Annotated in this window: 49 protein-coding genes and 1 riboswitch (1 of these 50 running past the window's edge); of the genes, 34 read left to right on the top strand and 15 right to left on the bottom strand. The window is 42.8% G+C overall.

The features are described 5' to 3' along the window. Both AAEZ02_RS11745 and tesB read right to left on the bottom strand, forming a co-directional pair. Window positions 1–18, bottom strand: partial view of a YbaY family lipoprotein gene (locus AAEZ02_RS11745; protein WP_101030200.1) — the beginning only. 384 nt of this gene lie to the left of the window's left edge; only the first 18 of its 402 coding nucleotides appear in the window; it begins with the start codon at window positions 16–18; its stop codon lies off the left edge, out of view. A 9-nt stretch (window positions 19–27) separates the two neighbouring features. Beyond that, complete coding sequence (tesB, locus tag AAEZ02_RS11740; protein WP_124013928.1) at window positions 28–888, bottom strand: acyl-CoA thioesterase II; 861 nt, start codon at window positions 886–888, stop codon at window positions 28–30. A gap of 206 nt (window positions 889–1094) precedes the next feature. On the opposite strand from tesB, the gene AAEZ02_RS11735 reads away from it, so the two are divergent. Continuing rightward, window positions 1095–1988 (top strand): 1,4-dihydroxy-2-naphthoate polyprenyltransferase, encoded by an 894-nt coding sequence (locus AAEZ02_RS11735; RefSeq protein ID WP_267898620.1) that lies wholly within the window; start codon window positions 1095–1097, stop codon window positions 1986–1988. Between the two features lie 99 nt (window positions 1989–2087). On the opposite strand, the gene gnd is transcribed toward AAEZ02_RS11735, so the two are convergent. After that, the gene (gene gnd / locus AAEZ02_RS11730) at window positions 2088–3617 is read right to left on the bottom strand and encodes an NADP-dependent phosphogluconate dehydrogenase (protein WP_124693481.1); all 1530 of its coding nucleotides are present in this window, start codon (window positions 3615–3617) and stop codon (window positions 2088–2090) included. A gap of 331 nt (window positions 3618–3948) precedes the next feature. After that, window positions 3949–5871: a propionyl-CoA synthetase gene (locus tag AAEZ02_RS11725; protein ID WP_351078569.1), complete on the bottom strand. Its 1923-nt coding sequence runs from the start codon at window positions 5869–5871 to the stop codon at window positions 3949–3951. Between the two features lie 318 nt (window positions 5872–6189). On the opposite strand from AAEZ02_RS11725, the gene AAEZ02_RS11720 reads away from it, so the two are divergent. From AAEZ02_RS11720 to AAEZ02_RS11685, 8 genes are all read left to right on the top strand, one after another. Further along, window positions 6190–6600, top strand: coding sequence for a MerR family transcriptional regulator (locus AAEZ02_RS11720; protein WP_101034624.1), 411 nt, complete (start codon window positions 6190–6192; stop codon window positions 6598–6600). A gap of 141 nt (window positions 6601–6741) precedes the next feature. Further along, window positions 6742–7911 carry an isovaleryl-CoA dehydrogenase gene (locus tag AAEZ02_RS11715; protein ID WP_124013932.1) on the top strand — a complete coding sequence of 390 codons (1170 nt, stop codon included), beginning with the start codon at window positions 6742–6744 and terminating at the stop codon, window positions 7909–7911. A gap of 91 nt (window positions 7912–8002) precedes the next feature. Beyond that, a complete protein-coding gene (locus AAEZ02_RS11710; protein ID WP_124013933.1) occupies window positions 8003–9610 on the top strand; it encodes a carboxyl transferase domain-containing protein in 1608 nt (535 codons plus the stop codon). 37 nt (window positions 9611–9647) lie between these two features. Further along, window positions 9648–10463, top strand: coding sequence for an enoyl-CoA hydratase-related protein (locus tag AAEZ02_RS11705; protein ID WP_101030193.1), 816 nt, complete (start codon window positions 9648–9650; stop codon window positions 10461–10463). Then, window positions 10463–12493, top strand: coding sequence for an acetyl/propionyl/methylcrotonyl-CoA carboxylase subunit alpha (locus AAEZ02_RS11700; RefSeq protein WP_351123195.1), 2031 nt, complete (start codon window positions 10463–10465; stop codon window positions 12491–12493). The genes AAEZ02_RS11705 and AAEZ02_RS11700 overlap by 1 nt, the downstream gene beginning before the upstream one ends. Continuing rightward, entirely contained in the window at window positions 12494–13396 is a 903-nt protein-coding gene (locus AAEZ02_RS11695; protein ID WP_351123192.1) for a hydroxymethylglutaryl-CoA lyase, read from the top strand. A 73-nt stretch (window positions 13397–13469) separates the two neighbouring features. Next, entirely contained in the window at window positions 13470–14186 is a 717-nt protein-coding gene (locus AAEZ02_RS11690) for a CoA transferase subunit A (protein ID WP_351088692.1), read from the top strand. A gap of 13 nt (window positions 14187–14199) precedes the next feature. Then, window positions 14200–14856 (top strand): 3-oxoacid CoA-transferase subunit B, encoded by a 657-nt coding sequence (locus AAEZ02_RS11685; protein WP_351123189.1) that lies wholly within the window; start codon window positions 14200–14202, stop codon window positions 14854–14856. 146 nt (window positions 14857–15002) lie between these two features. Here AAEZ02_RS11685 and AAEZ02_RS11680 read toward each other — a convergent pair whose 3' ends face one another. Continuing rightward, complete coding sequence (locus AAEZ02_RS11680) at window positions 15003–15881, bottom strand: universal stress protein (RefSeq protein ID WP_101030188.1); 879 nt, start codon at window positions 15879–15881, stop codon at window positions 15003–15005. A 1327-nt stretch (window positions 15882–17208) separates the two neighbouring features. On the opposite strand from AAEZ02_RS11680, the gene AAEZ02_RS11675 reads away from it, so the two are divergent. The 11 genes from AAEZ02_RS11675 to AAEZ02_RS11625 all read left to right on the top strand — a co-directional run bounded on the left by AAEZ02_RS11675 (window position 17209) and on the right by AAEZ02_RS11625 (window position 27521). Beyond that, window positions 17209–17757, top strand: a complete 549-nt coding sequence (locus tag AAEZ02_RS11675) for a Na+/H+ antiporter subunit E (protein ID WP_351123186.1) — start codon at window positions 17209–17211, stop codon at window positions 17755–17757. Window positions 17758–18441: 684 nt separating this feature from the next. Next, entirely contained in the window at window positions 18442–18651 is a 210-nt protein-coding gene (locus tag AAEZ02_RS11670; RefSeq protein ID WP_351123183.1) for an adenine nucleotide alpha hydrolase family protein, read from the top strand. A gap of 6 nt (window positions 18652–18657) precedes the next feature. After that, a complete protein-coding gene (locus tag AAEZ02_RS11665; RefSeq protein WP_335689029.1) occupies window positions 18658–18936 on the top strand; it encodes an MrpF/PhaF family protein in 279 nt (92 codons plus the stop codon). After that, the gene (gene mnhG, locus AAEZ02_RS11660) at window positions 18923–19222 is read left to right on the top strand and encodes a monovalent cation/H(+) antiporter subunit G (RefSeq protein ID WP_101030183.1); all 300 of its coding nucleotides are present in this window, start codon (window positions 18923–18925) and stop codon (window positions 19220–19222) included. The genes AAEZ02_RS11665 and mnhG overlap by 14 nt, the downstream gene beginning before the upstream one ends. Then, window positions 19210–19542, top strand: coding sequence for a Na(+)/H(+) antiporter subunit B (locus tag AAEZ02_RS11655; RefSeq protein ID WP_232772013.1), 333 nt, complete (start codon window positions 19210–19212; stop codon window positions 19540–19542). Before mnhG ends, AAEZ02_RS11655 begins: the two co-directional genes overlap by 13 nt. Window positions 19543–19715: 173 nt before the next feature. Continuing rightward, entirely contained in the window at window positions 19716–20375 is a 660-nt protein-coding gene (locus AAEZ02_RS11650; RefSeq protein ID WP_351123178.1) for a Na(+)/H(+) antiporter subunit B, read from the top strand. Then, entirely contained in the window at window positions 20372–20680 is a 309-nt protein-coding gene (locus AAEZ02_RS11645) for an NADH-quinone oxidoreductase subunit K (RefSeq protein ID WP_351123175.1), read from the top strand. Before AAEZ02_RS11650 ends, AAEZ02_RS11645 begins: the two co-directional genes overlap by 4 nt. Window positions 20681–20958: 278 nt before the next feature. Then, a complete protein-coding gene (locus tag AAEZ02_RS11640) occupies window positions 20959–22407 on the top strand; it encodes a complex I subunit 5 family protein (RefSeq protein ID WP_351123172.1) in 1449 nt (482 codons plus the stop codon). Beyond that, complete coding sequence (locus tag AAEZ02_RS11635) at window positions 22404–23897, top strand: complex I subunit 5 family protein (RefSeq protein WP_101030180.1); 1494 nt, start codon at window positions 22404–22406, stop codon at window positions 23895–23897. Before AAEZ02_RS11640 ends, AAEZ02_RS11635 begins: the two co-directional genes overlap by 4 nt. Beyond that, entirely contained in the window at window positions 23897–25198 is a 1302-nt protein-coding gene (locus AAEZ02_RS11630; protein WP_351123168.1) for a proton-conducting transporter transmembrane domain-containing protein, read from the top strand. The genes AAEZ02_RS11635 and AAEZ02_RS11630 overlap by 1 nt, the downstream gene beginning before the upstream one ends. 532 nt (window positions 25199–25730) lie before the next feature. Continuing rightward, complete coding sequence (locus AAEZ02_RS11625) at window positions 25731–27521, top strand: acyl-CoA dehydrogenase C-terminal domain-containing protein (RefSeq protein WP_124013942.1); 1791 nt, start codon at window positions 25731–25733, stop codon at window positions 27519–27521. Window positions 27522–27624: 103 nt separating this feature from the next. Here the strand turns inward: AAEZ02_RS11625 and AAEZ02_RS11620 are convergent, their stop codons facing one another. From AAEZ02_RS11620 to AAEZ02_RS11605, 4 genes are all read right to left on the bottom strand, one after another. Further along, window positions 27625–28203, bottom strand: a complete 579-nt coding sequence (locus AAEZ02_RS11620; RefSeq protein ID WP_101030177.1) for a thymidine kinase — start codon at window positions 28201–28203, stop codon at window positions 27625–27627. Window positions 28204–28373: 170 nt separating this feature from the next. Continuing rightward, window positions 28374–29939, bottom strand: a complete 1566-nt coding sequence (locus tag AAEZ02_RS11615; RefSeq protein WP_351123163.1) for a Na+/H+ antiporter NhaC family protein — start codon at window positions 29937–29939, stop codon at window positions 28374–28376. 83 nt (window positions 29940–30022) lie between these two features. Further along, window positions 30023–30240: riboswitch (Lysine riboswitch) on the bottom strand. Window positions 30241–30632: 392 nt separating this feature from the next. Continuing rightward, window positions 30633–31556 carry an electron transfer flavoprotein subunit alpha/FixB family protein gene (locus AAEZ02_RS11610; RefSeq protein WP_124013944.1) on the bottom strand — a complete coding sequence of 308 codons (924 nt, stop codon included), beginning with the start codon at window positions 31554–31556 and terminating at the stop codon, window positions 30633–30635. 1 nt (window position 31557) lies between these two features. After that, the gene (locus tag AAEZ02_RS11605) at window positions 31558–32307 is read right to left on the bottom strand and encodes an electron transfer flavoprotein subunit beta/FixA family protein (RefSeq protein WP_101030174.1); all 750 of its coding nucleotides are present in this window, start codon (window positions 32305–32307) and stop codon (window positions 31558–31560) included. Between the two features lie 434 nt (window positions 32308–32741). Between AAEZ02_RS11605 and AAEZ02_RS11600 the strand changes: the two genes are divergently transcribed. The 11 genes from AAEZ02_RS11600 to AAEZ02_RS11550 all read left to right on the top strand — a co-directional run bounded on the left by AAEZ02_RS11600 (window position 32742) and on the right by AAEZ02_RS11550 (window position 43143). Further along, the gene (locus AAEZ02_RS11600) at window positions 32742–33152 is read left to right on the top strand and encodes an H-NS histone family protein (protein WP_124013945.1); all 411 of its coding nucleotides are present in this window, start codon (window positions 32742–32744) and stop codon (window positions 33150–33152) included. 162 nt (window positions 33153–33314) lie between these two features. Beyond that, on the top strand, window positions 33315–33710 hold the full coding sequence (gene rcsF / locus AAEZ02_RS11595) for an Rcs stress response system protein RcsF (protein WP_124013946.1): 396 nt from the start codon (window positions 33315–33317) through the stop codon (window positions 33708–33710). A 113-nt stretch (window positions 33711–33823) separates the two neighbouring features. Then, complete coding sequence (gene tsaA / locus AAEZ02_RS11590) at window positions 33824–34612, top strand: tRNA (N6-threonylcarbamoyladenosine(37)-N6)-methyltransferase TrmO (RefSeq protein ID WP_101030171.1); 789 nt, start codon at window positions 33824–33826, stop codon at window positions 34610–34612. Between the two features lie 4 nt (window positions 34613–34616). Further along, the gene (locus AAEZ02_RS11585; protein ID WP_124013947.1) at window positions 34617–35228 is read left to right on the top strand and encodes an acyltransferase; all 612 of its coding nucleotides are present in this window, start codon (window positions 34617–34619) and stop codon (window positions 35226–35228) included. A 327-nt stretch (window positions 35229–35555) separates the two neighbouring features. Next, window positions 35556–37271 carry a proline--tRNA ligase gene (locus AAEZ02_RS11580; protein ID WP_351123160.1) on the top strand — a complete coding sequence of 572 codons (1716 nt, stop codon included), beginning with the start codon at window positions 35556–35558 and terminating at the stop codon, window positions 37269–37271. A gap of 264 nt (window positions 37272–37535) precedes the next feature. Then, on the top strand, window positions 37536–38669 hold the full coding sequence (locus tag AAEZ02_RS11575; RefSeq protein WP_124013949.1) for a patatin-like phospholipase family protein: 1134 nt from the start codon (window positions 37536–37538) through the stop codon (window positions 38667–38669). Window positions 38670–39459: 790 nt separating this feature from the next. Next, complete coding sequence (rfbA, locus tag AAEZ02_RS11570; RefSeq protein WP_124013950.1) at window positions 39460–40347, top strand: glucose-1-phosphate thymidylyltransferase RfbA; 888 nt, start codon at window positions 39460–39462, stop codon at window positions 40345–40347. Further along, on the top strand, window positions 40334–40903 hold the full coding sequence (gene rfbC, locus AAEZ02_RS11565) for a dTDP-4-dehydrorhamnose 3,5-epimerase (RefSeq protein WP_124013951.1): 570 nt from the start codon (window positions 40334–40336) through the stop codon (window positions 40901–40903). The genes rfbA and rfbC overlap by 14 nt, the downstream gene beginning before the upstream one ends. After that, window positions 40900–41931 carry a dTDP-glucose 4,6-dehydratase gene (rfbB, locus tag AAEZ02_RS11560; RefSeq protein WP_351123157.1) on the top strand — a complete coding sequence of 344 codons (1032 nt, stop codon included), beginning with the start codon at window positions 40900–40902 and terminating at the stop codon, window positions 41929–41931. Before rfbC ends, rfbB begins: the two co-directional genes overlap by 4 nt. After that, the gene (gene rfbD / locus AAEZ02_RS11555; protein WP_351123154.1) at window positions 41928–42851 is read left to right on the top strand and encodes a dTDP-4-dehydrorhamnose reductase; all 924 of its coding nucleotides are present in this window, start codon (window positions 41928–41930) and stop codon (window positions 42849–42851) included. Before rfbB ends, rfbD begins: the two co-directional genes overlap by 4 nt. A 124-nt stretch (window positions 42852–42975) precedes the next feature. Further along, complete coding sequence (locus AAEZ02_RS11550) at window positions 42976–43143, top strand: small highly charged protein (protein ID WP_101034621.1); 168 nt, start codon at window positions 42976–42978, stop codon at window positions 43141–43143. Window positions 43144–43452: 309 nt separating this feature from the next. Here the strand turns inward: AAEZ02_RS11550 and AAEZ02_RS11545 are convergent, their stop codons facing one another. After that, window positions 43453–44850 carry a magnesium transporter gene (locus tag AAEZ02_RS11545; protein ID WP_101030163.1) on the bottom strand — a complete coding sequence of 466 codons (1398 nt, stop codon included), beginning with the start codon at window positions 44848–44850 and terminating at the stop codon, window positions 43453–43455. A 151-nt stretch (window positions 44851–45001) separates the two neighbouring features. Between AAEZ02_RS11545 and AAEZ02_RS11540 the strand changes: the two genes are divergently transcribed. Beyond that, on the top strand, window positions 45002–45487 hold the full coding sequence (locus AAEZ02_RS11540) for a glutathione peroxidase (RefSeq protein WP_101030162.1): 486 nt from the start codon (window positions 45002–45004) through the stop codon (window positions 45485–45487). A gap of 2827 nt (window positions 45488–48314) precedes the next feature. Here the strand turns inward: AAEZ02_RS11540 and AAEZ02_RS11535 are convergent. From AAEZ02_RS11535 to AAEZ02_RS11515, 5 genes are all read right to left on the bottom strand, one after another. Continuing rightward, window positions 48315–50096 carry a M1 family metallopeptidase gene (locus AAEZ02_RS11535; protein WP_351123149.1) on the bottom strand — a complete coding sequence of 594 codons (1782 nt, stop codon included), beginning with the start codon at window positions 50094–50096 and terminating at the stop codon, window positions 48315–48317. A 404-nt stretch (window positions 50097–50500) separates the two neighbouring features. Further along, a complete protein-coding gene (locus AAEZ02_RS11530) occupies window positions 50501–51472 on the bottom strand; it encodes a PstS family phosphate ABC transporter substrate-binding protein (RefSeq protein ID WP_351076393.1) in 972 nt (323 codons plus the stop codon). Between the two features lie 697 nt (window positions 51473–52169). Continuing rightward, window positions 52170–53465: a phosphate regulon sensor histidine kinase PhoR gene (gene phoR, locus AAEZ02_RS11525; RefSeq protein WP_351123146.1), complete on the bottom strand. Its 1296-nt coding sequence runs from the start codon at window positions 53463–53465 to the stop codon at window positions 52170–52172. A 176-nt stretch (window positions 53466–53641) separates the two neighbouring features. Beyond that, window positions 53642–54331 (bottom strand): phosphate regulon transcriptional regulator PhoB, encoded by a 690-nt coding sequence (gene phoB, locus AAEZ02_RS11520; RefSeq protein WP_335689258.1) that lies wholly within the window; start codon window positions 54329–54331, stop codon window positions 53642–53644. Between the two features lie 441 nt (window positions 54332–54772). Next, entirely contained in the window at window positions 54773–55717 is a 945-nt protein-coding gene (locus AAEZ02_RS11515; RefSeq protein ID WP_351123143.1) for a porin, read from the bottom strand. 316 nt (window positions 55718–56033) lie between these two features. Between AAEZ02_RS11515 and rdgC the strand changes: the two genes are divergently transcribed. Both rdgC and AAEZ02_RS11505 read left to right on the top strand, forming a co-directional pair. Then, window positions 56034–56945: a recombination-associated protein RdgC gene (gene rdgC / locus AAEZ02_RS11510; protein ID WP_351123140.1), complete on the top strand. Its 912-nt coding sequence runs from the start codon at window positions 56034–56036 to the stop codon at window positions 56943–56945. 18 nt (window positions 56946–56963) lie between these two features. Continuing rightward, on the top strand, window positions 56964–57521 hold the full coding sequence (locus tag AAEZ02_RS11505; RefSeq protein ID WP_124014114.1) for a glutathione S-transferase family protein: 558 nt from the start codon (window positions 56964–56966) through the stop codon (window positions 57519–57521). Window positions 57522–57671 lie beyond the last annotated feature (150 nt).

The raw sequence follows: 57671 nt of genomic DNA, 5'->3' as shown, positions 1-57671 counted from the left end.
TTTGTTAATTATTATCATATTAGCGTCCTACTTGGTCATTCTGAGTAAACCTTCCTGTGTGGCAGAAGCCACAAGACGTCCTCGCTGATCAAAAAACTGCCCTTTCACAAATCCACGTCCACCGCCAGCATTAGGGCTATCAATACAGTATAGGAGCCATTCTCCCATATTAAATGGACGATGAAACCACATAGCATGATCAATGGTGGCCATACGCATACCTGGGGTTAAAAATGACACACCGTGCGGTTGAGTTGCCGTCATTAAAAAATTAAAATCCGATGCATAAGCTAATAAATATTCTTGAATGCTGTGGTCTGATGGGATTTTTCCATTGGCACGCAACCATACATACCGTTTAGGCTCTGTGGCACTTGGCGCAATAGGATGAACGGGGTGAACTAAACGCATTTCAATCGGAGAATCTGCCATAAATTTTTCGAGCATTTTCGCAGGTACTTTATCACGCATGGTCATCGCGAGTTCTTGCTGATTCAATAAACCTTCAGGTCCTGGCACATCAGGCATGAGATCTTGATGTTCAAAGCCTTCTTCGACTGTTTGGAACGAACATATCATGTAAAAAATGGGTCGACCTTTCTGAATAGCCTTCACACTACGCGCACTAAAACTGCCTCCATCACGCATATTTTCAACATCATAAATTATCGGTAACTTTTCATCACCGGCACGCAAAAAGTATGAATGCAAAGAATGTGCATGGCGATCTTCGCTAACCGTTTGTTTTGCAGCACTTAACGCTTGTCCCATCACTTGGCCCCCAAACACATGCCCGAAGCCTAAATCTTGACTCTGACCACGAAACAAGCCTAATTCAATTTGCTCAAGTGACAACAATGACAATAAATCGTTTAATACCTGACTCATAACACCTTCTTTACGACATGGATTAACGTTAAGGTTACCTTAGTTAAGCTTATGTTTTCTAGCTTATTCTATGGTAATTGTTGTATTTCAGCTATCTTATGACAAATCGCAAAAGAGTGATGCAACGCAAAGATTCATATCTGCACCGTAATTGAATTTTTGGTATGCTATTAACATGACTAATCAACACTGCGTTTCACAATATTATGCAACCTAGCTCAATGCAATCATGGTTTATTGCTATTCGTCCTCGAACGCTCCCTGCGGCAATTGGTCCATTATTAATCGGAAACATGCTGGCAATTGGACTCGAACACTTTAGCTTACTCATCGCGTTTACCTCAATGCTATGTGCCGTATTATTACAAATTTCAGTTAATCTCGCTAATGACTACTTTGACTTTAAAAATGGCATTGACACCGAAGAGCGTATCGGACCTGTAAGAGTGACTCAAAGTGGTATCCTAGCGCCCTCATCAGTTCGAAATGCCATGATAGGCTGCTTGATCACATCATTATTAGTCGGTTCATTATTAATACTTCACGGAGGATGGCCTATTGCCATTCTTGCTGCAGCCTCTATTTTAGGCGCGTTATGTTATAGCGGCGGTCCCTATCCACTTGCCTCACATGGATTAGGCGAAATAGCAGCATTTGTTTTTTTTGGTTTAGTGGCCGTTGTTGGCAGTTACTATTTACAAGCAGGAACTACCACCATAACAGCATGGTTACTCGGTTGTGCCATTGGCTTTTTTAATGCTGCCATCATGCTGGTCAATAACACTAGAGATATTTCAACCGACACCAAAGCAGGTAAAAACACCCTTGCGGTGAGAATAGGAGAAGCACAGGCTAAAGTGCTATATCAAAGTTTTGTCTACTTACCTTTTGGTATCATTATCGCGGGATTTTTATTAGGTTCATTGGATGGATTACCGGTATTGTTATCGGGAGCCTCGTTAATCATTGCGCGTAATCTCAGCCGCGAATTTCACGAGAATTCTGGTGAAGCATTGAATCCGATATTGGGACAAACCGCTAAATTAACTATGATTTTCAGCGTGCTGTTTAGCGTTGGATTGTACTTTTCACTAACCTGAATGTCCTATTTGTTAAATGTCATCTATCACTTAACGTCCTGAATAATTAAAAAGGCGCCTCATTGTAAAATCAGGCGCCTTTTTAAAGTGTGAAGGTCATTACACTTTAGATAAAGTACGCTGCTTCGCACTCCAATCTAAATGGTATTTCTCACCCGCTGGCTTATCAGTACGTTCAAAAGTGTGCGAGCCGAAAAAATCACGTTGGCCTTGTAGTAAGTTCGCTGGTAACGTTTCACTGCGGTAACTGTCATAATATGCAATCGCCGAACTAATACATGGTGCTGGAATGCCTTGCATAACAGCGGCCGCAACGGTTTTACGCCAGTTAAGCTGCTTCTGTGACAAGGTTTGACTAAAGGTATCGGCCATCAATAAGTTTGTAAGGCTTACATCTTCTTGATAAGCCTTAGTAATTGATTGCAAAAACGTCGCGCGAATAATACAGCCTGCACGCCATATTTTAGCTATTTCAGCAAAATCTAAAGCCCAATTTTGCTCTTTTGCTGTCATCGCCATGAGCTCAAATCCTTGAGCATAACAACAGACTTTAGCGCAATATAAAGCATCTTCAAGATTGGCAATAAATTCCGTTTTCTCTGCACCACTAAAACTAACGGGAGCTGGACCCGCTAGCGTTGTGCTTAGCTGCATACGCAAGTTTTTTTGAGTACTGACAGCACGAGCATATACCGCTTCTGCAATCGTTGGCGCCGGACAACCAATTTGCAAGCTGCTCACTGCCGTCCATAAACCAGTGCCTTTTTGACCTGCTTTATCAAGGATCATTTCAACTAATGGCTTACCCGTTAGCGGATCGGCTTGTTGCAAGACTTCAGCGCTAATGCCCATAAGGTAACTGTTAAGAATACCTTTATTCCAGCCATTGAAAATGTCACCGACATCATGAGCTGACATGCCTAAACCATCACTAAGCAATTGATAAGCTTCGCAAATAAGCTGCATATCCGCATATTCAATGCCGTTATGAACCATTTTAACGTAATGACCAGAACCTGCAGGACCTATATACGCAGTACAAGGCTCACCTTCGGTGACCGGATTACCCGGCTCAAAACGTTCTATAGGTAAACCAGTGGTTGAATCAACTTTAGCGGCAATCGCTTTCCAAATAGGTTCAACATAACGCCATGCTTTTTCATCGCCACTGGGCATTAATGAAGGGCCAAAACGCGCGCCAACCTCACCACCTGAAACAGCCGAACTGAAAAAGATAAACTGTTCTTTATAGCGAGACTCTCGCTCTACTGTGTCAGTCCAAAGACTATTACCCGTATCAATAACGATATCATTGGCTTCAATACCAGCTTCGATTAACGATTTACAGACTCCGTCAACAGGCGCTCCTGCAGGCACAGATAATACAATGACTCGAGGCTCAACTAAATTAGCAAGCATTTCTGTAAGATTATTACAAGCTTGCATGCGCGGTGCCGTACCCGCTTTACGCTCATTTTCTTCTTGAGCCACAGCTGCGTTGACTTTTGGAGTATCTAAATCGAAAACTGCAACATGGTAGCCGTTGTCAGCAATGTTTAATGCGAGGTTCTTGCCCATAACACCAAGGCCGATAACGCCGACGTGTGATTGTTGGATGTGGTTATTCATTAGTGTAGTTCCCACAGGTCACAGAGATTAATCGCGTAGTGCGAATCGATTTGGTTGGCAATTATAGCGATTCTTGTAACTAAATTACCAGTAACAAAATGCGGAAACGCTGTTTTTTACAATGTATGCTCAATTTAATTAACAGATTGCTACAATAGGAAAAATCAGAAACACCATTGGCGTTTCTGATTTTTTATTAGTCGAATACAATGTCGACGCGCTACTGAAGCTAAAATAAAATGACTAAAAAGTATACTAGCAGGTCGACTAACACCGCTGTGCCTGAGTAATGGTCTCATTACAAGGGATGAGTACCACAGAAAGCTCTGAACTAAGATTTAGTCAACTCAGTCGTTAACGCATTGGCATAACCCATTTTAGTGAGCGCATTACGTACTATGTCTAAGGTTTGTGGATCTTCAATGGTGGCCGGCATGGTGTAATCTTGATTGTCAGCAATTTTACGCATTGTGGCTCGCAATATTTTTCCTGAACGGGTTTTAGGTAATTTTTGTACTGCACTCACTAGCCTAAAAGAAGCCACGGGGCCTATTTCATGGCGTACCAGTGCAAGCAACTCTTTATACAATGCTTCATCTGACAAGGTAACGCCGTTTTTAAGCACCACCAACCCAAGAGGCACTTGGCCTTTTAGTTTATCTTGCACACCAATCACCGCCGCCTCAGCAACCGCATCATGTTGACAAAGTACTTCTTCAAATCGGCCTGTTGATAAACGATGTCCTGCGACATTAATAATGTCGTCGATGCGACTCATAATGTACAAATAGCCATCTTCATCTATGTAGCCAGCATCACCGGTTAAGTAATATCCAGGATACATAGATAAGTAACTGTCAATATAACGTTTATCGTTTTGCCACAAGGTCGTTAATGTGCCAGGAGGTAATGGCTGCTTTATCACCACATTGCCGCTTTCATTGGGTGCCACTTGTTGCCCCATCGCATCGAGGATCTCCACTTGATAACCCGGCACGGCACGCGCTGGCGATCCCGGTTTAATTTCTATCGGATCGGTTCCCATCAAGTTTGCCGCTACTGGCCAACCTGTTTCAGTTTGCCACCAATGATCAATCACAGGTTTACCTAAATGATGCTGACTCCAATTTAAGGTGTCTGGATCACAGCGCTCACCCGCTAAATACATTTGCTTGAGGCAGCTTAAATCAAATTTCTTAATGAAGTCGCCTTCAGGGTCTTCGCGTTTAATGGCTCTAATGGCAGTCGGCGCAGTAAAAAAGCTGCGAACTTGCTTTTGTTCGATAATCCGCCAAAAGGCGCCAGCATCAGGAGTACCAATGGGCTTACCTTCATACATAACGGTGGTTGCACCAACCAATAGCGGTCCATAAACAATATATGAATGCCCTACCACCCAGCCAACATCCGATGCAGCCCAAAACACATCACCTACACCGGTGTCGTAAATGTGTTTCATCGACCACGCCAATGCAACTGCATGACCGCCATTATCACGCACCACCCCTTTCGGTTGTCCTGTCGTGCCTGAGGTATACAGCACATACAATGGGTCAGTTGCATCCAGCGATACACAATCAGCATCAGGCGCATCCACCAGCGCATTATACCAATCAAGATCGCGGGGCGAGAGTAATTCAGCCTTGTATTCAGTACGATTTAAAATAACACAGTGATCGACTTGGTGGCTAGCTTGAGCTAAAGCATCATCTAGTAGCGGTTTGTAAGGCACCACACCTGAAGGTTCGATACCGCATGAAGCAGACAAAATCAATTTTGGCTTGGCATCATTAATCCGCGTAGACAACTCATTGGCCGCAAAACCACCAAAGACCACAGAATGAATCGCGCCAATACGCGCGCACGCCAACATGGCATAGGCCGTTTCAGGCACCATGGGCATGTAAATCACCACACGGTCACCTTTCTTTACACCCAGCGAGACCATTAAGCCCGCCAGTCTTTTAACCTGCGCTAGTACCGATTGATAACTAACGGAATATTCATGCTGTGTCACTGGGCTAATATAATGGATCGCTGTTTGTTCGCCTCGGCCAGCTAACACATGACGGTCTACCGCATTAAAACAGGTATTCATCTTGCCATCGGCAAACCAGCGATAAAAAGGTTTTTGACTGGCGTCTAATACTGTTTTAGGAGTAAGGTCCCAACTGATGGCTTCGGCGGCTTGTAGCCAGAATACTTCGGGCTCGGCTATCGATTGTGCGTGCATTGATAGTCCTAAATCAGCCATATCGCTCTCCGTTAATCAACTTGTATTACAATGATTATGAGCAGAATTCATTAAATTGCCCTATTAGACAAAAGGATAATAGCCACGATAATCAATAAGAAAACCGTTAGATCCATCCAAGTGTTTAGCTTAAGGTTGAACGTTCAAGTTATTAAAATAAAACACAATATAACAATTAGTTAGAGTACAACAACCGATAGAGTGGAAAGCAAAAATAACACTTTAACTGTCGGTATTATATCGAAAAAAGCCATGCAAACTTTACCTTTACGTAAACTTCATATATCTTGCATCAAAAGAAACACTTTTGGTGACATGATGAGCACAACCCATAGCCCTCAATCAACGTATTCAATCAGTGACTTATCAAAAGAATTTGATATCACCACCCGCAGTATTCGTTTTTACGAAGACCAAGGTTTGATTAAACCTAAGCGGCGCGGACAAACCCGTATATACAGTCTGAAAGACCGAGTGCGGTTAAAACTCATTTTACGCGGCAAACGCCTCGGTTTTTCGTTAGCAGAAACGCGTCGTCTATTTGAACTTTACGATGCAGATAAAAGTAGTTCAACGCAGCTCAACACCATGCTTGACTTAGTTAATGAAAAAAAATCGGCTCTACAGCAGCAAATGGACGACATTAAAGTGGTGCTAATGGAGCTGAATTCGGCCGAGCAGCAATGCCGAGTCGCGTTAGAAGACAATAGCCTCAAAAAGAGCAAGTAAGCCAACTAGCGACATAATACTGATAATAATAAAAGGCTTACTCAATTAAGTCTAACGTAATACTCCACTGCCAAAAACGCATATAAGCGTTGGTAGATAATGTTTTGCCAGATAATAATAAATTCAACAGGACACATGCATATGAGCGACTTATATACCAGCCTAAACTTTGGTTTAGGTGAAGACGTAGACATGTTACGTGATGCCGTTCGTGGTTTTGCCGCTAACGAGATTGCCCCAATGGCCGCCCAAGTCGATATCGACAACGCCTTCCCTAATCAATTATGGCCAGTGCTTGGCGATATGGGGCTATTAGGCGTAACCGTTGATGAGCAATATGGTGGCGCCAACATGGGCTATCTTGCCCATGTCGTTGCGATGGAAGAAATTTCACGCGCATCGGCATCCATAGGCCTAAGTTATGGTGCTCACTCAAACTTGTGTGTTAACCAAATTAACCGTAATGGAAATGACACTCAAAAAACAAAATATTTGCCTAAACTGATCAGTGGAGAGCATATTGGCGCCTTAGCCATGAGCGAACCTAATGCCGGTTCAGATGTGGTGTCAATGAAGCTACATGCCCGTAAAGAAGGCGATCGTTATATTCTGAATGGCAACAAAATGTGGATAACTAACGGCCCAGACGCTCACACCTATGTTATTTATGCTAAAACAGATGTAGACAAGGGTGCACATGGCATTACCGCGTTTATTGTTGAACGCGATTCTAAAGGTTTCAGTCAGGCACAAAAACTCGACAAGCTGGGTATGCGCGGTTCAAACACCTGTGAATTGGTGTTTGAAGACTGTGAGGTACCAGAAGAAAACATCTTAGGCGGCCTCAATAACGGCATTAAAGTGTTAATGAGTGGCCTTGATTACGAACGAGTTGTGTTATCTGGCGGCCCATTAGGCATTATGTCAGCGTGTATGGACATCGTCATACCTTACATTCATGAGCGTGAACAATTTGGCAAATCGATTGGTCAATTCCAATTAGTGCAAGGTAAGTTAGCCGATATGTACACTGGCATGAATGCCGCAAAGGCTTATGTTTACAGCGTGGCCAAGTCTTGTGACCGTGGTGAAGCGACTCGTAAAGATGCAGCAGGTGCCATTTTATACAGCGCAGAGCTTGCGACTAAAATGGCCTTAGATGCGATTCAACTTCTTGGCGGCAATGGTTATGTTAACGAGTATGCCACTGGTCGTTTACTGCGTGATGCCAAGCTTTACGAAATTGGCGCGGGCACCTCAGAAATCCGCCGCATGTTAATTGGCCGCGAATTATTTAACGAGTCAAAGTAAGCAACATTTGCCCCCTCTGTAGGGCGACATATTCAACGTGTCATGTCGCCCTTATCAAGCCCCTTTTTTTTGCTTCATTAAGGACATAGAAATGACGCAACTGAGCAGCCGCATCAATCCTCGCAGTGACGAATTTAAAACCAAGTCAGACAGCATGGCGTTATTAGTCAACGATCTCCAACAAAAGCTGGCAAAAATCGAACAAGGCGGTGGCCCTGTTGCCCTTGAACGTCACTTGTCGCGAGGTAAATTATTGCCTCGTCAACGCGTTGAAAAGCTACTCGATCCCGGGTCACCCTTCTTAGAGTTATCGCAATTTGCCGCCTACGAAGTCTATGACGAAGAAGTGCCTGCAGCCGGCGTTATCGCTGGTATCGGCCGTGTCAGTGGTGTTGAATGCATGATCATCGCCAACGATGCCACAGTAAAAGGCGGTACTTATTATCCTATCACCGTGAAAAAGCATTTACGGGCCCAAGACATTGCCAGTCGCTGTCACTTACCGTGTATTTACCTAGTTGATTCTGGGGGCGCCAATTTACCCCGCCAAGATGAAGTGTTTCCTGACCGGGATCATTTCGGCCGAATTTTCTATAACCAAGCACAAATGTCAGCTAAAGGTATTCCGCAAATTGCGGTGGTAATGGGTTTATGTACCGCGGGCGGCGCCTATGTGCCAGCGATGGCAGATGAATCTATTATTGTTAAAGATCAGGGCACCATCTTTTTAGCAGGGCCGCCACTAGTGAAAGCGGCAACCGGAGAAGAAGTCAGTGCAGAAGAGCTCGGCGGCGCAGATGTTCACACTAAAATATCTGGCGTTGCGGATCACTTGGCGCAAAATGACGACCACGCACTCGAGCTTGCTCGCCGAGCTATACTGCGTTTGAATCACCAAAAACACATCAAAAGCTTATTAAGTCCAGCTAAGCCGCCACAATTTGATATCCATGAATTGTATGGCATTGTCGGTACCGACCTTAAAAAGCCGTTCGATGTAAAAGAAGTGATTGCCCGTGTGGTTGACGATTCTGACTTTGACGAATTTAAAGCCAACTACGGCGCAACCTTAGTGTGCGGGTTTGCTCGCATCCATGGTTATCCGGTCGGAATTGTGGCTAATAACGGCATTCTTTTTTCCGAGTCGGCGCAAAAAGGCGCTCACTTCATTGAACTGTGTTGCCAACGTAAAATCCCCTTATTGTTCTTACAAAATATCACCGGTTTTATGGTGGGTAAAAAGTACGAACATGAAGGCATTGCCAAGCACGGCGCCAAAATGGTCACTGCGGTATCTTGTGCCAATGTACCTAAATTTACTGTAATTATCGGTGGCAGTTATGGCGCCGGTAACTACGGCATGTGCGGCCGCGCATTTGAACCCACCATGATGTGGATGTGGCCTAACGCCCGTATTTCAGTGATGGGCGGCGAACAAGCTGCGGGTGTATTAGCCACCGTGCGCCGTGACGGTTTAGCCCGTAAAGGGGTTGAATGGTCTGCAGAAGATGAACAAGCTTTCCGTAAACCCATTGTTGAACAATACGAAAAAGAAGGTCATCCGTATCATGCCAGCGCCCGTCTTTGGGATGATGGCATTATTGACCCAGCACAAACTCGTGACGTTGTCGGATTAGCGTTATCGGCAGCGTTAAATGCTCCTATTGAAGACACCCGTTTTGGGGTGTTTCGCATGTAACTCATGCGGTTAATTCAACTAACTAGGAGTAAGTACAATGTTATCAAACCAATATAAACACATTGAATGTGGTGTAGCGCAAGGCGTTGCACAGCTCACCTTAAACCGGGCCGAAGTTCACAATGCTTTTGATGAAGTGATGATCAGCGAAATGATCAACGCCATCGAAACCTTTGCCAGTGACAGTCAATGCAATATGCTCATTTTACGTGCCAATGGCAAAAACTTCAGTGCAGGTGCAGACCTAAACTGGATGCGTAAACAAGCAAAAATGGACGTTGGCCAAAACCTTGCTGACGCCCATGAGCTTGCCAAGCTGATGCATGTACTGGACAAGTTTCCCAAACCAACCATCGCCCTCGTTCAAGGTGCCGCCTTTGGTGGTGCATTAGGGCTGATTTGTTGCTGCGACATTGCCATTGCCACTGCTCGCGCTAGCTTCTGTTTAAGCGAAGTGAAACTCGGTCTTATTCCCGCAGTAATAAGTCCGTATGTGTTGCGCGCCATGGGTAACCGCCAATCTCGTCGCTTTATGCTGACCGCAGAACGTTTTAGTGCCGATGTAGCCTTAACCCATCAAGTGGTCCACGAGATCAATGATGATTTAGACGCCGCTGCTGCGCCATTTATTGCCGCGTTTAATGCCAACAGTCCACAAGGCATGGCATGGGTAAAAACCTTAGTATCACGATTAGAAGATGGCGTGATCGACGACGCTACGCTCAATTTCACCAGCGAGCAGATTGCTCGAATTCGAGTATCAGATGAAGGTCAAGAAGGTCTTAATGCCTTTTTTGAAAAAAGACCCCCAGCATGGCAAACCGCCAAATCTGATCCACAAGGAGCCCAATAATGTTTACCAAATTACTGATCGCAAACCGTGGTGAAATTGCTTGTCGTATTATTAAAACGGCCCAAACCATGGGGGTACGCACCATTGCTTTGTATTCTGACGCCGACAAAGACGCCCGTCATGTGGCCATGGCAGATGAGTCGTTTTACTTAGGTGGTAGTGCCCCTGCTGACTCGTATTTAAAAGCCGATTTAATTATCGAGATTGCAAAAAAGTCAGGCGCAGAAGCCATCCATCCTGGTTATGGTTTTCTGTCTGAAAATGCCGATTTCGCCCGCAAATGTGAACAAAATGGCATCGCCTTTGTTGGTCCAGGTAGTGACGCGATTGATGCTATGGGCAGTAAAAGTGCCGCTAAAGAAATCATGTCTAAGGCCAATGTACCGCTAGTGCCGGGTTATCATGGTGAAGATCAAACTGACGCTACCTTGATTGCCGAAGCTAAAGCCGTTGGCTTTCCGCTATTAATTAAAGCGGCTTATGGTGGCGGCGGAAAAGGTATGCGCATCGTCGAAAACGACGGCGAAATCCTTGAAGCGATTAACTCCGCACGCCGTGAAGCCAGCTCGTCATTTGGTAACGATAAGCTCTTGATGGAACGCTACTTACGTCAACCTCGCCATGTTGAAGTACAAGTGTTTGCCGACAGTCAAGGTAATGCCATTTACTTATCCGATCGAGACTGCTCCATTCAACGTCGCCATCAAAAAGTGGTTGAAGAGGCGCCTGCACCGGGTTTATCAGATGAGTTACGCGCCCAAATGGGTAATGCCGCGGTTGCCGCCGCTAAGGCGATTGATTACGTCGGTGCCGGTACGGTTGAGTTTTTACTTGATACCGACAACAGCTTTTACTTTATGGAAATGAATACCCGTTTACAGGTCGAACACCCCGTCACCGAAATGGTCACCGGCCAAGATCTTGTCAAATGGCAGCTTCTTGTGGCCAGTGGCAATGAATTACCGCTTCGCCAAGATGAAGTCCGTATTCATGGTCATTCATTTGAAGTGCGTATTTACGCTGAAGATCCCCAAAACGAATTTTTACCCGCCAGCGGTAAGCTCAACTTTTTGCGTGAACCTGAGCAAAATCGCCATGTGCGTATCGACTCGGGCATTCGTGAAAACGATGTCATCAGTAACTTTTATGACCCAATGATCGCCAAATTGATTGTGTGGGATGAGTCGCGACCAAGCGCACTGCAACGCTTAGTACATGCGCTTGAGTCATACCAAATAAGTGGCCTTAAACATAACATCGAGTTTTTAGCCAACATAGCTGAACACCCAGCCTTTGCTACTGCAGACTTCTGTACTGACTTTATTGAACGTTATGGCGACACCTTAATTGGTGATGCGGCCATTGAAGCCGATACCGCATTAGCCCTAGCAGGGCTTTTTCAAGTACTGTCACGTAAGCATGCGGCTAAAGCATTGGCAATTAATAGCGCTGACCCATACTCACCGTGGGGCTTAGTGAGCGGCTTTAGATTAAACAGCTCCAGCGTACATCGGGTGTCGTTATTAACCGATGCCGCAGCCGATGTTCAGCAACATGATTTGTTACTCACCGCCGTTGGCGAGCAATATCAACTGTGTTTACACGACCAAGTACTGACGTTAGCGGGTGAGCTGAAAGCCGATTTACTCTTAGCAGAAATTAACGGCCATAAAAGTAAAATCCCAGTAAGCCATCAAGGTGATGACTTCACCCTGTTCTTACCGTCAGGCAGTTACCACTTTAAAGCCATCTTGGCACAAGTGGCCGAGGACGTGGTTAACCATGCAGATAAACTTAAAGCGCCAATGAATGGCACCGTGGTGACCCATTTAGTGGAAGTGGGCGATGAAGTCAAAGCAGGCCAAGGTTTGCTCGTAATGGAAGCGATGAAAATGGAATACACCATTGAAGCGCCGTTTGATGGCATAGTCAGTGAATTTTACTTCCAAAGCGGCGAGCTTGTCAGCGATGGTGCCCAACTGTTAAATGTTGAGCCATTAGTGACTGAAACCAGCGTCGAGGAAGCATAAATGCTGCCCACTAAAGTGAGCGTTTTTGAAGTCGGCGCCCGTGATGGTTTGCAAAATGAAGCGCCGGTAACAACGGCAGACAAGCTGACACTGATTGAGCAACTTGCCGATGCGGGTATTAAGCGTATTGAAGCTGGCAGCTTTGTGTCACCTAAGTGGGTGCCACAAATGGCCGACTCCGATGCGGTATTTCAGCAACTTAAACGTCAAATTAATCGCCGCCTTGGCGTGGTTTACAGTGCATTAACGCCTAACTTAAAAGGCTTTGAACTGGCACTCGCTGCTGGCGCTGATGAAGTGGCCATTTTTGGTGCCGCATCAGAAACCTTTAGCCAAAAAAATATTAATTGCTCCATTGATGAGTCAATAGAGCGCTTTATTCCGCTGATAGAAACTGCCAAAAAGCACAATATTGCCGTGCGCGGTTATGTGTCTTGTGTACTCGGTTGCCCATACGAAGGTCATATTAACGTCAGTGAAGTCGCTAGAGTATCTGAAATCCTTTATAAGATGGGTTGCTACGAAATATCCCTTGGCGACACCATTGGCGTTGGCACACCAAACCAAGCCCGTAAAATGGTCGAAGCCGTTGCTAATGTGGTACCCGTGGATAAATTAGCCCTGCATTTTCATGACACTTACGGTCAGGCACTTGCCAATATACTCGCCTGCCTTGAAACAGGTGTCAGCGTGTTTGACGCTTCGGTAGCCGGCCTTGGAGGCTGCCCTTACGCCAAAGGTGCATCGGGTAATTTAGCCACAGAAGATCTTGTTTACATGCTCCATGGCATGGGCATAGAAACGGGCATAGACTTAACAAAACTTGCACTAGCTGGCGACACTATTAGTCGCGCATTGGGGCGCACTAATGGGTCCAAAGTAGCAAATGCAATCAGAGCATAATCACATATACTCAAAATAGTTGGCACGACATAACGCTGGCAGTTGATATAAATATAACCATAAGGACAACAAGATGACAGGATTCAATAAAGTCGTCCACAGCTATGAAGAAGCACTAGCAGGATTAAAAGATGACATGACCATTATGGTCGGCGGCTTTGGTTTGTGTGGCATCCCAGAAGGGTTAATTAACCACATGGTTAAATTGGGCGTTAAAGGCTTAACGGCAATATCAAACAATGCCGGTGTCGATGACTTTGGTTTAGGGCTATTACTGAAACAACACCAAATTTCGACCATGATCGCTTCTTACGTGGGTGAAAACGCCACTTTCGAACAACAAATGTTATCGGGTGAGCTCAACGTTATATTAACCCCGCAAGGCACTCTAGCTGAAAAAATTCGTGCTGGCGGCGCTGGCATACCTGCATTTTTTACCGCCACAGGTTACGGCACGCCCATTGCTGATGGTAAAGAAACCCGTGAAATCAAAGGTCGTCACTACGTATTAGAAGAATCACTTAGCGCTGATTTTGCCTTAGTGCGAGCGTGGAAAGCCGATACTATGGGTAACTTGGTGTTTCGCAAAACCGCCGCTAACTTCAATCCGATGATGGCCACCGCGGGTAAAATTACCGTGGTTGAAGCAGAAGAAATTGTTCAACCTGGCGAGCTCGATCCAGACCACATTCATACACCGGGTATTTATGTCGATCGCGTGATCAAAGCCAGCTTTGAAAAACGTATCGAGCAACGCACAGTCAAAACAGCAACCGCTGCGGCAAAATAAGGGAGATAACACCATGGCATTGACCAGAGAACAACTCGCCCAGCGCGTAGCAAAAGAATTACAAGATGGCTTTTACGTTAACCTAGGCATTGGCATCCCTACCCTTGTAGCTAACTACATTCCTGATGGCATACAAGTGATGTTGCAGTCAGAAAATGGTTTGTTGGGGATGGGCGAGTTTCCTACTGAAGACAATATAGATGCAGACCTTATCAACGCTGGTAAGCAAACGGTGACAGCGGTAGCAGGGGCTTCATTTTTTTCATCAGCAGAAAGCTTCGCCATGATCCGTGGCGGCCATGTCGACCTCACCGTATTGGGTGCATTTGAAGTGGATATTAACGGCTCAATTGCCTCATGGATGATCCCCGGAAAACTGATTAAAGGTATGGGCGGCGCGATGGATTTAGTCGCCGGTGCTGACAATATTATTGTCACCATGATGCACGCAGACAAATACGGCAACTCTAAACTATTGTCAAAATGCGAGTTACCGCTAACCGGTTACGGCTGTATTAAACGGGTGATGACCGATTTAGCTTTTATGGAAATTAAAGAAGGTGCGTTCCATTTACTTGAGCGCGCGCCCGGCGTTACCGTTGAAGAAATTGTGGCCAAAACCGCTGGTAAGTTAATCGTCCCAGTACACGTACCTGAAATGACGTTTTAATTAAGCGAAAACGGTCAATATCAACAAAGCCCGCGACTCTTGATATACTCAATGATGCGGGCTTTGTTTATTATAGAAAATGAACCGCTCAGTAACAGAGATCAGATCTGACGGCGGGTATGGCGGTAAATGTGTACACTAAGCGACTAGGTTAAAGGTGCAAGCAATTGATCATCCGCAGGAATAATCAATACATTTGTGCGCATGCGGCCCAAAACTGATTCGGCAGTATTGCCTATAATATGTCCTAAAACCCCCTGTCGTTGCCGCGCACCAATCACAAAGTATTGACTCTTCAGTCTACAGGCTAACTCATATAAACACAGCTCTGGTTCACCAGCAATGATATGCACGGATCCAGGATCCATATTAAATTTAGCTATCTGTTTTTGATGGTCTTTATAGGCCTTTTTCACCAGGGCATCACAATCAAGTAAATCCATATCGCGCAATACTTTGGGCACTCTAAGAATATAGGCTAAATGCAATTGAGCCCCCGTAGCCTTGGCAAGTTGCTTACCATAAGCCGCCACAACGCTATTGAGCTGTTGTTTAATGGGATCATGGGTAGCGAGATCGACAGCCATCAGAATAGTATTGCTTTTATGGAGCGGATTATCCGTTAACAATAACAACGGGATCCGAGTATGGCGTATTAATTGCCAATCTGTAGGTAAGTAATGATCGGCATGATGCACCGCCTTTACCATAAGGTCGAATCCATGACGGATCGAATGATGACAAGCATGTTCAAATAAATATTTGCTCCACACCATGTGTACCGGAACATCCTCATCATTGAGCGCCGCTAAGTGCTGCTTTAAGTCGGTTTGGCGTTGATCCATTAACTGCTTTTGAGCAACGCTGACTAAACGAGGATTATAGCTTTCAGCACCGCTGAAATAGGCATAAGTATAAGCAAAGACTTCCGCCGTTTTGTTCAGTTGCTTAGCCAGTTGCAATCCGCTGGCGACCGCGTCGGTATGTGCCTGTTCCATTTGAGCAATAATAAACACTTTGTCCATTTAAATCTCCTTATACAAGCTAATTTTTACTGTGTAAAACGCTTGAAAAAAACTCAATTCACGTCATTAAACAAGCATCTATCGGTAAGCTTAATAAAGCTGACTAGCAGGCTTCCCCAACTAATTATCACGCTAATATTCCACTAGCAAAAATGAGGTTAAAAAACTGAGCAAAACGTGAGCAAGTAACTATCTTTAGAGTAGCCAATAAATTATCACTCTAATATTCCACCAGCAAAAATGAGGTTAAAAAACTGAGCAAAACGTGAACAAGTCACTATTTTCAGATTAGCCAATAGCGTAAGTTTGTGCTTAAGTATCGGTACAAAAGTTGATCGAAATCAACTTTTTTAAAGCAATATGAATCAATTATATATTAACCAACTTAGGGGAGAGATATGGCAATAGACAACTTTGTTATGTCACTCATTCTGGTTGCTGGTAGAGTTTTGGATGAACTTAGTAACCGACAGAGGGGCCAATCGTAGTCGGATAAATCACAGCAAGATTAATACTCCAATGGAACGCTTTTTTTGAAGTCTAAAATAAGAAAGGATACCGACGTGTGGTTGTACCCATTTTTAGGAAGCAGATGAAAGGTCAACATTACAGTGAAACCAAGCTCCTCAATATGATTGCGGGCTGATGCCAAATTAATCTACATGGTTATATTGGAATGCTCCTAAAACCTTGGCCAATAATTGTTGACCACTACCTTTGGAGTTTCCCTTTAATACACTGTGATGACCTCAAATGGTGGAATCGTAAAAAATGTGCTTATTGGATGACTAACACTCTGAATATAATATCTTTTTAGCGTGTATTACATTGAAGTAACGGAGTTTGCGATGATGAAATAAGCCATTAAATACGATAATATTCGTCACTCGGAGTTGTAAGAAAATTGATCCAGCTGAGCAGAAACGCTCTGCAGTGCGCTAGGTTCCTTTACATAAGTGTAGGCAAATAGTGCTTCTATCAATAACGAGAAGTAACTAAATTAAAAAAGCCTTCTTGTCATTTAATGATGTAAATAGAACCGGCAGCGTTCTTTTCTGGTGGAGTCCAACGGTAATCATTCAGAAATACGACTAACTAGACGGGACCACTCCTACACTTTGGTGGAGCACGATAAAACGAATAAACGAGCATTTTCCAAAGCATATTTAGTGAATTAGCAGATTATAGATTGGCTGCTGTCGCTGGTTAGGAGAAATAGGAGTTGCCCCTAGTAATGATGCCGTATATGGGTGTATTACATTATACGACGAAATGGTTCTAGGAGATAAGGGATGAGGGATGAGGGATGAGGGATGAGGGATGAGGGATGAGTAGATTATCAAGTAAAAGCTGGTTTAACGATTTGATGAATATTTATTTTCCAATAGCATGGTTTCGCGTGGTTGCTTTTGCCTTTATGTGGGTGATGCTCACTGAGGGGTCAGTCAACTCATGGTTGGTTGGCGCTCCGGTAGTGCTCGTTGCTACGTTGATAAGTATGGTACTGGTGTCTCCTTTTTCCTGCTCGGTGATTCACTCTGCACGCTTCGTACCTTTTTTTATTTGGAACTCCCTTCGTGGTGGTGCCGATGTCGCGTGGTGCGCATTAAATCCCAAAATACCCATAGCCCCGGGCCTAATTGATTTCCCCTTACGTCTGCCACCGGGAATATCCCGTGTATTCATGGTTAATACGGTCAGTCTGTTACCTGGTACATTAAGTGTCAATTTGGGAAAAAACCATTTAAAAGTTCATGTGCTTGATACACGAAAAAATGTGTTGTCGGAACTAATGACGTTAGAAAAAATAGTAGCCAAAATGTTCAAGATCTCTTTGCAAGATGCTAAAGAAGATAAATGCAATCAAGATATTTAAAGACAGACGTTTCCAGTTGGAACCAATGACATTTGCGCACAAGAGCTGGAGAGTAGCGTCACTTTGGCCGAGAATAATCAGGCCTGCTTAACGGTAGTTAACGAGGCGCCATACATTAATGTGAAGAGTTGGGATGTCTGATGGTGGCAAAGGCTTAGCCGATTTGCAGCCGCAATGGTTAGTATACACAAACAACGACTAGAAGCATTCGTCGATCAATTAGCTAAACGGATTAAGATCGAAACTAAGGTGTTCGTTGGTATTCCTTTCTTGAAAGTCATACGTGATATTGTGCAAAACGGCCACGATATAGTGATAGTAGTACCTGAATATCAAAATTTGTTAGCACGGTTGTTTGACAGTGACTATATGCATATTTTGCCCAAGTGCCTATGTACAGTTTGGTTAATCAAGTCGTATTAAAGACTCACAGAGTCATCCTAGTCGATGACACTTATCTACAACCGGAGAGGGAATTTCGGCATAAACTAAATTGTCAGTATTCTGGCTCTGGCCGATGCTGCCGAGTGGCATATCGTGCATGCATTAACTATATTTTGAAATGTATCCATACGTTATGGCAATTAAAGCGTTGTAGGAAAGAGAAATTAACGCCTGTGTCAAGCAAGTTGGCCACAACACGAGGCTATTCTGGATAATCTAGTGTGCGAGGTAAGCGTCAATATGGTGCAGAATACTTTGAACTATCTTAACCCCAAAACCCATCTTGTAAAGGGAGCGGTTCGTAAACAAATACCTGTGCTGGCTAGGCGTATCGATGCCGATCTTGTTGTTATGGGAAATACTGCAAAATCAATCCTGAATCAAAAAGATTGCTTCCTACTCGCGGTCAAACCTCTGGGCCTTAAAACCTCGGTTATATTGGACGATTAAATCCCTATGCAAACTCTATATATCTCACTGGCTTTGTTCCTCTTGCTGAATCTCATTGTTGGAATGTGGCGAGTGTTGCGCGGCCCCACTGAAGCGGATCGCATGTTGACGGCTCAGTTGTTCGGCACCACATCAGTGGCTGTAATGTTATTACTAGCTCAGGCGACGGATAAACCAGCCCTTAATGATGTGGCGTTGGTATTAGCCTTACTTGCGGCGGTAACCGCGGTAACCTTTGTCCGGCGAGTCTGGGGCGATAGGGAGACAAAGCATGACACCCATTAATGTCCTCTCCAGCATACTGCTCTTCACTGGGGGCGTCTTCTTCCTAGCAGGCACTCTGGGTTTATTGCGGTTTCCAGATGTATACACTCGCTTGCATGCCTTGACCAAAGCCGACAACGTGGGTCTGGGTCTGGTGGTCGCAGGATTGGCTGTTCAGGCACAAAGCTGGTTCATCGTTGGGAAACTGCTGCTTATCTGGGCGTTCGTTATGCTCGCTAGCGCAACCACGTCCCATTTGATTGCAAGACGTGCATTGCAGCGAGGTATCAAGCCTTGGAAACGTTAAACCTGCTTTACTGGGGCTTTGATAGCCTGTTGGGAATGAGCTTGTTTTACCTAGCCTGGCAGGCACTCGCCAGCCCGGATATGTTCAAGTCGATTGTGCTGTTTATCAATTTTGGATTGTTAATGGCTTTAGCTTGGGTAAGGCTTAATGCTCCTGATCTTGCCTTGGCTGAGGCGGCTATTGGTGCTGGCCTGACTGGCGCCCTGTTGCTGGCGGCGTTTGCGCGGCTTAAGGATCCCTGCGTCGATGTGTCTGATGGTGAGGAAGGTCAGAAAATTATTCCACATAATTCGATTGAGGGAGAAACAAATGGGGAGTAAAAAGATACTGGATAACCCGAATCAGTTCGAACCTGATATGAATAACATTTCACTGATAGACACTGGCGGCATTATGACTCCCCTTCCCCTTGTCAGTGACTTCAGTGTTGTTTCCTTTTATAAACTGCAATCCAGTCAAAGTCTGGCGGCAGCGCAAAACTAGGAGAGATAATATGGATACCAAGCCTTGGTTGTTGTTGCCGTTATTGCTGGCGCTCGGTGTTGTTCTCAGTTATGCCGTATTGTCTATACCTGAACCTGCGCAAGATCTGCCAACAATGCTGGCCGACAGCATCACGATCAGTGGCGCGCACAATCCTGTGAGTGCGGTGCTTCTGAATTTTCGTGGTTACGATACTTTGCTGGAAATGGCAGTATTGCTGGCAGCTCTGCTTGGCGTGTGGTCTTTGGGCGATATGCCGGCTTATCGCGGATCAGACCCGGACCTGATTCTGGACATCATGTCACGTCAGCTGGTTCCAGTGTTTATTTTGGTCGCCGGGTACCTGCTGTGGACTGGCGCCGATGCGCCGGGGGGAGCCTTTCAAGCAGGTGCTCTTCTGGGAGCGGCTGGTGTACTGCTACGGCTTTGCGGATGGAGGATAGACAACCGTTACTCAGGGCTTCCGTTGAGAGTACTTTTAGTCTTGGGTCTGGGTATGTTTATCATGGCCGGTACGGGGGCGTTGCTGATCGGAGACGAATTCTTACGATATCCACCAGCTTTGGCCAGTGAACTGATGTTGATGATCGAATCGGCGGCTACCCTTTCCATCGGTGCAACACTGGCGGCACTGTTCCTCGGTGGGCGGCCGAAGGGGGAAGACAAGTGAGCCATATTTACCTCTATTCACTACTTGGATTGGGTTTGCTCGTTTTGGGCCTGCACGCTTTAATCGTTTATGCTAATTTGCTGCGCAAAATACTGGCTATCAATGTGATGTGCACCGGGGTGTTTCTGGTTTTGGTATCATTGGCTTCACGTAATAATGATGTCCAACCAGATCCTGTGCCTCATGCCATGGTGATTACCGGTATCGTGGTTGCCGTGTCAGCGACTGCACTGGCACTCATTTTGATGCTAAGGATAAAAAAGGCAATCGGAAAAATCGAACTCGTGGACAGAGATTGTGAATGATATCTCGGTGTCTGGGACCGAGAAAATATGGGCCATGTCATATTGTCTCAATGATTGAGTGCCATGCAGACTTCACAACCAAAGATTGCAGTACAGCAAGAAAGGACTACCAGACAAATTAGTCGAATTTTTATGCTTCAGGCCTGCGATCCACTCGATGGTATATGGCCATATTTGGAACTGGCAGGCCCCGGCTTGTTGAGCTGTCGGGGTTCGTAAAAGAGTTCTGCAGTAATTTAAGGACAGGCTCTGAACACTAAAAAGGACGAGACCGCTGCATGGCGTTAATATTGGAGCAAGTTCCGTGGATTGTGATGCCGATCATATTCCCCTTAATAGGGAGTATGCTTTGCTTCCTGTTTCCGGCTAAAGCTAAATCACTGAGTCTGCTGACTTCGTTGGTTGTTTTGACATGTGTGACTGGGCTCGGCTGGCAACTCAAAGCGTTAGGATCGCTGCGCTACCCCATAGGTGGCTGGGGGGCGCCATTGGGCATCGATCTTTACGCAGATGGTCTGAGTCTGCTAATGCTACTGATGGCGGCGCTGGTAGGTCTAGGTATCAGCATCTATTCCAGCAGTTATTTCAGTCGCGATAAAGCGAACCATTTTTGGCCGTTGTGGTTACTCCTGTGCGGGGCGCTCAATGCACTATTTCTGTCAGCTGATATCTTCAATCTCTATGTCACACTGGAATTACTGGGATTAACGGCGGTGGCTCTTGTGGCGTTAGCCGGTAGCGCCAACGCCCTGATCTCAGCCATGCGTTATCTATTGGTCAGCCTACTGGGCTCCTTGTTCTATCTGTTGGGCGTTGCCCTCATCTATCACAGTGTTGGTAGTCTGGACATTGCAATATTAGCACAACGAGTAGAACCGTCGCCTGCGGTGTGGACGGCGGTGGGATTGATAAGTACCGGCCTACTGCTCAAAACAGCTCTTTTCCCAATGCATTTTTGGTTGCCGCCAGCCCATGCCTCAGCCCCAGCCCCCGTGAGTGCGCTCATGTCCGCATTGGTAGTGAAAGCTTCCTTCTATATTCTGCTACGCATGTGGCTGGAGTTCTTCCAAACTCAGGGTGGTTCATTCGCTAATTTGCTGGGACTGCTTGGGGCAGCGGCCGTCCTTTGGGGCGGAATCCAAGCGCTACGCCAGACACGGTTAAAATTACTTATTGCCTACTCGACAGTATCGCAGCTGGGCTATCTGTTTCTGGCTTTTCCGCTGGGGACTAGCCTTGCCTGGAAGGGGGCGCTATATATGTTGTTTTCCCATGCCATGGCTAAGGCGGCGATGTTCATGGCTGCGGGTAATATTCAGTTTTTGGGGGGGCATGACCGCATAGCGGAACTCGGACCTATAACCCAACGCTTGCCGTTGACATTGACGGCATTCGCCCTAGCAGGTATCAGTATTATGGGGCTACCGCCCAGCGGGGGATTCATTGGCAAGTGGTTATTACTGCAGGCATCAATAGAATCCGGACAGTGGTGGTGGGGAATTATTCTGCTCCTTGGTGGATTTCTGGCCGCTGGCTATGTGTTCAAAGTCATTGGCCATGTTTTCACCCATGACGAGCCTACAAACCAAGCTGGAAAGCTGCCGGCCACGATGGAGTGGAGCGCTTTGGGGTTGGCTTTAATAGCAGTGCTCTTGGGCATATTCACTTACTGGCCGTTGGCAATGTTAGAAATGGGTTCCCCTATTGGCACAGGATATAGTGGATGAATTGGAATACGGCTCTGCCCTTGTTGATCCTTGCCAGCTCTTTCTTGCCGGGACTGATAATATTCTGTTTACCCGAGGATCGTGTCGTCACCCGCACAATGCTTAATCTGGCAGGTGCGCTATTTAAGATTGTGCTGGTCGGGGGAATGTTTTGGGGCATGTTACATGGCTATCATTTTGAGGCTCGCCTAGCCCTCTTGCCAGGACTCGATTTGGTTCTGCGTTCCGGTCCATTGGCGATGCTTTTCGTGACACTTTCTTCCGGACTGTGGCTGGTCACTACCGTTTATGCAATTGGATATCTGGAGGAGTCACCTCATCGCAGCCGCTTTTTTGGCTTCTTCAGTCTGTGTGTCACTGCCACTACAGGTGTTGCCCTTGCGGGGAATTTGATTACCTTCCTGTTGTTTTATGAACTACTGACCCTGTGTACTTACCCGCTGATTGTCCACCGCGGAACTGACATAGCACGCCAGGCCGGCAGAAATTACCTAATTTATACTATCATTGGGGGGGCATTGCTGCTGCTGTCATCTGTGTGGCTCTATACGCTTGCTGGCACCCTGGAGTTTACCGATCGCGGATTCCTGTCTGGTCTTGATGCCTCTTTGCACCCAACGCTGATGATAATCTTCGGCTTGTTGATTGCCGGCTTGGGTGTAAAAGCGGCTTTGATCCCCTTGCATGGCTGGCTACCTCAGGCCATGGTTGCCCCTGCGCCCGTAAGTGCGCTGCTGCATGCCGTTGCTGTGGTAAAGGCGGGCGCATTTGGCATAATACGGGTGGTTTATGAAGTATATGGCATTGAGTTCGCTAACAGTTTGGGGCTAACCTTGCCCCTAGCGACACTGGCTGCTGCGACCATAATTTATGGCTCGCTGCGTGCCTTATTTCAGGACGAACTTAAACGTCGACTCGCATTTTCTACCGTCAGCCAAGTGTCCTATATTGTGCTAGGCATAGCGCTTGCCAGTCCTATCGCGACGCTGGGAGGTCTGATCCATCTAGTGCATCAGGGGGTGCAAAAAATCACCCTTTTTATGTGCGCAGGTAACCTCGCCGAGACCCTAGGAATTCATAAAATCAGCGAGATGAACGGGGTTGGACGTCGGATGCCTTGGACCATGGCGGCATTCACCATTGGCGCCTTCGGTATGATAGGTGCGCCGCCGCTCGCAGGTTTTTTTAGCAAATGGTATCTAGGGCTGGGGGCATTGGACGCTGGGCAAGGCTGGGTGATATATGTTCTGGCGGTAAGTAGTGTCCTCAACGCAGCCTACTTTTTACCCATATTGTATACCGCTTGGTTCAAGACCCCTCCCGATAACTGGCCGGCCGAACGATCTTTTGGAAATAAAGAGACCGCTTGGACATTACTTCTCCCCCCCGTGGTTACCGCGCTGTTGACATTGGCTTTGGGGCTTCTGGCGTCTGCACCGTTTAACCTATTGGAATGGACTCGATTAATTGTAAGTCGAGGATTTGCCTAATGAACGCCATAGTGAGTGTATTCCTACTTTTATCAGCACTAGGCTTGCCGCTGCTGTTGGCGTTCCCTGCACTGCACACTCACCTACCTAGGCCGATACATATGGCGCTGTTGCCAGCTGTTATGCTCGTGTTTATCCCTGTGGATTTGGCTATTGAACTGCCCTGGTTTTGGCAGGGCGCTGGCTTGGGTGTCGACGCGCTATCCCGCTGGTGGCTGGCTATGTCGGTGGTGGTGTGGGGCGTTGGAGCAGCCTTTTTTCCTACGCCAGCCAAACGTAATATCTATAATCCACAGACTAGTTTATTGCTATTATTTATGGTGGGGCAGATTGGCGCAGTGCTGGCGACGGATATGATGGTCTTCTTCAGCTTTACGACTCTGATGAGCTACTCGTGTATTGGCCTCTTGCTTGCTCATGGTGATGAAGCTACGCGCCGCGCTGGGCGGATATATTTGGTGCTACTGATCCTGGCAGACATCCTGCTATTCGAGGCCATGATGATGGCCACAGCAACAACACAATATCTGGACTTCGCCACCTTAGCCAAAGCAATGACGCTATCAAAGTCATCCTCTTTTTATCTATCGATGGTCATTGTCGGCATCGCCCTCAAGGTAGGAGTGTGGCCATTACATCGATGGCTATCTCTGTCTTATTACTCGGTTCGGCCGGCGATGGCGCTGCTATTGTGGCTCGGCCCCGTCGCCACTGGCTTGCTTTGTGGCCTGCGTTGGTTGCCGTTGGGTGAACTTGCCGCACCCATGGCTGGGGCCGTGCTGATAGCTATCGGCTTTGCGACAATCCTTTATGCCATGCTGTCGGTTTTGTGGGTTCAATGGAAACAGCGACTTATCTGTGTTTTCTTCATTTCGACGGGAGGCGTTGTTATAGGCTTGGGGATGGGGTTGATAGAACCTGCCCTATGGAACCAATATGGAGGCTCGGCCCATGTCATCGTTGCCTCTCTAGGATGGGGGCTGGCATTGATGACAGCTAGGTTAGAATGGTTCAAGGATAGAGGGGAAACATCCGCATCGAGCAATGAGAACCTCACAGAATTGACTATAGAGCGCTGGTTTGATGCCTTCATTCGTTGGGGAAGGTGGATGGGAAACGAGACTTTGCCAGAACTGCGTGCTTCATGGTTTGCCAGATGGAAGGGATTCTGGCAAAAGCGAGGCTGGCAAAACGCGTTCGACACCGGTGAATACTTTTTGCAGCGTTGGTCAATTGCGACCACTCTATTGTTACTCTTAGTTCTTGTGATTCTGGTTCTTTTGCTGCTGGATGCTATGTAGACCCAGTAAGATAAGTTACTTGATAGAACATAATAAAATTGGCTTAGATCCCGAAGTATCCCACGAATTTAATAACATGCTTGTGGATCCTTGATTAAATCTTGCAACGTCTTAACTCCTACTAGCCAGTGAGATTTCAGCCGCTTCAAATACTTATATTTTTAGGCTCTTAAGCTTCAACATTATTTTGATAGCTTATTTTATCTCATCTGTTATGCCAAGTTGAGATTATACCGACCAGACAAAACCCATTTTGTGTTCGCTTGCTGTGTATAAAAACGCTTTCATTAGTACTGATCTTTTCAAGCCCAAGTAAGGTATTAATATAGCGGTAAGCAACAGATAGATTAAAGAGTAAATAAATCGTTACAGTGTCGCCAAAAAGATAAGTTTACCCTGATGTAAAAAACTGAGTTTTTACTCGAATTTGCGTATGTTAGATAAGCATACATAATCTGATTCGACCAGTAGCAATGGTTACGACTTGTTACCGAGACCAAACTTAAATATAACATAACCAAGGAACGACCTTATGCCAATTTACCAAGCTCCTCTTCGTGATTATCAATTCATTCTGTCTGAACTGCTTAATGTTTATCAACAAACTGATTTACGCGGCTTTGATGAATTAGATGCAGATCTCACTGATGCAATTTTACAAGGTGTCGCCGACTTCACTACCGACATCATGTTGCCTCTCAATGCTAGTGGTGACTTGGAAGGTTGTAAACTGGTCGATGGCAAGGTCATTACCCCTTCTGGTTTTAAGCAAGCTTATAAGCAATATGTAGAAGATGGTTGGGCCACATTAACTTGCGATCCTGAGTTTGGCGGCCAAGGTCTGCCAGAAGTTATTGGCACATTTGCTACCGAAATGAAAACGGCTACTAACATGGCTTTTGCTATGTATCCAGGGTTAACCCATGGTGCTTATTCGGCTATTCATGTGCACGGCAGTGATGCATTAAAGCAAAAGTACTTAGCCAAGCTAGTCAGTGGCGAGTGGACCGGCACCATGAACTTAACCGAGTCCCATGCTGGTACCGATTTAGCGTTACTTCGCACCAAGGCTGTCCCAGCCGGTGATGAGCTTTTTGCCATTAGTGGTGAGAAAATTTTTATATCATCTGGTGATCATGATCTAGCCGAAAATATTATTCACTTAGTATTAGCTCGCCTGCCTGATGCGCCAGAAGGCGTTAAAGGGATTTCGTTATTCGCAGTGCCTAAGTTTTTAGTCAATGCCGATGGCAGCCTAGGCGAAGCAAACACTCTGAGTGCGACAGGCCTTGAACATAAAATGGGAATTCACGGCAACTCGACTTGTGTAATGCATTTTGACGGCGCAATAGGCGAATTAGTTGGCGCAGCGCATCAAGGCTTAAAAGCCATGTTCACCATGATGAACCAAGCGCGTTTAGGTGTCGGTATTCAAGGTTTAGGCGTATCCGATATTGCTTACCAAAATGCATTGGTCTATGCCAAAGATCGTATTCAAGGCCGCGCCTTAAGTGGTGTTAAACAACCTGAGAAAGCCGCAGACTCTTTGTTAGTGCATGGTGACATTCGACGTATGTTGTTATCACAAAAGTCTTTCAATGAAGGTACACGTGCGCTAATGGGCCAACAGGCGTTATGGCTTGACCAAGTAGAACGTCATGCAGACCCTGAAAAAGCTAAACAAGCTAATGCACTTGCCGCCTTGTTTACGCCTATTGTTAAAGGCTTTGTCACCGACCAAGGCTTTAAAGCTTGTGTTGATGCCCAGCAGGTTTATGGCGGGCATGGGTATATTAATGAATGGGGTATGGAGCAGTATGTGCGTGATATTCGTATCGCGATGATTTACGAAGGCACAAATGGCGTACAGGCTCTCGATTTAGTTGGCCGAAAATTACTGAGCGACAAAGGCGCAGCATTAACGGTATGGTCGGGCATGGTGAAACAGTTAATTCAAGAAAACGCTAGCAACGAAGCCATGAAGCCTTATATTGCAGGGTTAATGGATGCGGCGGGCGATCTTGAAAAAGCCACTGGCTTTATAGTGCAATCAGCCAGCAAAAACCCAGACCTTATTGGCGCAGCATCAATGCCGTATATGCAACTCTTTGGAATTACCGCACTCGCTTGGATGTGGACCCGTGTGGCGGCAACATCATTGGCCGCATTAGAGGCTGGCACTGAAGAAGCCGAGTTTTATCAAGCTAAGCTTAATACGGCAAAATTCTTCATGAGCTACTGGGGCAGCCAAACTCGCAGCCTACGCAAACAAATTGAGTCTAGTAGCGCCGATATTGTCGATTTCGCAGAAGCCGACTTTTAATCACGGTATGATGCTGTCAAAACAACCGTAAAAAATCCTAAAAAAAACCGCTTCAATATCCATTGAAGCGGTTTTTATTTTATTCTGTCGCAGTAATTAAGTGTTAATCCCACAAAAATTCGCGAAAATGTTTACGGCAAACCGACTCGTAACTTTCATTACCGCCAATCTCAACTTGCTCACCTTCGCGCATTGGATTACCTTCATGATCAAGGCGAACCACCATGTTGGCTTTACGGCCACAATGACAAATGGTTTTCAGTTCGACTAGCTTGTCTGCCCACGCTAATAAGTAATGACTACCCGTAAACAATTCACCTTGAAAATCATTGCGCAAGCCATAACATAACACCGGGATATCGAGGTTATCTACAACATGTGTTATCTGCCTGACTTGGGCTTTACTTAAAAACTGACATTCATCAATCAATACACAGTGAATTTTTTGCTCATGATTCGAAGTCGAAATTAACTCAGTTAAATTATCGGTGCTACCGAACACCTGTGCCTCAGTTTCAATACCAATACGCGATGCCACTTTACCAACACCATAACGATTATCTATTGATGCCGTCATCACTAACGTGTGCATACCGCGCTCACGATAATTATAAGAAGACTGCAGTAATGACGTTGATTTACCGGCATTCATCGCCGAATAATAAAAATACAGTTGCGCCAAAGTTAAGCGTCCTAATGTTTAGCCAGATAATATCGTCCATATTACCTTTTCTAGCATCGTAATGAAAAACAAAAATGGCGTATTCGTTACCCATACGCCATTTTTTCGATGTGACACAAAGTGAGGCCATTCAGCTGAACAAGACCATCATTTACAAAAAGCAACCTTATTCATATCGCGCATTTTCTAGCCCAAAAGCGCAGGATCACAATACTGATCACAAATAATATCGAGCAACAAACAAGCCCGGCCATTAATGAACCGGTAAAACCAAGTACGATATAACCCACTAAACTAACCAAGGCCGCAATAAGTGCATAAGGCAACTGAGTCACAACATGGTCAATATGATGGCAACTGGCTCCGGTTGATGACAAAATCGTGGTGTCTGAAATAGGCGAACAATGATCACCAAATACAGCACCAGAAAGCACCGCTGCCAGCATAGGTAACATCATAGTGCTATCACTGCCCATCGCCATATCGGCCGCTATCGGTAGCATAATGCCAAAGGTGCCCCAACTCGTTCCGGTTGAAAATGCGGTAATACCAGCTAATAAAAATAACATTGCTGGTAACAAAGCAAATGGAATGTTGTCAGTAGCCAAACTGGCCATGTACTTACCGGTTTCAAGCTGACCAATTACGCTGGAAATAGTCCAAGCAAATAATAAAATGTAAATTGCAGGTAGCATTGAACGTGCACCAACAGACATTCCTTTGAACAGCATAGACAGCTCAACTTTCTGCTGGAACGCTAACAATACGGTGACAATCAATCCCACTAAAGATCCAAAAAATAGAGAAAAACTGACGTCTGTATTTTCGAATGCGCCTAACACACTAAACACTTGGTCTTTGGCTACTAATGCCTCAGCGCCACTGGAAACCATAAAGTAAACGGTCGCAAACACTAATATGGCGATAGGTAAAAACAACCCAATCACTTTACCGGTGTCAGCTTCCGGTAAATCGGTCACGGCGCCAGGTGGCTTGCCTTTTGATTCATCAAATAAGTTACCTCGAAGTGCATTCAATTCATGCTGGCGCATTGGACCCACATCTAAGCCAAAAATCGCCACACACACTAATAACAGTAACGAGAACAACGCATAAAAGTTCATTGGGATCATTTGAATGAACACACTTAGATGACCAGAATCAGCAAAACCATGTGCCGTTAAAATACCGCCAATGAGCGCAATAATATATGCACCCCAGCTCGATACAGGAGAAATAACGCAAATAGGAGCTGCTGTAGAGTCAAGAATATAGGCGAGTTTAGCGCGTGAAATATGATATCGGTCTGTAATAGGTCGAGAAATAGAACCCACAACTAAACTGTTGAAGTAATCATCAATAAAGACTACACAACCGAGAAAAATGGTCATTAACTTTGCATCACGCTTATTACGAATGCGCAGTTTGGCCCAATCGGCAAACGCTCGAGCCGATCCACTCACGGTGATCAGCGCAGTGATCATCCCAAGTACAATTAAAAACCCTAGAATATAAACATTCCATGAACTCAGCTCACCGTCTTTCCAGACAAGCTGGCTAGCGGTTTGCACGATATACTCACCCGTTCCAACCAGCGAAAACTGAGTGAGTAATAAGGCACCAAAAATAATACCTAAACCTAAGGATAATAAAACTTTACGGGTTAAAATGGCTAACGTAATTGCCACAAGAGGAGGCAATACAGAAAGAGCCGAATCGGCATAACTTGTCATCATAATAGTTAATTTATGTCTTCGCTGGATACGAATGAAGCAACACTAGAAATAAGACTAAGCATACACAGAAAGCATATGCACAACTTACTAGTAGCACTCCACAGCAATACCCATTTAATATGAATATCATTATTTTTATCTTATCGATAAAAAACACCATGACAGTGCAGTCCCTTTCAAGAACTGCCCCAACAAATGCGCTTGATAGACCCATTTGCTTCGGCATTGCATCCTTTTATGTTGAATTATTGGCATCACCCAATTCAACATGACTTTTATGCAACGCACCTCTACTTTTGTTGTTTGCACTTAAAGCTCATTACAAACAGCGCGAACATACAACCATAAGTAGCATATGCAATGCCAGTAAAAAAACACTTAACGGAAGTGCAAATAACAATAACACCAATTTAAACTACAACCTCTTAGCATTAATGTAACGTTTTTACATAAAACACACGCTAGCGTAACGGGCACAGAAATAGCAACGGCATACAAGCGTCGACATTTGGACAGAAACCTCTTTTCAAGATCAGGATAGATCCAGTAATAATCCAAAAGTAATCCAATAAAAAGGTTTCTACCTTATGAGTAGAAACCTTTTAGAATCAATCGACAAGACGCTCAATAACACTTCTACATCAGTAGCCATTGCTGACTAGATCAACTCGCATCTCTCTAATTTAAGCCCGATTATACGAGATTATTCAGTGCTGGTACCGCTTCAAATAAATCGGCAACCAGTCCATAATCAGCCACTTGAAAAATAGGTGCTTCTGGATCTTTATTAATCGCTACAATCACTTTTGAATCTTTCATACCGGCAAGATGTTGAATCGCACCAGAAATACCTACCGCAATATACAAGTCAGGTGCGACAATCTTACCCGTTTGACCCACTTGTAAATCGTTTGGCACAAAACCAGCATCCACAGCCGCACGAGATGCGCCAACAGCCGCGCCTAGTTTATCTGCCAATTGCTCTAATAAAGCAAAGTTCTCACCGTTACCCATGCCACGGCCACCAGACACAATAATGCCTGCATTACCGAGTTCAGGACGGACTGATTCAGTTAACGATTGAGATACAAATTCAGTGCGGGCATCAATTGCTTGGCTTAAGTTTATCGCTTCAGCACTGCCTGTTGAGGCCGCAGCATCAAAGGCACTTGAGCGCACAGTCATGACTTTCTTGGCATCCAAGCTCTGAACTGTAGCAAGTGCATTACCAGCATAAATAGGGCGTACAAAAGTGTCACTGCTTACCACTTCAATCACTTCAGAAATCTGAGCAACGTCTAATAATGCTGCCACACGAGGTAAGGTATCTTTACCTACGCTCGAAGCCGCAGCCAAAATGTATTCGTAATCCGCCGCTATTTCAACGACCAGTTTTGAAACATTTTCAGCTAATTGAGCACCATATAATGCCGCATCTGCTACTAAGACTTTACTCACACCCGCTAAACTTTGTGCTGCACTTACCGCGGCAGAACAATCAACACCAGCAACCAATACATGAATATCACCACCAATGGCTGCAGCAGCGCTAACCACTTTAGCCGTATCAGTTTTCAGACTGATATTATCGTGTTCTGCTAATACTAAAATGGTCATATTAGATCACCTTCGCTTCATTTTTTAACTTATCAACTAGCTCTTCAACAGAAGACACCATGATGCCTGCTTTACGCTCAACAGGAGGCGTAACGCTTAGTACCGTTTGATGTGTCTTTAAGCTCACACCAAGATCTGCTACCGTCATTATCTCTAATGGCTTACGCTTAGCCTTCATAATATTAGGTAATGAAGCATAACGAGGCTCATTCAAACGTAAGTCAACCGTAACAATCGCAGGTAATGGCATTTTTAAGGTTTGTAACCCACCATCTACCTCACGGATAACCGTAACAATATCACCCTCAACGTTGACTTCTGATGCAAATGTTGCTTGTGGCATATCAGTTAAAGCCGCTAACATTTGTCCAGTTTGATTGTTATCGCCATCAATTGACTGCTTACCAAAAATAATTAATTGCGCTTGCTCTTTTTCTTGCACCGCTTTTAAAAGCTTTGCTATAGACAACGGCACTAGCTCTTCATCGGTTTCAATATGAATCGCTCGGTCTGCACCTAATGCCATTGCTGTTCTTAATTGTTCTTGCACCGCTTTAGAACCAACACTCACTACCACAACTTCAGTAGCAATACCGGCTTCTTTTAAGCGAACAGCCTCTTCTATCGCAATTTCGCAAAATGGGTTTAACGCCATTTTAAGGTTTGTCATATCAACACTTGTGTTGTCAGCTTTTACTCTGACCTTCACATTGGAATCGACTACGCGTTTAACTGGCACCAATACTTTCATAGGGTTTCCTTCCTACACCTTCAATGCATTTGGACAACACATTGGCGTTTGCCAATGCAAGATGGGTTAACTTTACGTTCTGTTAACGTGAACGTCAATCAAAGTCAAACGCTTGTTTACATATTTTTTGTTGTTATGGTGGCAATCAAACTAAACAAACAGAGTTGAATTAGGGCTTAATGAGAACGCTGAGTTAAATTTTATTTCATAAACAGATAATTTAATTTGATTCAATGCCAAATAGTTTCTATTATTACATCTATATTCAGTATTTATTTAGCTGTATTGGTAATAATTAGACAAATAATCTGATTTATATCTGATTTAGATTAAGAATAACGACTAAATAAACCATCAGTGGCACTGAAACGTTAATAACTTTATATCTTATAACTGTTTATTTTTATAAATCAATCATTAGGAAACTACATATCATGAGTGACTTTTTACACATATTAACCCACGGTCGCCGTTTTAAAGCTGCAGTAAAAGAATTGTCGCTTGATGATTTGCGTGAAGCCGCTGCAAAATTAGAAAAAATTATTGCCGAACGTCAAGAAGAAGAGAAATTAGAACTCGAAGCTAATGCTGAGCGTAATGCACGTATTGCTGAAATTCTTGCCCAAATTCAAAACAGTGGTTTATCAATTGAAGATTTAGGTGAAGTTACCTCTTCAGCTAAAACGTCGACCAAAAAACGTGCGCCACGTCCACCAAAATATCAAATCACCATTGATGACAAATTAATTCAATGGACTGGTCAAGGGCGTATGCCAACCGTATTCAAACAACAAGTTGATAGCGGAAAGAACATGGCTGAATTTTTAATTCCTGGTATGGAATAATTTTTCTGACTTAATGGTTAACAACACAATTACCCCTTAAATTTGAAAAGAGCTTACTTCGGTAAGCTCTTTTTTTATGGCCTTTAATCGCTTTATCATCGCCATCAGACAAGGTAAACTCACCCTTGTTGATCCATTTCCCATTAATAGAAGGTTACGGCTATGACTTTTCCTCTTAAACCTATTTTTATTATCTCCGGTATCGCATTATTATTGAGTGCTTGTGCAAGTGATTACACATTCAAAAGTAATTTAGACAGTAAAAATATCAATGATTACTTTAAAGCCAGTGATGTCCAATTATACGAAGGTAACCAACTACCAAAAGGACCGTTTGCAGTATTAGGCTTAGTTGAAGGTGAAGCCTGTCAAGAAAGCAGCCAAGATGCACCGCCACAAATGGCCGTTGCACGTACTAATGCTAGAAGAGCAGCAGCCGATTTGGGCGCTAATGGATTCGTGGTTAAAAGTTGCTTTATTCTTGCAGAAGCGGACACCAGTTGTTTTAGTCGTGCACTATGCGTAGGTCAAGCCATTAAAACGCCTACAGAAAAATAATAACTCAATATAATATATTGGTAGCCTGTAAATGATGAGTGCCCATATAATACTCATCAAGATTTTTTATATTTTATGTCTGATTTCCTTTTTATGTTTAATCCAGGTATTGCATGACACAAGGTAACGATCAACACGGTCAAACAGATCCTATAAATAACAGATCTCGCGTTCCATTTAGCAGCCAATTAAATGCTGTTGCAATATGCCGAACACCTTATAAACAAAAGTTTGGTATTCCGCGTCAGCCCGGCTTAGTCGATGTGGTTGGTTATATTGAATTTGAACCTGCTTTTAATCACATTGATGCCGTCAGAGGGATAGAACAAAACTCGCACTTATGGTTATTATTTTGTTTCCATGAAAATATAGCACAAGGCTGGAAAACGATGGTACGCCCTCCCCGTTTAGGTGGTAATGAAAAATTGGGCGTATTTGCCACACGCTCAACGTTTCGCCCCAATGGTATTGGCCAGTCAGTGGTCAAACTCCATGGCGTGGTTCAACGCAAAGGTAAAGTCTGTTTAATAATATCGGGGATGGATTTATTAGACGGTACTCCTATCATTGATATTAAACCGTATATTCCTTTTTCTGATGCCATTGTCGATGCAAAAAGCGGCATAGCCCAAGATGCTCCCGTACTTATTGCGGTAACTTATACCGCAATAGCGCTGACACAAATAGCTCAATATGCTGCTATAGAACAATACCAAGGCTTAGCCGAATTAATTAACGGGGTATTATCTCAAGACCCGCGACCCGCTTATAAAAAAAATAAAGATGACCCCAAATTATATCAAGTTGCATTGTACGATTTAGATATTTTTTGGCATATCACTTCTCAAGGTATCGAAGTATTAGAGCTTAAACCGACCAAAGTGACATTATTAAAGGATTAAGCCAATGACAGACATTGATTACCAAGCTCAACACAAAAAACGTTTGTCATGGATGCCATGGCTGTATTTTTCGCTTAAAACAAAACATTTAGCATGGGCAAAGCCCTGGCAAGATGACATTCAGCAGCGGTTGCGTCAGCTTGAAACCATTCATATTGGTGAACAATGCTTTATAGCGCCACAAGCTCAGCTTTTTGCCGAACCCAGTAGAGACATCAGCATTGGAGATCAATGCATGATTGCCGCCGAAGTGTTTATGCATGGTCCAATCACCCTAGGCAATGAAGTGGCCATTAATCATGGTTGTAGCTTAGATGGCGGCCGCAACGGCATCAAAATTGGCAGCCAAACCCGCATAGCTAATAACGTGACTATATATGCCTTTAATCATGGCATGTCACCCGACACCCCCGTTTATCAACAACCCGCAACATCAAAAGGTGTCGTGATTGGCCAAGATGTATGGATTGGCGCTCAAGCAGGCATTGTTGACGGTGTGACCATTGGGGATCATGCTGTTATTGGTATGGGCTGCATTGTCACAAAAGATGTTCCACACTACGCCATTGTTGCTGGTAATCCTGCCCGAGTCATTGGCGATAGACGTAAAAAATAACCTCAAATTGGAATAGAAGATGAGCTAAATCGACAAAAACGGATTGACTTCAAGTCTGCAATATCAAACTTTCCATTTGTTTACCAACAAGGCGCATTGATGCGTCAATAGCGTGCCTATAGCAATTTAACGTCTACGTGAATACAACACAGATAGCAGGACAAAGAGTGGTTTGATAACCGTTTATTATCCGGCGCGGAAGTTAAATAATAATATCCCGCCATTAAAGCACCACAAAGCCTACTTTTGAGTCGAATTAGCAGGTGACATCATTGAAGCAGGTGCTAAAATGATGCTCATTCATAGTAACTATTTTGGACATTGGGAATGCGAGTTAACAAGTACCTGCTTTCAACACAAAAAGAAACCCCTGCAAATGCAGAGGTGGTTAGTCATCAGTTAATGTTACGTGCCGGTATGATCCGTCGTAATGCTTCAGGTCTCTACACTTGGCTTCCGTCAGGTTTACGTGTATTACGTAAAGTTGAAGCTATTGTTCGTGAAGAAATGAACAAAACAGGCGCTATCGAAATATTAATGCCGTTAGTACAACCTGCTGATCTATGGGTTGAAACAGGCCGTTGGGACAAATTTGGTCCTGAGTTATTGCGTTTCCAAGACCGTAATAATCGTGACTTTGTATTGGGACCAACCCATGAAGAAGTGATCACCGATTTAGTCCGTAAAGAGCTAAACTCATACAAACAACTGCCGTTAACACTATACCAAGTACAAACCAAATTCCGTGATGAAGTACGTCCACGTTTTGGCGTCATGCGCGCGCGCGAATTCTTGATGAAAGATGCCTATTCTTTCCATTTAGATCAACAAACCATGGACAGTACTTACCATGCAATGCATACCGCATACAGCAATATACTGACTCGTATGGGCTTATCGTTCCGCCCTGTACTAGCTGATACGGGCTCTATTGGTGGCAGCATGTCGCATGAATTCCATGTGCTCGCAAGCAGTGGTGAAGATTTAATCGCTTATTCAACGGGCAGCGACTATGCCGCTAACATTGAAAAAGCTGAATCACCTATGCCAACCCAAACACGCGCAGAGCCAACTGAAGCAATGACGTTGGTCGCGACACCTAACGCAAAAACAATTGCCGAATTGGTTGAGCAATTTAATGTCGTCATCACCCAAACAGTTAAAACCTTAATTGTTAAAGGCGCGACTGAAGAAGCACCATTGGTGGCATTAGTTATCCGTGGCGATCATGAACTTAACGAAGTCAAAGCCGACAAGCTTGAATTAGTCGCATCGCCATTTGAATTTGCATCAGAAGCTGAAATTCGAGAAGCCGTTGGCGCAGGTCCTGGTTCTATCGGACCTGTCGGCTTAACTATGCCGATTATTGTTGATCACAGTGTTACTGTGATGAGCGATTTTGCCGCAGGTGCTAACGCTGAAGATAAGCATTATTTCGGTATCAACTGGGAGCGAGATTTCCCTTTAGCAACCGCTGCTGACATTCGTAATGTGGTTGAAGGTGAACCGACCCCAGATGGCCTTGGTACTTATGCAATGGCTCGTGGTATTGAAGTCGGCCATATTTTCCAGTTAGGAACAAGTTACTCTACATCAATGAATGCCACAGTGTTAGATGAAAACGGCAAAGCACAGGTGTTGTTGATGGGTTGTTATGGTGTCGGCGTGAGCCGTATTGTGGCTGCTGCCATTGAGCAAAACAACGATGATCGCGGCATTATTTGGCCAGAAGCAATTGCACCATTCACGGTGGGTATTTTACCCATGAATATGCATAAATCCCATCGCGTTGCTGACATCGCTGAAAAACTTTACCAAGACTTAGCGGATGCCGGTATTGAAGTATTAATGGATGATCGTAAAGAACGTCCTGGTGTTATGTTTGCTGATATGGAATTAATCGGTTTACCCCATGTTGTGGTTATTGGCGACCGCAATATCGATGCTGGCGTATTTGAGTACAAAAATCGTCGTACTGGTGAGAAACAAGATATCCCATTTGATGAGATTGTGGCGTTTTTAACCAAGGCCGCTAAAGGTTAACCCTGAATAATTAACAACAATACATTTTAAAAACGCACTTTATGGTGCGTTTTTTTATTGCTTCAAGAAAAACAGATGATACCTTTTTGATCAGTAATATTTAATGTTCAATGCTTAATGCTTACTGTTTACTCATAGACTGCTTACTCGCATTAAGATGAGAAACAGACGATAAATAGCATAGTCGACTTATTGGTAACTGGTATAAACTCGAAAAAGAATTCATACTAAAAATAAGTACATTTAAAACATTAAGGATAGATATTGTCAGTATCAACAGCATTAGTTTTAGGTGGCGGTGGGGCAAGAGCTGCGTATCAAATAGGCGTATTGAAAGCGCTAGTGCAGTTTTACCCACGCAACCATAATGTCCCATTTGATATCATTTGCGGGACATCGGCAGGAGCCATTAACGCAACATCTCTGGCAACCCACGCATCTTGCTTCCATTTGGGCATAAAAAAACTGGATTGGGTGTGGCGTCATTTTGAAACCCATAAAGTCTATCGGGCTTCCATCCCCCAAGTGTTAAGACATTTGGGCCGAATGGCAATCAAAGGCTTACAAGACGACAAGGTGAGTACGGACGCAGCAAGCCTACTTGATAATCAACCATTACGTGAATTATTGGATAAACTTATCGATTTTAAAAGAATCGACCGCAACATCAGTAACGATGCACTCAAGGCAATAAGTGTCGACGCCTCGAGTTATAACAATTCACGATCATATAGTTTTTATCAGGGCAATAAACACATTGAAAATTGGCAAAGTGCTAAACGAAGTGGTATTCGCAGCTTATTAAATACTGAGCATTTACTCGCAAGCTCTGCTATCCCAATGGTCTTTCCATCAATTAAACTTAATCAGGCTTATTATTGCGATGGGTCAGTCCATCAACTCTCTCCCTTATCAAGTCCGGTCCACCTTGGTGCCAATAAAATATTTGTTATTAATTTAGAAAGTCCACACAAAAATGTCCCTATCGAGTTTGAATATCATCCTAAAACAGCAACAATAGGAGGACATTTATTAGACACGATTTTTTCGGATACATTAAACAGTGATTTAGAAAGGTTACAGAGAGAAAATCAAACATTGTCATTCATGTCGAAAGAAGGACGTGACTCATTAAATCTTCGCCATATAGAGACATTGGTCATAAAGCCCAGTCAAGATCTCAGCCGAATTGCGGATCGATTTTATGATGACATGCCATTTGCAATCAAAATCTTATTGAAGTTTTTTGGCATTAATCGACAGTCAGATTCAAGTATCGTCTCATATCTATTGTTCGAAAAAAGCTATACCACAACCTTGATTGATTTGGGTTATCAAGATGCAATGGATAGAATAGATGAGATAAAACAATTTTTTGATATCCCGACTAAAGTTTAACCATTAAAGCGCAAAATATATGCGTTAGCTATATTTTAACGCCAGGATCGGTTGATGATAAAAGCACGAGTACACTCTGGTCACCTATTATCAAGTAATCCTTATGATACTGGTTTAACTTGAGTCAAATAGCCATTTAAAAATAATCTCTTAAAACGATTTGTTAAAAACAATCGTTTAAAAATAATCGTTTAAAAAAAATAACTTAAAAACAATCATTTAAAATAGTATCACCTACTCTAGAAAATCCTTTTGTAGTTTTTTATCATTGAGTGTAGACACATAACACCAAAACTGCTGAGGATAATATGCACGACAATTTTGTATCTAAAGGGGGCTTAGATGAAAATTTATGCTTAGTACTCGGATGGGTAATCTTAGGCTGCAGCCAACCGACTAAACAATCTCACGATTGATATAGCAACAAGCTGCAAAGCAACCTTGCAATGGCAGGTGTTTATCGTGGCATGTTCCCTTGCCCAAACTCGAACTTACATGCACCATCCACACCATAGGTTTAGACAGCGATCCTCATCCCTATCGAGGTAAAGGCACCTTCAAATAGGATCAAACGAGTAATATTATCATTTAGATCGCGACCATATTTATCGAGTCTATTCAGATCCCTTATCTTTATTAGATGTTAAATTTCAGCGAATTAAAGGCCCTGATGCAGAGCGATATAGCCTTGATATAATTGAAGGCTTAGGTAAATAACACCCATAACAAATCTGCTTAATTGATTTTAGCTGTGCTAAAATTCACTTATGAATCACTTAAAGAAAGATTGATGAGAAAAGGTATTTTATTAGCTGGAGGTTTAGGCACTCGACTATTTCCTATCACCCAAGTTGTCTGTAAACAGTTATTACCCGTTTACGATAAACCTATGGTTTATTATCCGCTATGCACATTGATGCAGGCTGGTATTACAGAGATTTTGCTTATTTGCACGCCTACCGATCTGCCTCTTTTTAAATCACTGCTGCACAATGGCCATCAATGGGGTATTAACATTGAATTTGCAACACAAGCAAAGCCTAAAGGACTCGCACAAGCACTCATTATTGCTGAACATTTTCTAAATGGTAGTCCTTGTGCAATGATTTTAGGGGATAATTTATTTTATGGCCATCAATTACAGCACACTCTACAATCAACGAATAAAATATCATCTGCCACCGTCTTTGGTTATCACGTTGCTAATCCACAAGCTTATGGGGTTATTGAGTTTGATAAACATAATCAAGTACTTTCTATTACAGAAAAGCCCGCTAAACCCAAATCAAATTTTGCCATGCCAGGGCTGTATTTTTTCGACAACAAGGCAAGCTATTACGCTAAGCAAGTCTTCCCCTCTGAAAGAGGAGAACTCGAAATAGTGGATGTGATAAATCAATATCTTGATAATAATAATCTTCAAGTCAATATCTTAGGCCGAGGAACCGCTTGGCTAGACACTGGTACACCCGATGCCATGGCAGAAGCGACACAATACATAGCTGCAATAGAAAAACGCCAAGGTTTAAAAGTGTCCTGCCCTGAGGAAATAGCCTATTCGATGGGATTAATTGATCAATTACAACTCAAAAAACTGGCTAAGCCACTGTTAAAAAGTGGTTATGGTGAATACTTACTGTCTCTATTAAATAAGAATTTTCCAGATGAAATGGATTAACACTCAACTCAAAGACGTGATGATTTTTAGCCCACGTAAGTTCATTGATGAGCGTGGATTCTTTATGGAAACGTTACGCCAAAACACCTTTAGTGACGCGTTTACTCAAAACAACTTAGATGTTCCTCAACTAGTCCAAGAAAATCAATCGCGTTCTATTAACAATGTCTTACGTGGACTTCACTTCCAGCAACACTTCCCTCAAGGTAAATTAATCCGGGTAGCAAGAGGAAGCATCTTTGACGTTGCTGTCGACATTCGTCAAGGGTCTACAACGTATGGTCAGTGGATAGGCCAAGAAATCTCAGACGAAAATGGCTATCAAATGTGGATCCCTGCGGGATTTGCTCATGGCTTTTACGTATTGTCTGACATCGCTGATGTTATTTATAAATGTTCACAATATTATCGACCAGATGATGATCAAACCATCGCATGGAATGATCCCGTGCTCAATATTCAATGGCCATTAAAACAACACCTTGCTCCTCTCGTCTCAGACAAAGATAACCCGATGCTAAACCCTAAGGTTATCTCATTTGGCCTAAAACAATGACACACAGAAACGAACAAGCACTCGCAATACTGATTACTGGTGGTTGTGGATTTATTGGATCGGCACTAATCAGATTTATCATTAATTTTACCCATCACAGTGTCATTAATATCGATAAGCTGACATATGCAGCGGATCCCTGCAGCCTTAAAATGCTAAACCAAAGTCGACGATACCATTTTATCGAAGGCGATATCTGTGATGCTCAATTATTAACCCAAGTATTTAATCGGTTTCAACCCGACGCCGTCATGCATTTAGCGGCAGAGACTCATGTTGATCGATCCATTTCAGGTCCTGCAGAATTTATTCAGACTAATATAGTCGGTACTTATCAACTTTTAGAAGCCAGCAGACAATTTTATAATGGTTTATTGAGCGCTAAGGCTGCACGATTTCGCTTCCATCATATTTCGACTGATGAGGTATTTGGTGACTTACCCGGCACAGGCTTTTTCAATGAGCAAAGTGCTTATGCACCCAGCTCACCTTACTCAGCAAGTAAAGCATCAAGCGATCATCTAGTCAAAGCCTGGTATCGAACCTATGGTTTACCCATTTTAATCAGTTATTGTTCTAATAATTATGGCCCATACCAACATCCAGAAAAACTGATCCCATTGACCATTACCCGCGCTATAGCGGGTGAGCAAATTCCTATCTATGGTAATGGTCTACAAATTCGAGACTGGCTTTATGTCGATGATCATGTTGAAGCTTTACTGACAATATTAACCTTAGGCAACGTGGGTGAAACCTATACGGTAGGCGGCAATAATGAGCAAACTAATATTGAGGTAGTGAGGTCGATTTGCGCACACCTTAGCCAATTACTCCCGGATCATCGCCTTGCTAGTGGCAATGGCTTTACCTCACTCATTGAGCATATTGAAGATAGACCCGGACATGATCATCGCTATGCCATTGATGCCAGTAAATTGGCCACAACATTGAATTGGACACCTAAACATACCTTCTTTAATGGCTTATACCGCACTGTCCAATGGTATTTGGCTCACGTTCAATGAAAATATTAACCTTTGGTCAAACAGGTCAACTAGCCCGAGCCTTAAAACGTACTCAGCCTAATACGCTGGAACTGATCCAGCTCAGCCACCAACAAGTTGATATTACTCAGCCACAACGTATTGACGAAGCATTGGCTTATTATCGACCCAATATCATCATTAACTGCGCAGCCTATACCAACGTCGAAAAAGCCGAAATTAACCCTGAGTCCGCGATAAAAACCAATGCATTAGCCGTTGAGTATATCGCTAAAGCGGCTAGTGCTTATGGGATTAAACTGATCCAATTGTCAACAGATTATGTATTCGATGGCGGCTCATCGACACCTTATTTGGTGACACAAAAACCAGCGGCTATTAATACTTATGGGCAATCAAAATTACTCGCAGAAGCAACACTACTGAGCTACCAATCTGATCTATTTTGCATTGTACGTACCTCTTGGCTTTACCATCATACTGGCAATAATTTTCTGACCACTATGCTGAAGTTAATGTCACAGACGCATAATCAGGCAGCCATAGGCTCAAGTAAAGAAAACCCGATTAATATTGTTAATGACCAAACCGGCAGCCCGACAATGGTTGATGATCTTGCGCGTTTTTTGTGGAAACTGTGTTTACAAAAACAATGGTCAGCTATTTACCATTGGAGTGATGCTGGCATATGCACTTGGTATGAGTTTGCACAAGCGATAAAAACACAAGCGATAGGGTTAGGCTTATTACGTCAACCGATTTATTTACAGCCTATAACATCAGAACAATATGCTTCAATCGTCAATAGGCCAGTATTTAGTGCGCTAGATAGCGGTTTATCACACACCATTGCCACACAAAACCCCTGGCAACAACAATTATCCCTATGCCTAAATGAACTCAAACACAGCAAAGAATGTTTATTTGTCGCCAAAAATTGAATTGTCATTTCTACGTGCAATAATTTTTACCATCAAGGATTAAATATTTCGCTTTAGCTTATTATTAACTTTAGGTAAAAAAGGGGTTGTACCAAAAAAGGTACAGTTATCTGGAATGTTAAAAATGTCACACTCATTTGAATTTGATGAAGACGATGCGCCATGGGGCGATAACATCGAGGGAAAGGGAAAACCAAAATCGAAAAAAGTAAAACAACGCCGCCGAGATACCAAGCGAGGCTACTTTGACGATAATCCAGAAATGGAGTTAGCGCCTCCTAAGTGGAAATAATTTAACCGCATTGTCTCATCGAGTTTAAAAAGCAAGTTACCTGTAACTTGCTTTTTTATTATCAAAAAATGACCTTGAGAGACTCAAGAGCATTTAAATGACCTCAACTTGGAATAAGATATAGGCTAAACCGATAGCAATAAGTCTCTTTCAAGTCAGGCTATATTAAAAGTGTCATTTGTTTTACCCGCAAGGCGAATTGAAGCTAAATAACAGCATACGTGATAATCGTCGAGGCGCTGGACAACGTTAACCAAAGGCTAGCCCAATGTTGACTCAGTGCATTTTGATGTAAGCAATACCGCACCTTTACAGATACAATATGGTGGCCAATCCCAAGAAGGTAAAAAAACCTACCACGTCGGTGACAGTGGTGAGAATGACCGATCCTGATAATGCCGCATCTTGATTAAAACGTTGTAAGATCATTGGCACCATAACACCCGCAATAGCCGCAACCGCCATATTAATTAAGATGGCACAACCAATTACAATGCCCATTATCGTATCGTTAAACCACCACCCGGCAACAATACCAATGACAATCGACCACAACATGCCGTTAAGTGCACCGATCCCGAGTTCGTTTTTCATCAACGACATCACGTTACCGGCAGAAATCTGCCCCATTGCCATACCGCGGATCATCAGTGTTAACGATTGGCTACCTGCAATACCGCCCATTGAAGCCACAATAGGCATCAATACCGCTAATGCCACCACTTGCGACAACACATTTTCAAATAATCCAATGGTCGCAGAAGCTAAAAAAGCAGTGAGTAAGTTAATCCCTAACCACACTGCACGACGTTTTGCTCCCACCATAATTGGAGCAAACAAATCGTCGTGTTCATCCATACCTGCGGTTGCCATTAATTGTGCTTCGTAATGCTCACGCACTAGGGCTGTAGCCGTTCTCAGTGTCATTCGGCCAATCAATATACCGTCATCATCGACAACCGGTAATTCAAGCTCACGACTATGCTCAATGGCTTCGGCCGCTTCGATCAAAGATGAGTCGGCAGAGATAACCCGGCTGTCTTCCCATATTAATACCTGTAATTGGGTATCAAGATCGGTCGTTTTAAAAACATCATAACGACGCACTGTCCCTAGATATTTATCGTTATTATCCACCAAAAAAAGGTGGTCATTACAATCTAAATCAATTCGACGAAAAAAACGTTGCCCTTGCGCGACCGTAGACGTAAGACTTAACGCCAACATTTGGTGATCAGCATAACGACCGATTTCATTATCAGAATATTGATCATACAGTTCGAAGTGCTTGCGCTGACGTTCCCCCATCTGTGCTAATGCACGATCGGTAATATTGTCTGGTAACGTATCACTCCACTCGATAAGATCTTCGGGACTTAATTGCGAAAAGAGTAGGTCTAACTCCTCGTCTGGCATTTTTTTCACTATGCCTAAACGAGGATCTGCACGCATTAAGTTTAAAACGTCAACACGCTCTTCTACATCAACTTGCTGCCAACGATCATAACGCTCATCCAGCGGTAACGATTCTAAAAGTAAAGCAATTGTACCTGGTTCAGCTTCAGTCAAAATCTCACTGAACATTTCGGCCTGCTCATCACCCTCGGCTTCCGTTAATAAATGTACCACGTGACTGACATCAGCTTGTGGCTGCGAATTGGAGTCGATTTCATCTTCAGAGTTAAGTTCGTTCTTCAATTCATTCATAAGCCCGTCCTTAATCCTTGATAGTAAATTATGCGCAAACTATATTGAAATTAGTATTTATAAGCAAATAGATAAATTAAGTTGTGCGCAACTAAATTGCCAGCCAACCATATTTATATTATAGTTTACTTTTCATATAAAGGAGCTTCACATGACCGCTGCAATTTACCCTATTATCGTAAAAGACATTCAAGGCAAAGACGTTGTTATGGAGCACTTTAAAGATAAAGTTATGCTCATTGTTAACACGGCAAGTAAATGCGGATTTACACCGCAATACAAAGGTCTTGAAGCCTTATATCAACAATATAAAGATCGTGGTTTAGTTATTTTGGGGTTTCCTTGTAATCAATTCGGTAAGCAAGAGCAAGGTAATGAAGACGAGATCAGCCAATTTTGTGAACTCAACTTTGGGGTTACGTTTCCGCTATTCAGTAAAATTGATGTTAATGGTGCTAATAGTCACCCCTTGTACCAACACCTTAAAAAGTCTGCCAAAGGCCTTTTGGCTAGTGAGTCTATCAAATGGAACTTCACTAAGTTCTTAGTCGATAAACAAGGAAATGTTATTGAACGTTATTCGCCAACCACTAAGCCAGAAGACCTTAACGCTATTATTGAAAAGCTGCTAAGTTAGCCGAGGCTTTTACCTGTAATCGAATACCGTTAATCCATAATGTATGCGAGTTTGCTTTGGGCGATTGATGTCATGTTAATCGCCTTACTTTACTTCTTGGGGCATAGGCGGACGCTCCATGACCATGTTAAGTCAATAACATTTCCATTTAACGATATGCTCAAATTAAATACGCTCAAACCACAAAAAACACATTACAAAACACATCAAAACACATCAAAACTTAAGTTTATGATAAATATGCAATATAAAATAAACATCATTATTTGGCTAAAAAAATACATTTATATTGAACTTTTAAACCACCACGTACTCAAACTTAGTAACAGTGATATTCACTTTTGTTCATCATCTCCCTGGGACTTCTAGCGCGGTCCCCTTGATCGCTAAGTCGATCGATAGGCAATTATTTGATTGCCTTTTTTTATGTCTATAGATTTGATCGCATATTTACCATTTATTGAACTTTCTAGAGGCGTTGTGCCACTATTTGTGTCTTACTTATAATAACTTACCTCAACAGGGGCTCATAACCCGTTATCAAACAGCGCTTTTCCCCGCGGTCGAAGTTGTATCGACTTGCAATAGATCTTGTTAACAAAAGACATGGAAAGTTTAATATTACAGACTTGAAATAGACCCTTTTTTAACAAGTTATCCGATCGCCTTTCAGAATTGAGATTAAGTAGGACTTGTTAAGTGTCATCACGACACACTAACAATCGATAACTAAGTAGAAAACATACTGTACATCTCGATTAACACCCGTGTATATCGAACCACTTTCGACCATCAAAGATGAACAAATCCTCGCAATTAATGACGTTTAAATTTAGTACATCATTTAATGAACTTTTCCAAATAGCCCTAGTCATAGTATATGTAGCAAGTAAGAACACGAACTCACCAAACGTCTTCCTCCAACGGTTTAGTGTGTATTCAAAGCTCTTATTTACTTGCCACTACAGTTTATGTTTATTGTTCATCATCATCCCTATTTGGGGAGTGTTAACACGCTAGCGCACCGTTATTCACAACCCACAAAGAACGACTTAGGCAACCACATTGGTTGCCCTTTTTTTAGGCTCATTTTGTGAATTCTCTTTACGTATTGGTATAAACCAAGCCAAAAGTCATCATCGACGGCTACCATAACCAACCGCAGGCCCCATTTGCACTCGGGAAAAACCAACAGGTTGAATGTAGACATTATGATCTTAGTATAACGATTAACAACGTATTGTTATTAATAATTATTTAATAAGATTAATGCGTATTCCATAAGACTCGTGATTATTTTTAGCTCAATATATTTTAGCTTGATAAAATTTATTCAAAAAAATCATTTTATGGGTGAACTTTCCTGATAACGCCCAGTCTGATTAATTGTATGAGTAAGTATGTAAGGAATAAAATGCAGTTTGAAGTAAGTGCAGCGTCATGAGTTAATCTTCTCCCCCGAAAGTTAATTGAGTAAACTGCTTAGTGATTTATCTTACTTACCTCAAGCTTCAGTTAGGATTGAGTTACTGCTACACCGTTTTATGTTTTATGTTTATTGTTCATCATCATCCCTATTTGGGGAGTATTAACACGCTAGCGCACCGTTAATCACAACCCACAAAGAACGACTTAGGCAACCACATTGGTTGCCCTTTTTTTAGGTTAATTTTGTGAGTTCTCTTTACGTATTGGTATAAACCAAGCCAAAAGTCATCATCGACTGCTACCATAACCAACCTCAGGCCCCATTTGCACTCGGGAAAAACCAACAGGTTGAATGTAGACATTATGATCTTGGTATAACGATTAACAACGTATTTTTATTAATAATTATTTAATAAGATTAATGCGTATTCCGTAAGACTCGTGATTATTTTTAGCTCAATAAATTTTGCCCGATAAAATTTATTAAAAAAAATCTCTCTTTCGGTGAACTTTCCTGATGAAGCCCAGTCTGATTAATTGTACGGAATAAGATTTAGTTTGAAGTAAGTGCAGCGTCATGAGTTAATCTTCTCCCCCGAAAGTTAATTGAGTAAACTGCTTAGTGATTTATCTTACTTACCTCAAGCTTCAGTTAGGATTGAGTTACTGCTACACCGTTTTATGTTTATTGTTCATCATCATCATCCCTATTTGGGGAGTGTTAACACGCTAGCGCACCGTTAATCACAACCCGCAAAGAACGACTTAGGCAACCACATTGGTTGCCCTTTTTTTAGGTTCATTTTGTGAATTCTCTTTACGTATTGACATCATCCCTTCCGCCCCAATTATCATCGTTCTCTACCATAACCAACAGCTAACGCCGCTGGTACTCAGTAAAAACCAACCATTGGGGCATAAAAAAATTATGTTCCTGATGCAGTATTAACAAGTCATTGTTATTAATAGTTATTTAATAAGATTAATGCGTATCCCGTAAGACTCGTGATTATTTTTAGCTCAATAAATTTTGCCCGATAAAATTTATTAAAAAAAATCTCTCTTTCGGTGAACTTTCTTGATGAAGCCCAGTCTGATTAATTGTACGGAATAAGATTTAGTTTGAAGTAAGTGCAGCGTCATGAGTTAATCTTCTCCCCCGAAAGTTAATTGAGTAAACTGCTTAGTGATTTATCTTACTTACCTCAAGCTTCATTTAAGATTGAGTTACTGCTACACCGTTTTATGTTTATTGTTCATCATCATCCCCATTGGGAAGCATTAACACGCTAGCGCACCGTTAATGGCAACCCGTAAAGAGTTATTTTGGCAGCCAATATGGCTGCCATTTTTTTTCATTTTTTGATGTTAAATTGTTAATACTAAAGCAGTTAACTTGCTAAAGGTTAAGTAAATTGTCTAGCTGCACTTGCAATGAAGGATGATAACCAGGGCGAGCTTTAACATAAATATTGACTAATTCTTGCTGGTAACCGGCTATTTGTAATTCAACAAATAATGGCCTAACAAACTTTCCTCGGCCGATCCGGCATAAGTAGTCTTTTAGCGCAGGCAACACGGGATCAAAATGATTACGAATGGCGACTCGATACCAATCACATGCTATTTCGGCATTGTGGCTGTCTGTTAATATAAAGGTGTCGTCTAAATCTAATAACGTGGCTTGATTAACGAATAACGGTAATTGGCTGAGAAAATACTGCCAGTGGTGAACTCGCCATTCATCTACCGACAACTCACTAGCGGGTGTTCCTTTGACAATAGCCTCAACAGCCAAATCGACTTTATCCAAACTACTTGATATTGGGGCAATAAACCATTGGGGTAATCCTTGGCCATACACCCACTCATTGATCTCTGCTAAGGTCAACTTATCGTGATGTTCTACCAGCAATGTTTGCTTTGCATAATCAATAAAAGTTTCGGTGGTGATAGCACTAAAAGAAAAATGTTCCACATATTGGAACAAAAACCGATCAAATGCAGCCCGACCTAAGCGGCGTTCAAGTTCATGAACAAACATCGACGCTTTATCGTAGGTAAACCGATTAAATGCCAGATTAGGATCACGGTCTTGTACATTGGCAGGTAAGGTTTGGCAGGACAAGGGAGTCGATTGTATTTCCTCCTGCAAACGACCGTACTCGATAACCCATTCAAGTTCTGCCTGCTCTTTACCATACACGGCTTCAACAATACGATTGGTAAAGTAAGTGGTAAATCCCTCATTAAGCCATAAGTCTCGCCAAGTCGCATTACTGACTAAATTACCGGTCCATGAATGAGCTAATTCATGAGCAACTGTTGAAACTAAACTCTTATCACCTGCAATTAACGTCGGGGTCATAAATGCTAACATGGGATTTTCCATGCCACCAAAAGGAAAGCTTGGTGGCAATACAATCATGTCAAAGCGACCCCAAGCATAGGGCCCTAATATGGACTCTGCCATTTGGATCATTGACTCGGTATCTTCAAATTCTTTGGTCGCAGCAGCAAGCATATCGGGTTCAGTATAAATACCACTACGAGGTCCAGTGGCTTGAAAACTTAACTCTCCAACGGCAATAGCTAATAAATGGGTTGGGATCGGTTTGTTCATGCAAAATTCAAACACACCATTATCCGGCAAATCAGGGATGTTTTCGGCACTCATTACCGCACGTAAACCATGCGGGGCGGTGATTGTCGCATTAAAGGTGATTCGGGCTTTAGGGGTGTCTTGTAAAGGTATCCAGCTACGAGCATTAATGGGTTGCGATTGGCTAAATAGATACGGTAATTGTTTGCCTAAGGTTTGCTCAGGCGTAAGCCATTGGAGTCCTTGAGCAGTTGTAGAGGTATGATAATGAATAACCACTTCATCTAAATGACCACCCACATCTATGACTAGTTTTTGACCTAATATGGCATTCACATCACTCACTTGATACGGCAACTGATTAGCGTGACTGTCAGTGATACCTTCTATGATCAAATCTCGACAATCCAACACTAATGAAAGTGCAGACATTTTTCGAGTAAATTGCAGCTTAGCAATTCCGCTGAGTTGTTGTAAGTCAAAATCAACCACAAGATTGAGCTCAAGATGATAGACGCATAAAGCATCAGTGTTGGCACTTGAATGATAATCGTGTTCTACATTCCATTTTGCAGTCACAAACAATCCTTACTTGTTAGAAAGCAACCTAAACGTTCTAGGATAATAACATTGGTATCATCATAAATATGCTGTCACTCGCCGTGGTAGGTCTTTTACAGCCAAGCTGGTAAATATCACTTTTGAATAAAAAACTCATCTTTTTTGATATTCAAGGGAACTAACTCAAAAATGATGAGTCATATTATATGAACCGGATTTGAAATACTTTTTATTTGTACCAAGTATCTTATTTTTGTTCATCATCATTCTCCTATTCGATAGTTGTAAAAATCTATCAACAGTATTGCCCTTAGCAATAGCAGCAACCTCTTAGTTAGGTTGCTTTTTTTTATGTTTTTTTAACGTTAAAAAACAAAAAAGGCCTCCAAGAGGCCTTTTTAAGTTTACTGAAAGTGAGTTAATTAAAGCTTAACACCCACTTTACCTAAATCTTTAGCAATAACTGAGATGGGTAATGGAACATAGCCATCTTTTTCAACAATTTGTTGACCCTGCTTAGACAATACGAAACGTAAGAATTCACGGTCCATTGGAGCTAAGTCTCTGTTCGGGTGCTTGTTTACATAAACGTATAAGTAACGTGAAAGTGGGTAAGAACCGTCTGCAGCATTAGCATCAGTTGCTTCGATAAACTTATCACCATTCTTAGAGATTGCAACAGCCTTGACGCCAGCCGTTTTGTAACCGATACCTGAATAACCAATCCCATTCAGTGACTGAGAAACAGACTGAACCACAGAAGCAGAACCAGGTTGCTCATTTACGTTTGGACGGAAATCACCTTTACATAACGCTTTTTCTTTAAAGTAGCCGTATGTACCAGACACTGAGTTACGACCGTAAAGCTGAACGTCTTTCACAGTCCAATTACCATCTAAGCCAGCATCTCCCCAGTTATTAATTTCTTTGGAGCCACACTTATGGGTAGCAGAAAAAATACCGTCAATTTGTTCAATACTTAGACCCGTGATAGGGTTATCTTTGTGTACAAATACGGCTAACGCATCGATAGCAACACGGATCTTAGTCGGCTTATAACCAAAATGCTTTTCAAATGATTCAACTTCATTAGGCTTCATTTCACGGCTCATTGGACCAAACTGAGAAGTACCTTCAGTTAATGCTGGAGGCGCAGTTGAAGATCCAGCAGCTTGAATTTGAATGTTAACGCTAGGATAAATATGTTTAAACTCTTCAGCCCATAATGTCATCATGTTTGCTAATGTATCAGAACCGACAGAAGACAAGTTACCAGAAACACCACTTGTTTTTTCATATGCAGGTAAATTTGGATCAAGAGCAGCCACAGATGCTGCAGAGAATACGCCAGCGGCTGTAAGTGTGATGGCGCCGACAAGTTTTTTCAGTTTCATTATAATGCTCCAGAATTAAGCGTACTAAGTTTTTAAAACGTAGTCAGTATCGACCCCATTGATGACAAGTCTATGACTTTGACGTGACAGTTGTGTGACAATGGTAGTAAAACTGTCTTATTTCGAAAGTTTACAATCAATATCATTTATATCAATACCTTAAAAAAACAAACTATCACAACACCGCGCGATATAATGAAAGTAAAACACAGATCAGAGTGCAAAACAGGTCATTCTTAGTTAAGAAAAACCTAAAACGACAGCATTGTGACATTCATAATCGCATAAATTTTATACTAGTCGTAATAATATGAGTGATCCCATCCGAGTAAGGTAGTGATCAATTCAAACCATCACACTCTAATTAACAGGCTTTATTGTTAACCTCAACGTTGGATAAGAGATGGGATACATAGTTAAAAACGGATTGATTTCAAGTCTGCAATATCAAATTTGCTATGTGTTTTTTGCTAACAAGGCGTATTGACGGGTCAATAGCGGGTCTATTGTAAGTTGATACAACGCAGGTAGCGGAACAAAGGGCTGTTTGATAACCGTTTATTACCCAGAATAGAGGATATTTACCAAACTAAGTGGTTCTGAATGGATTGGGTTGGCACAACACGTTTGAGTTGACCATCATCAGTCAAAAAAAAACAGCAAAAATGCTGTTTATTTATATCCAAACGACCAGATGCTATTGCCGTACTAACAAATGCGAAGGAATGATAAAGCTGAAAATACTGCCTTTGCCGTACTCACTCGTCACGTTAAGTTCACTGTAATGATGATTTAAAGCATGCTTTGCAATGGCCAACCCCAAACCACTGCCGCCAGTTTTACTCGAACGGGCATTATCGACCCGATAAAAGCGTTCAGTTAATCGGTTGATATACTGTGGAGCAATGCCCACACCAGTATCTTTGACTGAAAACAGTGCTCCTGTGGCCACACTGCGCCACGTCACCGAAATGGTCCCCCCCGGAACGGTATAATGAATCGCATTAGAAATTAAATTTGAACAAGCACTGCGCAATTGCAGTTCATTACCACGAGTATTTAAGCCTGGCTCACAATTAAACACTAAAGTATATTCAGTTCCAGCCAGTGCATAGGCCTCTTCTTTGAGGATATCCATCATCAATGCCATATTGACCGTTTGCGATAAATCGATATCCACGGCATCTTCAATACGCGACAGCGCCAACAACTGCTCAACCATCGACTGCATCCGAGTCGTTTGTTGTTGCATCATTGATAGTGGTTTGTGATTAGGTGAATCAGGTGCTTCCATGGTTTGCATAATTTCTAAATAACCCTGCAATACCGTTAGCGGGGTTTTAAGCTCATGGGAAACGTTGGCGACAAAATCTTTGCGCATACCTTCTAATTGGTGAATACGAGTGATATCACGAGCAATTAATAACAATTGTCGGTCACCGTAACCTATTACTCGAATTTCAAGTAAACGCTTATCTGAGACAGGAGATGGGATTTCTAATGGTTCGTTGTATTGTGCTTTCTTTAAATAAGTAGAAAAATTAGGATGACGAATGAGGTTATCGATCCTAAGACCACTATCTTGAGGCCAAACAAATCCTAAAATTAACTGCGCCAGTTTGTTGCACCATAAAATATTGTGCTCGGCATCAAGAACCACCGCCGCATCAGGTAAGGCCTCCGCGCCTTGACGAAAACGAGCTAATAAAGTGGCTAATTGGCCCACTCGACGACGATTTTTCCCCTGCAGACGATATATTCCATTAAACACCCCCTCCCAACTTCCACGCCCTTGTGGAGGCGTGAGCTTTTTATCCTTCCATAACCAAAAGTTTAAACGAGTAATTTGGCGATAATGCCACACAAGTAATGCAATCGTTCCTAATAACATAACGATAACAACTTGATCGAATAAGGCTCCAATGAGCATAAATAAAACAAGCAGTAAAGCAAACCGAAAAAATAAACGATATCCAGAGTACGAGATAAACATAGGCTACCTAAATGCGAACGTACCGCCACCAACTCAATTCAGTGCCGTTACTGATTATTAGGGCTAACGAAGAACCACAAGATAGCCTAAATAGACTCTTATGGCTAGACAGCAAAAAAAGCGTTTTTAAAAAGTTCTACTTATCATGTCAGAACCCTTCGAGACGCCAATACAAATTACATTCTGGTTGAAAATCGGTAGCCTGCACCACGAACAGTCTGGATCAATTTATCATGCCCAGCCTCTTCTACGGCTTTTCGTAAACGTCTAATATGCACATCAACAGTCCGATCTTCAACATACACATTGGTGCCCCAAACATTATCGAGTAACTGCTCTCGACTATAGACACGCTCTGGATGGGTCATAAAAAAATGCAACAAGCGAAATTCTGTTGGCCCCATGTCGAGCACAGTATCGCCGACTGTCACTCGATGACTAACAGGGTCAAGTTGTAATCCTTGCACATCAATGATTTCTTCTAAGCGAGTTGGAGCGCTTCTGCGCAAAACGGCTTTAATTCTTGCAACAAGTTCTTTAGGCGAAAAGGGCTTAGTTATATAGTCATCAGCCCCCACTTCAAGGCCTTTAACTTTATCTTCCTCTTCACCACGGGCTGTCAGCATAATAATCGGTATCTGACGCGTAAACTCATCTTGCTTTAAGCGTTTAGCTAATTGGATGCCACTTCCTCCAGGGAACATCCAATCCAATAAAATTAAATCTGGATATGGCTCTTTAAGTAACTCAATCGCTGAATCAAAATCTTCAGCTGCAACTGTCGTAAAACCATGTTGATCCATCACAAATGTCAGCATCTCACGGATTGCTGATTCATCTTCTACTATTAAAATCCTAGCTGTCATATTGGGTTTCTACGTTAATTTGCCACAAAGCCATTATTGGACACTTTTGTTACAGATTTATGATCTAACGGCTAATTCTGGCATTAAATACGCCTTTTTGTCACAAAAACTTCATTGCTGTTAATATGATGCAATTTCAACTCAAGATAATAATCGATTATCAAACAGCCTTTTGGCCCGCTAACAGTGTTGCATTCACTTGCAATAGGCCGGCTCTTCGCGTGTAAATAAGCCTTGCTAGCAGACAAATAACAGCTGTGATATGAAAGGCTCATATAGGCTAATTACTTTCATTTATCCCGTTTATTAATCCAAAGTTGAACTTATCAAGCAGCCCATTGTTAACGATTTATCCTGTTTCTTATCCCAGGTGTAAGTTATGTAACAAAAAAGGGCCTAAGCCCTTTTAAATTACTATCTAAATCAACATGCTCATTCAGATTAAAATTTATGTTCTAAACCAATACCAATATAAGTATCATCTTGATCATTTGAATCAAATGAGTTTGCAGTGTAAAAAGCAAATAACTTGGTTGGCTTACCTAACTTGTAGTCTGCACCGACTGACCATGAATCACCTTTGTTTTCCATGTCTTGGTATTGGGCTTTTAAGGTAACATCATTGATACCATAAGCCGTGCTTAATAAGAAACCATCATCTTTGATGCCACTGTCTAGCTTTTCTTGTTGCTGGTACATACCACCAATAACAAGACCTGCAACTTTACCTTGTACCGTGGCACGAGCAGTGTCATAACCTTTTACTTTTGAATCATAGGCAATCGATGCATATATTGGTGTGCTTTTTAGGCCTGCATCACCATACATAACAGCCATACTCACGCCATCTTCACCAGTGGTATTGTCACCAACAACTTGATCCAAATCACCTGATGCTACATAAGTCACACCCGCTTGGAAGTCACCCAACATTGGCGTGTAGTATGTTGCCGTCTGTGCCATGCGATTTTCACCTTTGAACATGGTCTTTATATCGCCTGCAAGGTCATTAAACTGATCTATTTTACCTTGTGAAATTTTAAGAATAGTATCGTTCCGACCAACAGATACCGCACCAAAATCACCTTTTAAACCCACAAACTGATTACGTGCTTTAAAGTTTTCTTTGGTATCGTCACCGGTGTCTACTTCATACTCGATAGTGTAGAAGGCTTCTAATGAGTGGCTTAACTCAAACTCACCCGTCACACCAAAGCGTGAAGCATTACTTTGAATAGTCGTTTCTGTTTCATCAGCAACATCATTTGATTGTGCTGTGACATTTAACTTACCGTAAACTTGAAGAGGATCTGCTGCGTACGCACTTGAAGCGACTGAGACTGCTATTGCAGAGGCTAATAGAGTTTTACAAAATACATTCATCATTTCATCCTTTCGACGCTAAATTCGTCATTGTTATTTGGTTGGAACGAGCTGAAGTCTGCCTCGTTAATGTTGCAGAAATATTTCATTGGTCAATTAAATATTAATATTCATCGTAATATCTTCTAAGAAAAAGCCCTAAATATAGCTATAACAGTGGTTTCGGGGTAGTTTAATGAATTGTGACAATTTGATGAATTCTGACTTGAGTGATTGCATTTAGCCTAGCTGACAGCTTTTTTTGGAGGTTTACCGCTTAGCTTCTATCCCGTAGAATTGCACCATTGTATTTTTCTTCTTTAATTAACGAGAGCCTTCTATGTGGTTTAAAAATCTCACCTTGTATCGTTTCAATAAGCCTTTTACAACAGACACTGAAACATTAGAAACGGCCTTAGCTGATTTCACTTTCTCACCTTGTTCAAGCCAAGATATCAGTAAATTTGGTTTTTCAAATGCCCTTGGTAGAAAAGGCCAAGCATTAGTACACAGCGCTGAGAATCGCCATTTAATTTGCGTCACTAAAGAAGAAAAAATTCTTCCAGGCCAAGTGATCAAAGAAGCTTTAGATGAAAAAGTGGCCCAAATTGAAGAGCTAGAAAGCCGCAAAGTCACCAAGAAAGAAAAAGACACCATTAAAGATGAAATCACTACCACGCTTTTACCTCGAGCATTTTCTCGTCGTAGTCAAACTCATGCACTCATCATGCCTGAGCTAGAGATGATTTTAGTCGACAGCTCAAGTGCGACTAAAGCCGAAGAGTTACTCGCATTACTTCGTAAAGCAATAGGCAGCTTACCGATTATCCCACTAAGCTACGCCACTCCAATCGAGTCAACCTTAACTCAATGGTTACAAGCGGGTGCAGCGCCGGCGCCATTTGAAATGCAAGATGAAGCCGAACTTAAGTCAGATTCAGACGAAGGCGGCATTGTGCGCTTTAAGCAACAAGTACTCCAAGAAGACGAAGTACTTGCCCACATTGCAACAGGTAAACAAGTGCATAAATTAGCCTTACATTTTGGTCAGTCGATTGCCTTTTTAATGCAGTCTGATGCCAGCATTAAACGACTTAAGTTTTCTGAAGAATTTAGAGCAGGTAATGATGAAGTCGGTACCGAAGATCCACTGGCTCGTTTAGATGCTGACTTTTCCTTAATGGGCAGCGAATTAGTGGCCTTCATCAATGCGGTTAATCAAGCATTTGGTCCTTTAGAACAGAGTGTTTAACCCCCGTAGGGATGCCCGATGAAACTTTATGGTAGCTTCACGTCTCCTTATGTACGCCATTGCAGAATTGCCTTATTGGAGTCGAGATTAGATTGTCAATTTATTGAAACAGATCAAGTCAGTAGCGCAAAGCTATCGCCAACTAAACGGGTGCCATTTTTACACGATGAAGAGTTATCATTAACTGATTCCAGCGCAATATTGCGCTACATCCGTCAAAAGTCATCAAAAACCTGTCTTGACACTGTGATAGAACTTGATCAATTTTGCATGATAAATACTGCGCTAGACAGTTCAATTAACTTATTTTTTCTGTCTCGTGATGGCGTTGATATTGAGCGTGTTGATTACACCATAAGACAAGCACAACGCATTAAAACATCATTAGCAGAGTTTGAAAAACTTGAGCTACCGTTGCACGGACCGTTTAATGATGTGCAATTGCGATTGGGTTGTTTTTTAAGTTGGGCGGTTTTCCGCCAACGGATTAATATCGAAGATTATCCTAAATTAACACTTTTTTTAGCGGCAATAGAAAAAGAGCCATTTTTTATCGAAACAGCTCCTCCTGCGTAATCGTCACATAAAAATGCCCTGTTCTCAGGGCATTTTATTTATCATAACGGCTCGCATCTCAATACTGAATGAGATATACCCGTGATCATTGAAAATGCTTGATTTTGTCCCAAATGGGATCATCATAGCCCTATGAAACAAATTACACTC

The organism is Shewanella sp. T24-MNA-CIBAN-0130, from assembly GCF_040310185.1.
In the GTDB taxonomy this organism is placed as follows: domain Bacteria; phylum Pseudomonadota; class Gammaproteobacteria; order Enterobacterales; family Shewanellaceae; genus Shewanella; species Shewanella psychromarinicola.
Note: the sequence above shows the minus strand (reverse complement) of the source record. Positions and strands in the feature narration are given on the sequence as shown.

What these genes read in the sequence shown, in the direction of transcription:
- tesB (WP_124013928.1), bottom strand. Translation starts at nt 888, where the DNA reads ATGAGTCAGGTATTAAACGATTTATTGTCATTGTTGTCACTTGAGCAA.
- AAEZ02_RS11735 (WP_267898620.1), top strand. Translation starts at nt 1,095, where the DNA reads ATGCAACCTAGCTCAATGCAATCATGGTTTATTGCTATTCGTCCTCGA.
- gnd (WP_124693481.1), bottom strand. Translation starts at nt 3,617, where the DNA reads ATGAATAACCACATCCAACAATCACACGTCGGCGTTATCGGCCTTGGT.
- AAEZ02_RS11725 (WP_351078569.1), bottom strand. Translation starts at nt 5,871, where the DNA reads ATGGCTGATTTAGGACTATCAATGCACGCACAATCGATAGCCGAGCCC.
- AAEZ02_RS11720 (WP_101034624.1), top strand. Translation starts at nt 6,190, where the DNA reads ATGAGCACAACCCATAGCCCTCAATCAACGTATTCAATCAGTGACTTA.
- AAEZ02_RS11715 (WP_124013932.1), top strand. Translation starts at nt 6,742, where the DNA reads ATGAGCGACTTATATACCAGCCTAAACTTTGGTTTAGGTGAAGACGTA.
- AAEZ02_RS11710 (WP_124013933.1), top strand. Translation starts at nt 8,003, where the DNA reads ATGACGCAACTGAGCAGCCGCATCAATCCTCGCAGTGACGAATTTAAA.
- AAEZ02_RS11705 (WP_101030193.1), top strand. Translation starts at nt 9,648, where the DNA reads ATGTTATCAAACCAATATAAACACATTGAATGTGGTGTAGCGCAAGGC.
- AAEZ02_RS11700 (WP_351123195.1), top strand. Translation starts at nt 10,463, where the DNA reads ATGTTTACCAAATTACTGATCGCAAACCGTGGTGAAATTGCTTGTCGT.
- AAEZ02_RS11695 (WP_351123192.1), top strand. Translation starts at nt 12,494, where the DNA reads ATGCTGCCCACTAAAGTGAGCGTTTTTGAAGTCGGCGCCCGTGATGGT.
- AAEZ02_RS11690 (WP_351088692.1), top strand. Translation starts at nt 13,470, where the DNA reads ATGACAGGATTCAATAAAGTCGTCCACAGCTATGAAGAAGCACTAGCA.
- AAEZ02_RS11685 (WP_351123189.1), top strand. Translation starts at nt 14,200, where the DNA reads ATGGCATTGACCAGAGAACAACTCGCCCAGCGCGTAGCAAAAGAATTA.
- AAEZ02_RS11680 (WP_101030188.1), bottom strand. Translation starts at nt 15,881, where the DNA reads ATGGACAAAGTGTTTATTATTGCTCAAATGGAACAGGCACATACCGAC.
- AAEZ02_RS11675 (WP_351123186.1), top strand. Translation starts at nt 17,209, where the DNA reads ATGAGTAGATTATCAAGTAAAAGCTGGTTTAACGATTTGATGAATATT.
- AAEZ02_RS11670 (WP_351123183.1), top strand. Translation starts at nt 18,442, where the DNA reads ATGGTGCAGAATACTTTGAACTATCTTAACCCCAAAACCCATCTTGTA.
- AAEZ02_RS11665 (WP_335689029.1), top strand. Translation starts at nt 18,658, where the DNA reads ATGCAAACTCTATATATCTCACTGGCTTTGTTCCTCTTGCTGAATCTC.
- mnhG (WP_101030183.1), top strand. Translation starts at nt 18,923, where the DNA reads ATGACACCCATTAATGTCCTCTCCAGCATACTGCTCTTCACTGGGGGC.
- AAEZ02_RS11650 (WP_351123178.1), top strand. Translation starts at nt 19,716, where the DNA reads ATGGATACCAAGCCTTGGTTGTTGTTGCCGTTATTGCTGGCGCTCGGT.
- AAEZ02_RS11640 (WP_351123172.1), top strand. Translation starts at nt 20,959, where the DNA reads ATGGCGTTAATATTGGAGCAAGTTCCGTGGATTGTGATGCCGATCATA.
- AAEZ02_RS11635 (WP_101030180.1), top strand. Translation starts at nt 22,404, where the DNA reads ATGAATTGGAATACGGCTCTGCCCTTGTTGATCCTTGCCAGCTCTTTC.
- AAEZ02_RS11630 (WP_351123168.1), top strand. Translation starts at nt 23,897, where the DNA reads ATGAACGCCATAGTGAGTGTATTCCTACTTTTATCAGCACTAGGCTTG.
- AAEZ02_RS11625 (WP_124013942.1), top strand. Translation starts at nt 25,731, where the DNA reads ATGCCAATTTACCAAGCTCCTCTTCGTGATTATCAATTCATTCTGTCT.
- AAEZ02_RS11615 (WP_351123163.1), bottom strand. Translation starts at nt 29,939, where the DNA reads ATGATGACAAGTTATGCCGATTCGGCTCTTTCTGTATTGCCTCCTCTT.
- AAEZ02_RS11610 (WP_124013944.1), bottom strand. Translation starts at nt 31,556, where the DNA reads ATGACCATTTTAGTATTAGCAGAACACGATAATATCAGTCTGAAAACT.
- AAEZ02_RS11605 (WP_101030174.1), bottom strand. Translation starts at nt 32,307, where the DNA reads ATGAAAGTATTGGTGCCAGTTAAACGCGTAGTCGATTCCAATGTGAAG.
- AAEZ02_RS11600 (WP_124013945.1), top strand. Translation starts at nt 32,742, where the DNA reads ATGAGTGACTTTTTACACATATTAACCCACGGTCGCCGTTTTAAAGCT.
- rcsF (WP_124013946.1), top strand. Translation starts at nt 33,315, where the DNA reads ATGACTTTTCCTCTTAAACCTATTTTTATTATCTCCGGTATCGCATTA.
- tsaA (WP_101030171.1), top strand. Translation starts at nt 33,824, where the DNA reads ATGACACAAGGTAACGATCAACACGGTCAAACAGATCCTATAAATAAC.
- AAEZ02_RS11585 (WP_124013947.1), top strand. Translation starts at nt 34,617, where the DNA reads ATGACAGACATTGATTACCAAGCTCAACACAAAAAACGTTTGTCATGG.
- AAEZ02_RS11580 (WP_351123160.1), top strand. Translation starts at nt 35,556, where the DNA reads ATGCGAGTTAACAAGTACCTGCTTTCAACACAAAAAGAAACCCCTGCA.
- rfbA (WP_124013950.1), top strand. Translation starts at nt 39,460, where the DNA reads ATGAGAAAAGGTATTTTATTAGCTGGAGGTTTAGGCACTCGACTATTT.
- rfbC (WP_124013951.1), top strand. Translation starts at nt 40,334, where the DNA reads ATGAAATGGATTAACACTCAACTCAAAGACGTGATGATTTTTAGCCCA.
- rfbB (WP_351123157.1), top strand. Translation starts at nt 40,900, where the DNA reads ATGACACACAGAAACGAACAAGCACTCGCAATACTGATTACTGGTGGT.
- rfbD (WP_351123154.1), top strand. Translation starts at nt 41,928, where the DNA reads ATGAAAATATTAACCTTTGGTCAAACAGGTCAACTAGCCCGAGCCTTA.
- AAEZ02_RS11550 (WP_101034621.1), top strand. Translation starts at nt 42,976, where the DNA reads ATGTCACACTCATTTGAATTTGATGAAGACGATGCGCCATGGGGCGAT.
- AAEZ02_RS11545 (WP_101030163.1), bottom strand. Translation starts at nt 44,850, where the DNA reads ATGAATGAATTGAAGAACGAACTTAACTCTGAAGATGAAATCGACTCC.
- AAEZ02_RS11540 (WP_101030162.1), top strand. Translation starts at nt 45,002, where the DNA reads ATGACCGCTGCAATTTACCCTATTATCGTAAAAGACATTCAAGGCAAA.
- AAEZ02_RS11530 (WP_351076393.1), bottom strand. Translation starts at nt 51,472, where the DNA reads ATGAAACTGAAAAAACTTGTCGGCGCCATCACACTTACAGCCGCTGGC.
- phoR (WP_351123146.1), bottom strand. Translation starts at nt 53,465, where the DNA reads ATGTTTATCTCGTACTCTGGATATCGTTTATTTTTTCGGTTTGCTTTA.
- phoB (WP_335689258.1), bottom strand. Translation starts at nt 54,331, where the DNA reads ATGACAGCTAGGATTTTAATAGTAGAAGATGAATCAGCAATCCGTGAG.
- AAEZ02_RS11515 (WP_351123143.1), bottom strand. Translation starts at nt 55,717, where the DNA reads ATGATGAATGTATTTTGTAAAACTCTATTAGCCTCTGCAATAGCAGTC.
- rdgC (WP_351123140.1), top strand. Translation starts at nt 56,034, where the DNA reads ATGTGGTTTAAAAATCTCACCTTGTATCGTTTCAATAAGCCTTTTACA.
- AAEZ02_RS11505 (WP_124014114.1), top strand. Translation starts at nt 56,964, where the DNA reads ATGAAACTTTATGGTAGCTTCACGTCTCCTTATGTACGCCATTGCAGA.